This window comes from Nocardia sp. NPDC051981 (assembly GCF_040680715.1).
GTDB lineage: Bacteria > Actinomycetota > Actinomycetes > Mycobacteriales > Mycobacteriaceae > Nocardia.
The window spans coordinates 57840-113407 of the sequence record NZ_JBFAXK010000017.1 but is presented as its reverse complement, the minus strand read 5'-3'; the positions used below and the strand labels follow the sequence as shown (position 1 = coordinate 113407).

Here is a 55568-nt window from a genome sequence, read left to right as displayed (position 1 = left end):
GACTCCGACGCCGTCGAGGTAGGCGCCGGCCAGGGCCAGGCCCGGGAGGTCGGCCGTGGCGGAACGCAGGTCGGCGATGCGGGTGGTGTGGCCGGGGGCGTACTGCGGGAGGCCGCCGGGCCAGCGCTGGACCACGGCGCGCCGGGGGCGGATGTCGGCGGCGGTGACGGTGGCGAGGTCTTCGACGGCGGCGGTGACGAGGTCGTCGTCGGACCAGGACAGCGGGGCAGGGTCGCCGAAGCGGCCGAAGGAGGCGCGGACCAGGGCCACGTCACGGGCGGCCAGGTGCGGCCACTTGCGGCTGGAGAGGGTGAAGGCCTTGGCGCGCAACGGTTCACCGGTGGCGACGAGGATGCCGGAGTTGTCGGGCAGCGCGGTCTCGGGCGGCAGGGCGAGGGCCACCACCGCCGAGGAGGCCAGGTCGATTCCGGCGGCCAGCTCGGCGGCCTCCGGGGCCACCGCGCGCAGGAGTTCCGCGGTCACCGGGGCGGGGGTGGCGAGGATCACAGCGTCGACGTCGCCGACCGGGTCGAGCCGCCAGCCCTGTGCGGTGCGAGCGAGAGTGGTGGCCGCCGTGCCGGTTTCGGCCTTCACATCGGCGGCGGCGCGCAGCGCATCCAGCAGGGCGCGATAGCCGTCACGGATACCGCCGAACACCGGCGTGGTGCTGGGCGGGGGCAAGGCCTTGGACACGGCCCGGGTCAGGCTGGCCGCGCCGCGATCCAGGGCGGCGGCCAGCGTCGGCAGCGCGGCCCGCACGCCGATCGAATCCGCAAGTCCCGCATACACTCCCCCGAGCAGCGGGTCCACGCTGCGCCGGACCACCTGCTCCCCGAAGCGTTCCCGCACCAGCTCCCCCACCGACACGTCCCCGCCCCGCTCCCACCGCAGCGGCCGGGACGGCTCCGCCGCAACGGCGGCCAGGGTCTGCGCATCCACCAGCCCCGCAACCGATTCCGGTGCGGCGGGGATGCCCATCAGCGTCCGCTCGGGCAGCCGATGCCCCACCCCTTCCGACCACACCAGCGGCCGCTTGCCCGCCGGATGAACGAGCTGCTCCGCAATCCCCAACTCCCCCATCAGTTCCGGAATCTCGGGTCGCCGGCCCACGAACGCCTCGGCCCCCAGATCGACCGGATCTCCCTCGACCTCCACGGTCCGCAGGATCCCCCCGACCCGATCCCGCCGCTCCACGAGGATCAGTTCCGCCGACTCCCCGAGTGCCTTCCGCAGCCGATACGCGGCCACCAGCCCACTGATGCCGCCACCGACAACCGCGACCCGCATCGACAACTCCTCGCCACTCGCCGAACGCCGCGACCACACGAACCCGCGGCCCGCGACCCGCACCTCGACCTCGAGCCGCCCCGAGCCAACCTACTCCGGCCGCCCGCCACGCCCGCCTCCGGTGCCCGCCCATCGCGGCCCCGTTCCATACCGGCCCGGCCGCCTCGAACCACGCTCACCAGCGCTTTCGAACCGCCCGCCCAGAAATAGCACGTATCGGAACGTGATTGACACCGCGCCGCGAACAACCCACCGGCCGAAGTCCCGCCCCCTCACACGCGCCGCGCACCGCTGGCTTCGACGGCTTCGGCGACCTCGCCCACCTACCTCGGCCGGGCCCGGCGGTCAGCGTCTTCTATGGGGCGAAGCCGAAGCGCTCCGGTCACGTCACAGGAGCTTCGATCCCGACCGCGCGCACCGCTGGCGGGAAGCGCTGGTCAGAGCGGGAGCGGGAGGCTGTGGATCAGGGCGACGGTCTCGGTGATGACGCCGGGGTCGGTGTTCGGGAGGACGCCGTGGCCGAGGTTGAAGATGTGACCTTTGGCGCCCAAGGTGATTGCCTCGTCGGCTTCACGGGCGATGCGGCGCACCTCGGCGTCGATCGCCGCCGGGCCCGCGAAGAGCACGGCCGGATCGAGGTTGCCCTGCAACGCTTTTCCGGGGCCGACCCGGCGCGCGGCCTCGTTCAGCGGAATCCGCCAGTCGACGCCGACCACGTCCGCGCCCGCTTCGCCCATGGCGCCCAGCAGTTCTCCGGTGCCGACGCCGAAGTGGATGCGCGGCACACCCGCGGCCGCGATCTCGGTGAAGACCCGTTCCGAGTGCGGCAGAACGTATTCCCGGTACTGGGCCAGGCTCAGCGCGCCCGCCCAGGAGTCGAACAGCTGCACGGCGTCCACGCCCGCATCGATCTGGGCGCGCAGGAATTCGATGGTGATGTCGGTGAGCACGCCCAGCAGCTGGTGCCAGGTCTCGGGGTCGGCGAGCATCATCGCCTTGGTGCGCTCGTGGTTCTTGCTGGGGCCGCCCTCGACCAGGTACGACGCCAAAGTGAACGGGGCACCGGCGAATCCGATGAGCGGGGTGTCACCGAGCGCGTCCAGCAGCAGCTTCACACCGGCGGTGACCGCGCCCACCTCCTCGGCGCGCAGCCGCGGCAGCGCGCGTACATCGGCGACGGTGCGCACCGGATTCGCGACGACCGGGCCGACGCCGGCCACGATGTCGAGATCGATGCCGGCGGCCTTGAGCGGAACCACGATGTCGGAGAAGAGGATTGCCGCGTCCACCTGGTGGCGGCGAACCGGCTGCATGGTGATCTCGCACACCAGCTCCGGATCGAAACATGATTCCAGCATGCCGATTCCGGCACGCACCTCGCGATACTCCGGAAGGGACCGACCAGCCTGTCTCATGAACCACACCGGACGCCGATGCGGCACGCCACCGGTGGCGGCGGCGAGGAACGGGGCATCGGTCAGCAGGCGTCGGGTGTGAGTACTCATCACCGCCCATCGTAAAGGGGCCCCGGCGGCGCGCCTCGCACTACTCGGCACCGGAGGGGTCTACGGTGCCTTTCGTGACACCGCTCGACTTCCGCGACGGCGCTGCCCCCACCCCGGAGCCCGAAGAACCAGCCCGGTTCCGCGCCGCGGTCGAGGCCATGGGAACCGCATCTGTGCATCCTCGAATCGAGCTGGCACCGATCCGCCCGCCGCAGCGCCTCGCCCCGTACTCGTACGCCCTAGGCGCGGAAGTCACGCGACCCGATACGAATGTGGTGCCCGTCGACTCCGAGGGCGACGCGTTCGGCCGGCTGATCCTGCTGCACGACCCGGCCGGGCAGGAAGCCTGGCACGGGGTGTTCCGTCTGGTCGCCTACATCCAGGCCGACATCGACTCCGCCCTCGCCGCCGACCCGCTGCTGCCGGAGGTGGCGTGGAGCTGGCTGGTCGACGCGCTGGACTCGCGCACCTCCTTCACCGCCCTCGGCGGCACGGTCACCGCCACCAGCTCGGTGCGCTACGGCGACATCGCCGGGCCGCCGCGCGCGCACCAGCTCGAAGTGCGCGCCTCCTGGACCGTGTCCGACACCGTCATGCGGCCGCACGTGGAAGCCTTCTGCGAGGTGCTCGCCTACGCGGCCGGACTGCCGCCCGCGGGGGTAACCCGGCTGGACGTGCGCCGGGACGAGAGCACCGAGTAATTGGGCGCGAGATCGGGGCGGCCGATCCGCGAATTCCCGCGCCGGTCGCCCGAAAATCCCCTCTCGCCTGCGAGAACATCTGTACTGCAACGAAATCGACGACCGCCACGTACGATTCCCCATGGCCCGACGCAGTGTCACGGCCGGTCGTTTCACCGACGTGACGCGGCCCGCCAATGCCCAACCCGTAGAGTTCAAGACCATGTCCGTACCAGATGAACCCGAAGCCACTGCCGCGGTACCGTTGCTCGCGCCAGTGGACGGTGTACCGCCGGTACTGGACTCCGCCGCCGCGGTGGCCGCGGCCGCCCACCGCCTCGCCGCCGGAACAGGACCGCTCGCGGTCGATGCCGAGCGCGCCTCCGGCTTCCGCTACTCCAATCGCGCGTACCTGATCCAGCTGCGGCGCGAGGGTGCGGGCACCTTCCTCATCGACCCGATCCCGGTGGACGGGGAGCTCACGCCGCTGGCCGAGGCGATCAACGATCTGGAGTGGGTGCTGCACTCCGCGGATCAGGATCTGCCCGGGCTGGCCGAACTCGGGCTGCACCCGGCCCGGCTCTTCGACACCGAACTCGGCGGCCGCCTCGCGGGTTACGAGCGCGTGGGCCTGGCCGCCATGGTGGAGAAGCTGCTCGGCCGCGAGCTGCGCAAGGGCCACGGCGCGGCCGACTGGTCCACCCGGCCGCTGCCCGACGACTGGCTGAACTACGCGGCCCTCGATGTCGAGCTCCTCATCGAGCTGCGCGACGTGGTCGCCGCCGACCTGGCCGAGCAGGGCAAATCCGAGTGGGCCGCAGAGGAATTCGAGCACGTCCGCACCGCGGAGCCGGCCGGCCCCAAGGCCGACCGCTGGCGGCGCACCTCCGGCATCCACACCCTGCGCCGCACCCGCCAGCTCGCCATCGTCCGCGAACTTTGGACGACCCGCGACCGCTTGGCCCGCCTGCGCGACGTGGCCCCCGCCCGCATCCTCCCGGACTCGGCCATCGTGGCCGCCGCCACCAACGAGCCCAAGTCCATCGCCCAGCTGCGCACCCTGCCGATCTTCGGCGGCCCCCGCCAGCGCCGCTACTCGCGTGAATGGCTCGGCGCGGTGGAACGCGCCCGCACCCTCCCCGACAGCGAGCTCCCGCCGCTCACCCAGCACTTCGACGGCCCGCCTCCGGTCAACCGCTGGGAGCGCCGCGACCCGGCCGCCGCCGCCCGCCTGCAGTGCGCCCGCGCGGCCATGACCGACCTCTCCACCGAGGTGTCGGTCCCGGTCGAGAACCTGCTCACCCCGGACCTGCTGCGCCGCATGTGCTGGGACGGGCTGCCCAAATCGGTCGCCAACGGTGAAGCCCCGACCCTCATCGAGGGCTACCTCGCCGCGGGCGGCGCCCGCCCGTGGCAGCGTGCTCTGACCGTCCCGCGCCTGAGCGAAGCCCTCTACCCGAAAAGCTGACCCCGGAAATATCGCCCAGGAAAGTTGGGGCACAAGGGTTTCTGAACACGCCGGCCACGTGGCCGTCACGTGGGATCCGACCACCACGGGAACGCACAAGCCCTCCCTCACGCTCATCGGCGTCATCCCGTTCATGGCATCCCCGCCGACAGTGATCCAGGTGCCCTTGGTCGCCGCGCCACCGGGATCACCTACCCCACAGCAACCACCGCAGCGGGACACCCGCGTCGGATCCGGCAGCGGCAGTCTGCTCGCTTCGGTAGTGCGAACCTGCTCGGATCCGGCAATTGGAACGCGCCGGGGGCGCGGCGACCGTGCGCTCAGTCCTGGAATTCGGGTGGGCGGCGGTCGCGGCGGGCTCGGATGGCCTCGTCGAAGTTGTCGGTGGTGAGGCGGACGTAGAGCTGGGCCATGCCCTCGTTCTGCATGTGGGATTCGAAACTGCCCGCCTCCAGGCCACTCCACAGCAGGCGCTTGGTGAGCTCGCCGCCGACCCGGCTCCAGCGGATGATCTGGTCGGCGGTGTCGTAGGCGGCCTCGAGGAGTTTGTCGCCGGCGACGACGCGGGAGACGATGCCGATTCGCTCGGCTTCCGCGGCGTCCACATCGCGGCCGGTGAGCATGATCTCGAAGGCGCGGGTGGAGCCGATGGCCCGCGACAGCGTGTAGCTGATGCCGAGTTCGGCCGAGGTCAGGCCGTTGTTGATGCCCGCCGCACGGAAATACGCGTCCTCCGAGGCGATTCGGATGTCGGTCCCCATGGCCAGGCAGAACCCGCCGCCGATGGCCGCGCCGTTGATGGCGCTGATCACCGGCTGGTGCATCCGCTTGATGGTGAGCATCACATTGTTCAGCAGCTCCATCGAGCGCCGCGCAATGCTGGTGCGCGTCAACCCCTCTACCCCCGGTACCTTGCCCGCGTGCTGCAGATCCGCGCCCGAGCAGAACCCGTGCCCGGCGCCCGTGAGCACCACCACGCGCACCTCGTTGTCGGCCGCCACGCTCTCGAGGGTCTCCCGCAGCGGCACCATCACGTCGAACGCCATGGCGTTCATCCGGTCCGGCCGGTTCAACGTGACCAACGCGATCCCCGGCCGCGGCTTCTCGACAAGCACAAACGACATCCGAACTCCCGTCCCGAAACTGTAACCTGTTTCAGAATCTACGCGAGAACCCCAGCTCCGTATACAAAGAAGGGCCCGCGATCGGATGATCGCGGGCCCGTCACGACCGGAATGCCGCTCGGCGGTGCTACTCGGCCGCCGGGAGCAGCGCCTGCTCGATCTCGCTGCCGGAGGCGTCGGCGGCGCCGAGCCACACGTGCACCCGCTGGGCTACCTCGCCCGGAGTGAGGCCGAGATCCTGGTGGATCTTGGCGCGGGAGGAGTGGTCCAGGAAATGCTGGGGGACGCCGAGGTCGCGGGCCGGGACGTCGACGCCCGAACTGCGGAGCCGGGCGGAGACGGTGGAGCCGATGCCGCCGTGCACGCCACTGTCCTCGAGAGTGACCACCAGGCGGTGGTTCTCGGCCAGCTTCACCACGGTGTCGGAGACCGGGAGGACCCAGCGCGGGTCGACCACGGTCACCGAGACGCCCTCGGCCTCCAGCAGATCCGCGACCTTGAGCGCGAGGTCGGCGAAGGCGCCGACCGCGACCAGCAGGACATCGGCGCGCACCGAGTACGCGGCAGTGTCTTTCACGTCGGGCAGGCGCAGCACATCCACGCCCTCGAAGCGTTCCACCGCCGGAATCTCTTCGATCGCAGGACCCTTGGGGAAGCGGATGGCGGTGGGCCCGTCGCTGATATGCAGGGCCTCTCCCAATTCCTCACGCAGGCGGGCGGCGTCACGCGGGGCGGCGACCCGGATGCCGGGGATGATGCCCAGCACCGACAGGTCCCACATGCCGTTGTGCGAGGCGCCGTCGTCGCCGGTGATGCCGGCGCGATCGAGCACCAGGGTCACCGGGAGCTTGAGCAGCGCCACATCCATGAGCAGCTGGTCGAAGGCCCGGTTGAGGAAGGTGGAGTAGATGGCCACCACGGGGTGCAGACCGCCCAGGGCCATACCGGCCGCGGAGGTCATGGCGTGCTGTTCGGCGATGCCGACGTCGAACATGCGCTCCGGGAAGCGATTTCCGAACGGGGTCAGACCGGTCGGCCCCGGCATGGCGGCGGTGATCGCCACGATGTCGTCGCGCTGCTCGGCCTGAGCGATGAGCTCCTTGGAGAACACCGAGGTCCAGCTCGACGCGGACCGGCCGCCCAGCGGCTCACCGGTCTCCGGGTCGATCTGGCTGATGGAATGCATCTGATCGGCCTCGTGGTCCTCGGCCGGCTTGTAGCCACGGCCCTTCTGCGTCACCGCGTGCACGATGACCGGACCACCGAAGTCCTTGGCCCGCCGCAGCGCGGCCTCCAGCTGCACCGGATCGTGCCCGTCGACCGGGCCCACATACTTCAGCCCGAGATCGCTGAACAGCTCCTGCGGCGCGACCGCGTCCTTGATGCCGGTCTTGATGGCGTGCAGCATCGAGTACGCCGAATCCCCCACGCGCGGAATGCTCTGGACGATCCGCTTGGTGGCGTCGAGCGCGTGCTCGTAGGCGGGCTGGGTGCGCAGCCCCGCGAGCCGCTCGGCGAGCCCGCCGATGGTCGGCGCGTAGGAGCGGCCATTGTCGTTGACCACCACGATGACCGAGCGGTCCGGCCCGGCGGCGATATTGTTCAGCGCCTCCCAGCACATGCCACCGGTGAGCGCGCCGTCACCGACGACCGCGACCACATGCCGCTTCTGCCGGGTCAGCGCGAACGCCTTGGCGATGCCGTCCGCATAGGACAGCGAGGCCGACGCGTGCGAGGACTCCACCCAGTCGTGGGCGCTCTCGGCCCGGCTCGGGTATCCCGACAGCCCGCCCTCTTTGCGCAGCGTATCGAACCCGTCCTTGCGGCCGGTAAGGATCTTGTGCACGTAGGCCTGATGCCCGGTATCGAAGATGATCGGGTCGGCCGGCGAGTCGAAAACCCGGTGCAACGCGATGGTCAGCTCCACGACGCCGAGGTTCGGCCCCAGGTGCCCGCCGGTGACGGCGACCTTCCGCACCAGGAACTCACGAATCTCCTCGGCCAGCTCGTGCAGCTCCGGTACCGACAGCCGACGCAGGTCCTCGGGCGTGTCGACCCGGGAAAGCACTCCCACGGCTATTGCTCCCTCCGGATGTCTCCTGTGTTTGCAACAGTCTACGGAGCCCATTCCGGCCCCCGATGCCAGGAACGAAACGCCACCTGCAACATCCGTAGCAGATGTGAGGCTCAACACAGATTACGCCGGTTACGGTGGCCCAGAGGGCCCGTCCGGCGGCGTCGTCGCCCGCATCATCGAGGAAGTGTACGAGCTGTGCCGGGCCGACACGTCGGGAACGCCGGCCGACTACATTCCGGAACCGGCGGCAGTACAACCCGATTCATTCGGCATCTGCCTGGCTACCGCGGACAGGCCGGTCTACGGCAACGGAGATCTGGACGCCGCCTTCACTATTCAGTCGATCTCAGGCGCGCTGGCCCTGCCTGTACGCAGGCAGATGCCGCCGTGCGCGCGGTCAGCGCACGGCGGCATCTGATCCGCCTCGGGCCGAGCCTCGTCCGACACCCCTCGTCCGGTCGCACGACGCCGCCCGTGGTCGTTCCCGCGATCAGCGGTAGCCGTACTCCTGCCAGCGATCCAGGACGCGCTGCTGGATCTCCGCGGGCCAGCCGTTCTCGAAGCTGCCCTTGATCGGGCGGCGGCCCTGCGGGAAGTGATCGGCCAGCAGGCAGTTGTAGATCACCTTGCCCGCCATGAAGGAATGCGCTTCCTCCGGCGACAGGTAGACCGCGAGCTGATCGGAAACCGCTGCCGGGTAATGGAATTCACCGCGCTCGACATCCGGGTGGGAGCGGGTGGCGAAGGCCCAGACCACTTCGTCGATATTCGTGATGTCGACATCGTCCTCGACCACCAGGATCTTGGGCGCGTTGACCGACGGCTTGCCGGTGAAGATGATCTTGGCGATCTGGTCCACCAGCTCGTGCGAGCCCAGGCCGGTGGTCTCGTGCCAGTCCTGCCGCACCGCCAGGGTCAGCCAGTGCACCGCGGCCTCGAAGTTGTACCAGGCCGAGGAGATCGGCAGCCCGGCCTGCCGCAGCAGGTGGAGGATCTCGGCGGCGCTGGTGGTGCCGATGATGGTGTGGTCCTCCTCCACCGGCGGGCCCGCCGCCACGGTCGGCTGGATCGCGCCGTCGCGGTGGGTGATCGCCGAGACGTGGAAGACCGCCTTGGGGCTGGCCTCGGTGGCGTTGTAGCCGGGGAACTCGTTGAACGGGCCCTCCATGACCGTCTCGTCGAGGGCGATGTGACCCTCGATCACGATCTCGGCGGTGGCGGGCACCAGCAGGTCGACGGTCTCGGCCGGGACCAGTTCCAGGCCCTCGCCGAACAGCGCGCCCAGGTAGTGGGTTTCGTCCTCGCCCTCGGGAATCGGCATGCCGCCCACCCACGGCAGGCCCGGCTCGACGCCGATGGCCAGCGCGATCGGCATGGGCTCGCCGATCTCGGTCCACTTCGAGCGGATGATGCCCAGGTGCTGGGGTCCCGGGATGAGGCAGGCCAGGGTGTTCCGGTCGTGGATCATCATGCGGTTGATCGACCAGTTGGTCCACGAGCCGTCGGGGGTCTTGACGATGTTCATCCCGTAGGTCTGGATGTAGCGGCCGCCGTCGTTGCCGTGCAGCTTCGGAGTCGGGAAGACGAACAGGTCGATGTCGTCGCCGAGCATGACGTTCTCTTTGCAGGGCGCGGCCGCGCGGTCCACCACCACCGGCGGGATGCCCGGCTTGGCACGCGCGTCGGCGAGCACCTCCACGATCTGCTGACCGGTGGCGTCGGCGGGCAGGCCCAGCGCCAGCGCGATGCGTGCCAGCCGGTGCCGCGGACCCGACAGCGCGCCGGGGGCCCCGAGCACCCGGAAACCACTGTCCTGATATCCGGTGATGTTGCCGAACAACGGCGCGGGGGCCCGCAGATCGTAGGAGCGGCGAATGATCGCGCCGATCTCCAGATTCCAGTCGACCTCGGTGTCGATGTGCTGGACCTCACCGATGGCGTCGAGTGCCTCGATGAACTCGCGCAGGCTCTTCAAATGCGGCACAGGGGTTTTCCTTAGCGTCGGGTGTTCACCGGTGTCGGGTGCGCATGACGATGCCGCCCATCTCGGTGACCGCGGCAAGTCGGCGCGATCACTCGCCGGTTCAGCATCCGTCACGTGTCGGATAGCCATCAACGCCGAAATCCGCGAAGATCGATAAGAAATGCTGATCGAAGACTCGCCTCGAGAACCCCGCGTCGACCCGGCCGAACTGGAAGCGTTCGTGGTCCTCGCCGAAGAACTGCACTTCGGCCGGACCGCCGACCGCCTCGGACTGTCCCAGCCCCGGGTCAGCCAGCTGATCCGCAGCCTGGAGCGCCGCGTCGGCCGCCGCCTGGTCGAGCGCACCAGCCGCCGGGTCACCCTCAATCCCCTGGGCGAGCATCTGCTGGCCCAAGCCCGCCCGGCCTTCCAGGAACTGCAGCGGGCCTTCGCCGAAACCCGCACCGCGGCACGGGGTCTGCGCATCGGATTCCTCGGGCCCTACGCGTCCACCATGGACACCGCACTGACCGGCTTCCGGGCCCGCCATCCGGAATGCCAGATCACGCTGACCCAGCTGGCGTGGACCGACATCTTCGGGCCGCTGCGGCGCGGCGAGGTGGACATCCAGATCTGCCTGGCCCCGGTCGAGCAGCTCGGCCTGACCGTCGGGCCGGAGGTGGGCGTGTTCCCGCGGCTGCTGGCCATCGCCCGCAGCCATCCGTGGGCCACCCGAGACAGCATCGACGTCGAGGATCTGGCCGAATTGCGGGTGATCGGACCGCATCCGGATGTCGCGCCCGAATTCGCGCGCGCCTTCTGGCCGCCGGCCACCACCCCGCGCGGGCGGCCCATTCCGCGGGTCGCTCCCGCGCGCACCGAACCCGAGATGCTCACCGCGGTCGCCCACAACAACGCCGTCTTCGCCACCACCACCGCCATGCCCACCTACTTCGCCCATCCGGAGGTGGCATTCGTCCCGCTCACCGGCCTGCCCGACGCACGGGTCCGGCTGGTGTGGCGCACCGACACCGACCACCCCAAGGTCGGTGAATTCGCCGGGCTGGCCGCCGGACAGCCCGCGGCGGGCCTACGTCAGCAGGCGTAGCCGGGATTACGCAAACGCGTGCAGGCGCGCCGCCGCGAACGCGCCTACGCTGGCGGACAACGAGATTGCTTCCCTCCCCGAGGTGGATTGTCATGACCGATTTCGATCCCGCGGTCTACGGACCGTCCACCGTCCGCGTCGGCACCGCGGAACGCGAGCAGGCCGCCGCCGCACTGGGCGAGCATTTCGCCGCCGGTCGGCTCGACGTCGCGGAATACGACGAGCGGGTGGGCCGGGCATACGCGGCCAAGACCGCGGGCGAGCTGGCGGTGCTGTTCGGCGACCTACCCCGGCCGCAACCGCCCGCGCGGCAGATCCCGGCCCCGCCGCTCGCCCCGCGCCGCCCGCTGCCGCTGGCCCCGATCGGTGCGGCCGTGCTGCTGATGTTCATGATCGCGTTCGCGGTGACCACCCACTTCTTCCCGTTCTTCCTGTTCCCGGTGCTGTTCTTCGTCTTCGCACGCGGGCGGTACGGGTATCGCGGTCCGCGCTACCACCGCATGTGAGGGCTAGGGTGAATTCGTGGGCGTCATAGGCGAACTGTTCCCCGGCAAGAAACTGCAGGACGAGGGCAGCGAGGACGGCAGCGGCGAGGGCCACCGGCCCCGGGTCAGCCTCGATCTGGATGCCGGGGTGATCCGGGTGTCCCCGGCCCGGCCGGATCCCGGCCCGGACGCGCCCGCGTCGCAGGGCTAGGACACACCCGATAGGGTCGGGCTTCGACCAAGCCGAGGCGGCTCGGTGCGGCCGGAGGGTGAAAACACGTGACCGACAACAATGATCACTGGGCGAACCCCCACGGCGGGCCACAGGGCTGGGGCTATCCCGATGCGGGACAACAGGACTGGGGTCATCCAGGCGAGGCACCACAGCCGGCCGAGTATCTCGGCTTCGCCGCGCAACTGCCGCCGGGGTACCAGCCCGCGCCCCCGCAGTACATCACCGGCCAACAGCCCCAGTACGTCACCGGGCAGCATTCCGTCCCGAATTATGAGGGGCCGCAACCGATTCCGCGCTACGCACCGCCATCCGCACCCGGCGGCGGGCCCCGTCGCACCCTGCTGATCCTCGCCGCGCTGGCCGCGGTCATCGTGCTGGCCGGTGGCGGGATCGCGGCGTACGCGCTGACCCGGGACTCCGCCGGCAGCGGCACCACCGCCGCGCCCGGCACGACCGCCGCGCCCTCGGGCGGGCCGTCCGCCACCGGGCCGTCCCGGTCCGGCGCACCCAAGCCCGGCAGCACCACGGTGGTCGCCCCGGCACTGGGTATCAGCTACGACGTGCCCGCCGGGTGGACGATCGCCGAGCCCACCGACATCACCGTGCAGACCGGGACCGACGGCTCGGTCATCGGGCACGCCAAGTCCACCGAGGGCAACGACTACTGCGAGGGCTCGGCGTATCGGACCCTCGCCTTCGTCGCCCACGTCGACGGCAGCGATCCCGCCGCCGCGGCCGTCAAGGTGGCGAGAATCTCGGCGGAGAGCGGCTATTCGGACGCGACCGGCGGCAACCAGGGCGCGCCGGCCGCGGTCACCACCACCAGCGGCATCACCGGCCAGCAGGTCGAGACCTCCGGCAGCTGGCAGCCGGGCGCGCCGGGCTGCACCACGACCAGCTACTCGATCTACACCTTCGCGTTCTCCGGCCCGAACAAGGCGCTGCTGGTGCTGGTCATCCTGGCCGACCGCGGTACCCAGGGCGAACTGGCCGCCGACCGGGCCGCGCAGGTGATCGCCAGTCTCCGCATCTCCTGACCCGCGATTAGGCTCGGGTCGTGGCCACCATGGACGACGACGAGATCTCCGCCGCGTTCGTCGGCGAACTGACGCCCTACGCGGTGCCGGTGATCCTCGAGGAACCCAACCCCGACTGGCCGTCCTGGTACGCCGAGGACGCCCGGGCGATCCGAGAGGCCTTGGGGGCGAAGGTCTTACGACTCGAGCACACCGGGTCCACCTCGGTGCCCGGCCTCGCCGCCAAGCCGGTCATCGACATCCTGCTCGTGGTCGCGGACGCCGCCGACGAACCGGCCTATGTGTCCGCCCTGGAGGCCGCCGGATACACCCTGCGCGTACGCGAACCCGACTGGTACGAACACCGCTGCCTGGTCCGCCGCGTGGAAAACGGTGCGCCGCACGACGTCAACGTCCACGTGTTCTCCCCCGGCCTGGGCGACACCGAGATCGAGCGAGTCCTCGCCTTCCGCGATCGGCTCCGCACCCACGACGGCGACCGCGCCCACTACGAGCGGACCAAACGCGAACTGGCGCAACGACAGTGGAAGTACGTCCAGCACTACTCCAACGCCAAGAGCGCGGTCATCGAGGAGATCATCGCCCGCGCCCTTCCCGCCCGCTAGCGCGGACCGCCGCCGGGGCCCGGCGGTCCTCGCCTTGGCTAATACACTGGCCGGATGCCCCTCGTCGAGGTGACCTACAAGCCGGAACTTCCCGAGACCGTGCTGCGTGAGCTGGGCAAATGGCTGCCGCACCTGGTGTCCCTCGCCGTCGAATGCCCGGAGGAGCCCTACGACGGCGACCTGCAGCCGGGGGATGTCGAGATCCGCTTCCATCCGCTGGGCAAATTCGATCGCTCGGGGATGGATGTGGTCATCGACGTCCGGTCGAAGTACTTCGCGAGCCGGGCCGAGAACCGGCAGGAGCGCTGTGACCAACTGCTCGCCGATATCGAGAAGTTCGTCGACGCGCATATCGGCGTCTACCTGACCCTGCCGGTCGCGGCCTGGTCGCAGAGCGAGTGACCGACGCAATTTTCAATCAATGATTGAATTACTGATTGAACCGTGTTTCACTGCTAGCCATGGTCGAGAAGGTGTCCGCGGGAACGCGGGAACGGCTGCTCGCGGCGGCCGAGCAGCTGCTGCTGACCGAGCCCTATGACGAGGTATCGGTGCGCTCCGTGTGCGCGGCGGCGGGCGCCAATCCCGCGGCGGTGCACTACCACTTTGGATCCAAGGAGGCGCTGGTCGCCGCGCTCATCGAGGCCCGGCTCGGGCCGCTCTGGGAGGAGGGGCTGGCCCGGGCCACCGGCGGGCGGGATTCGGTGCCCGCGGTGGTGGACACCATCCTCGCGCCGTTCCAGGAGCTGGCCGCGGATCCGCTGGGGCGCTTGCATCTTCGGCTACTGGCCCGCTTCGTGCTGGGCCGGCATCAGACCTCGTGGCAGGGGCCGTGGTTCCGGATGGATTCCTGGACCCCGCTGCTGCCCGAACTGCGGGCCGGCGAGGCGGGGCGGCGCTGGATGCTGGCCTTCGACCTGATCATCATGCGGTTCGGCACTCCCGAGATCGAGGATCACGGGATGCCCGAACCGGCGTTGGCGGCCCTGCGGAACTTCGTGGTGGCCGGACTCACCGCACCGGGAGAACAACCATGAACGAGATCTTCGCACCGGCGAAACTCGGCCCGATCACCCTGCGCAACCGGGTGATCAAGGCCGCCACCTTCGAGGGACGCACCCCCGACGCGCTGGTCACCCCCGAGCTCATCGACTTCCACCGTGAGGTCGCCGCGGGCGGGGTGGGCATGACCACCGTCGCCTACTGCGCGGTCGCGCCGGGCGGCCGCACCGACCGGCACCAGATCTGGATGCGGCCCGAAGCCGTTCCCGGACTGCGTGAGCTGACCGACGCCGTGCACGCCGAGGGCGCGGCGGCCAGCGCCCAGATCGGGCACGCCGGACCGGTCGCCAACGCCGCGTCCAACCGCGCCCCCGCGCTCGCGCCGAGCCGTATGTTCAGCCCGCTGAGCATGCAGGCCATGCACGTGCCCGGCGACTCCGAGATCCGCGAACTCATTGCGGCACACGCGAATGCGGCGCTGCTGGCCGAGCAGGCCGGATTCGATGCGGTCGAAATCCATTTCGGCCACAACTATCTGGTCAGCTCGTTCCTGAGCCCGCTGCTCAACCGCCGCCACGACAAGTGGGGCGGCACGCTCGCCAACCGGGCCCGGCTCGCACGCGAAATCGCCTGCGCGGTCAGGGATGCCGTGGGCGACCGGCTCGCGGTGACCGCCAAACTGAACATGGAGGACGGCCGCCGCGGCGGGCTCACGGTCCCCGAGAGCATCCAGGTAGCCGCCTGGCTGGAGGCCGACGGCGCGCTCGACGCCCTCGAATTGACCGCGGGCAGTTCACTTCTCAACCCCATGCTGCTGTTCCACGGCGACGCACCGCGCAAGGAGTTCGCCGAGGTGCTGCCCGGACCGGCGCGCATGGGTTTCAAACTGGTCGGGCGTGCCTTCCTCAAGGAGTACCCCTACCACGAGGCGTACCTGCTGGAACGAGCCCGCCAATTCCGCCGCGAGCTGTCCATGCCGCTGATCCTGCTGGGCGGCATCACCAATCTCGACACCATGAACCTGGCCATGACCGAGGGATTCGAGTTCGTCGCCATGGGCCGGGCGCTGCTGCGCGAGCCGAATCTGTTGCAGCGCATCCAGGCCGACGCGGCCACCCGGTCGGCCTGCGTGCACTGCAACAAGTGCATGCCCACCATCTACACCACCACCCGCTGCGTGTTCCGGCCGGAGCGGACCATCATCGATCTCGACGGAAGGCACCGGGCATGAGTGGACGGCTCGACGGGCGGGTGGCGCTGATCAGCGGCGCGGCATCGGGAATGGGCGCCTCGCACGCGCGGGCATTCGTGGCCGAGGGCGCCTCGGTGCTCATCGGCGACATCTCCGACGAGGCGGGCGCGAAACTGGCCGCCGAACTCGGCGACGCCGCAGAGTACGTCCACCTCGATGTCACCAAGGCCGAGGACTGGCGCACGGCCGTGGACACCGCGGTCGAACGCTTCGGCAAGCTCGACGTGCTGGTCAACAATGCCGGCATCCTCGACTTCGGGCCGCTCGGCAGCTACACCGAAGAGCAGTGGCAGCGTGCCCTGTCCATCAACCTCACCGGCCCCTTCCTCGGCCTGACCGCGGCCCGCGACGCCCTGGTGGCGGCCAGGCCCGCGGCGGTGGTGAACATCTCCTCCGCTGCGGGGATCCAGGGCGTGCCGGGCGCGCACGCCTACACCGCCTCGAAATTCGGGGTGCGCGGGCTCACCAAGTCCGCGGCGCTCGAGCTCGCCCCGCACGGGGTGCGGGTGAATTCCGTTCACCCGGGCGGGATCATGACGCCAATGATCGGCGTGCCGGAGGGCACGACCACCGATCGCGACGCGAACACCCTGGCCCGCCTCGGTGTGCCCGAAGAGGTCACCTCGCTCGTGGTGTTCCTCGCGAGCCACGAAGCCAGCTATTGCAATGGCGCCGAGTTCGTCGTCGACGGCGGTATGACGGCGGGCCGCCCGGTCTGAGACCTACTGCTTGTAGGTCGCCAGGAAACGTCCGATGCGCTCGATGATGGCCTCGAGCTCATCGGCGTGCGGCAGCGTCACGATCCGGAAGTGGTCGGGGCGCGGCCAATTGAAGCCGGTGCCCTGCACGATGTGGATCTTCTCGCGCAGCAGCAGATCCAGCACGAACTGCTCGTCGTCGTGGATCCGGTACATGTCGAGGTCGATGCGCGGGAAGGCGTACAGCGCGCCCCGGGGCTTCACGCACGAGATGCCCGGGATGGCGTTGAGCGACTCCCACGCGCGGTCGCGCTGCTCGCGCAGGCGGCCGCCGGGCAGGGTGAGATCGTAGATGCTCTGGTGTCCGCCGAGCGCGGCCTGAATCGCCTGCTGCGCAGGGACATTCGCGCACAGCCGGAGACCCGCCAGCATGGTCAGGCCCTCGAGGTAGTTCTCGGCGTGCTCGATCGGACCCGATACCACCAGCCAGCCACCGCGGAAGCCGGCGGCGCGGTAGGACTTGGAGAGCCCGGAGAAGGTGAGGCACAACAGATCCGGGGCCAGCGCCGCGGTCGCGGTGTGGGTCAGGCCGTCGTAGAGGATCTTGTCGTAGATCTCGTCGGAGAAGACCACCAGGTTGTGGCGGCGCGCGATCTCCAGCATCTGGCGCACCACCTCGGGCGAATACACCGCGCCCGTGGGGTTGTTCGGGTTGATGATGACCAGCGCCCGGGTGCGGTCGGTGATCTTGGACTCGATATCGGCCAGATCCGGCATCCAGTCCGAGCCCTCGTCACAGATGTAGTGCACGGGCCGGCCGCCGTTGAGCGCGGTGGCGGCGGTCCAGAGCGGGAAATCCGGTGCGGGAACCAGGACTTCGTCACCGTTCTCGAGCAGCGCGGTCATGGCCATCATGATGAGCTCGGAGACGCCGTTGCCCAGGAAGACCTGTTCGACGTCGACCTCGGAGAGTCCGAGGGTCTGGTAGTACTGCACCACCGCGCGCCGCGCCGAGAGCAGGCCCTTGGAGGCGGAGTAGCCGCTGGACTGCGGCAGATTGCGGACCATGTCCTGAAGCAGTTCGGCGGGCGCCTCGAAGCCGAAGGTCAGCGGGTTGCCGGTGTTGAGCTTCACGACGTGATGCCCTTCCGCCTCCAGCCGTGCGGCGTGCTCGGCGACCGGCCCGCGGATCTCGTAGGACACGCCCGCCAGCTTGCTCGACTGCTTCACCTGCATCAAACGACCCCTTCTCGGTGTGGTTGCCGCACACTCTACTTGGAAATTCCAAGTTTGCACTTGGTATTTCCAAGCTGTTGGTTAGAGTGGGATCGTGACACGCCGAAGCTACGACCACTACTGCACCGTCAGCCGCGCCCTCGACATCGTTGGCGACCGGTGGAACCTGCTGGTGGTCCGCGAATTGTGTTCGGGCCCGCGCCGATACAGCGACCTGTTCGCCGACCTGCCCGGCATCAGCACCGATGTGCTGGCCGCCCGGCTCAAGGATCTCGAGCGTGACGGGATTCTCACCAAGCGCCGCGTCGGCCCCCGCGCCGGAACCGCGGTCTACGAGCTCACCGACGCCGGCGCGGCACTGCGACCGGTGCTGGACTCGCTGTCGGCCTGGGGCACAGCACAACTCGGCGAACAGCGCGCGACCGACGCCGTGCGGGCACACTGGTTCGCGCTCCCCATCGGACATGCCGTGGCCGAGCTGGTGCCCACCGGCACCGTCACGGTTCGCATCGGTGAGACCGCCTTCCACTACGTGATCACCGAATCCGGCCTCACCCATCACGACGGCCCGGCCGCCGCACCGGATCTGGAGATCCAGCTCGAGCTGGCCGCGGCGAGCGAGATCGCCACCGGCGCCCGCTCGCTCGCCGCGACCCTCGACCAGGCGACCGGAACCGGGCAACCGGTCTCCTGAACCGCGGCACCCCTCGTCGACGCGGTAGCGGCAGGTGGCCGGCGGTAGCATCGGCTGGGTTGTGCCCGTATCGATCGAGGAGGAATCCGTGACCAGCGAGAACGCCACCGGCACGATCACGATCGTCGGCTCGGGCAGTGCCAGTGCCACGCCGGACATCATGCGGGTGTCGATCTCGGTCGAGACGCGCGCCGACACCGTGGCCGCCGCCTACGCGCGGGCCGGGGAACGTGCCGACGCGGTGATCTCGTCGCTGCGCGCGGACGGCGTGGCGGGTCGCGACATCACGACCAGCGGGCTCACGGTGCGCGCGGAAACCGTATGGACCGAAGGGAATCGGGAGAAGCTGGTCGGCTATATCGCCGGCACCGCGCTGACGGTCACGCTGCGCGAGATCGCCGGACCCGGCGGGGAAGCGAAACCCGCCGCCGACGGCGGGCCCGCCGCGATCATCGCGCACGCGGTCGACGCGGGCGGCGACGATGTGCGCCTGGGCGGCCTGACGCTGACCGTCGCCGACGAGGAGAGCCTCATGGTCCGCGCCCGCGACGCCGCCTGGGACCACGCGCTGGGCAAAGCCGAACAGTACGTGTTCCGGGCGGGCCGCCGGCTGGGACCGGTGCTCGAGATCACCGAGGACGTCTCCGGTCCCGCGCCCACGCCGCGAATCGCGTTCGCCGCCAGCAAGATGGCCGCTCCGGGCGGCGCGGTGCCGGTGGAGCTCGGCGAGAGCGAACTGTCCACCAGCGTCCGGATCACCTGGCAGCTGGCCTGAGTCTCAGAGCTCGACCTGCGCCAGCAGGAAACCGGCACGCACGGCGGTGAGCTGAATGCGAAACCGGGTGGCGTCCGCCCGGGTTCGATACGGGAACGGGTCCTCGACGACCATTCCGCGCAGATCATGCAGCAGCCGCGTGCCCTGCGCGATGGTGAGGCGCCCGGTGTCCACCAGGTGCCGCACATTGCGGCCGCCGTCCGGATCACCGGTCCCCGCGGCATACGCCGTCACCTGCTGCAACGCCGACCGCAGCCGCTTCTCGCACGCCGGGAACCGGCCCCGCTCATAGTGTTTCACCGCGTGCCGCAGGTGATCCAGCGCCGTCTGCTGGCCGCGCACCTCGAGCTCGGTCTCCAGCAGCGCCACCCGCGCGGCCAGCCGCACCGGCAGCCACGCCGTGGGTTTCAGGCGACATCGCACGCTCACCTCCGGCCCCGCACCGATCACCCGGTCGATCTTCATCCGGTAGCCGTCCTCGTGCAGCGCCGTGCGCAGCGCCGGCATCCACCCCGGAAGGCTCTTGCGCGCCAGGGACTCTCCCTGCAGGAACCGCGCCACCGTCACCTCGACCAGATCCAGCAGCGCCCGATCAGCCTCCGCGTTCCCGCCCAGCGCCGCCAGCCGCGCCCCGTACACCGGCGTCACCAATCGACCCCAGTAGCTGTCGGCGTTCACCCACAACTCGACGCCGTACTCCGGCCGCTTGAGATCCACCCCCAGCAGCAATGCCTCGAGCGAGTGGAACCGCGACTGATCCCCATAGATCAGCTCCACCACCGACGCCACAGTCGGATCCGACAACGTAGTCATGGGCAACATCTTGGCGCACCCCCAAACCGCCCGCGCCCCAACCCATTCCCCGCGACCGGGACCCGCCACACCAGGATCGGGGAGCTGTCCGTGCGGAGCATCGGGCGATATTCCGCAGGGACAGCTCCCCGAGCCCGAAGGACCTGGTCAGCGTTCCAGGACCGCGATGCACTCCACGTGATGGGTGCCGGGGAAAGCGTCGAAGACGCGCAGGTCCACCGGCTGGTAGCCGACGGCGCGGTAGAGACCGACGTCCCGGGCGAAAGCGGCGGGATCGCAACCGATGTGGATGATGCGCCGCGGGGAACGCTCACTCAGCGCATTGATCACGTCCTTGCCCGCGCCCGCGCGCGGCGGGTCGAGCACGACGACATCCGGTGCGGTATCTCGCTGTTCGTGAATCCACCGCTCGACGCGCTCGGCGGTCAGGTCCACCCACGGCAGATCCCGTAGCGCGGCACGCCCTTCGGCGACGGCGGTAGGTGCGAACTCGACACCGTGCACCATCCCGGTCACACCGACCTGCTCCGCCAGCCGCGCGGCGAACACGCCCACGCCGCAGTACAGGTCCCAGACCAGCGCCCCGGGCGCGCAGTCCGCCCACTCGGCCACCACATCCGAATAGCACTGCGCCGCACCGTAATGCGGCTGCCAGAACCCGGTCGCCGACAGCTCCCACCGCCGCTCGCCCACGTACTGCACCGCCCGGCCGCTGCCGTCCACCACGCGCTCGGTCCGCGCGCTGTGCGCCGCCGCCCGCCGCGCGGCCGTGCTGCGCCGATCACCACCGCCACGGCGACCGGAATCTCCTGCCCCACCGCCTCTTTCACGACGCCCGCGCGGACCGCCCGCCGCCGCCCCGGCCGGAACCAGTTCGACGACATGCCGCATCCCGTCCCCGTCCACAACCACAACGAGATCCGCCCCGGGCGTCCACACCCGCTCGCCGATTCCCGCCATGGCCCCCGCCACCGGCTGGGGGCACCGCAGATCCGCGATCACCTCGGTGCTCCGATACCGGTGCACCCCGGCCCGCCCCTCCGCGTCCACCACCAGCCGCACCCGGCTCCGCCATCCGGCGGTATACGACCCCACCGCAGGCTCGCCGCCCTGCGTCGTTTCCCCGTCACCGGGGCCGGCGATGAGCGCACGCGTCGAGGGCGTCGACACCCCGCCGATCCGACCCGGCGGGACGCTCGCGCCCGGGGCCGGGCGCGGGGCCGTCGCGGCCGGCTCGGCGCGACCGCCGAGCAGAGTCGAGCCGAGGTCGGTCGTCACGCTGCCGAGCCGCCCGGGATGGCCGGGCCCCGGGATCGGTGCACCGAGCGAGGTTCCTGGTGCCACACCGATCGCCAATCCGGGCGGCACTGGGATCGGTTCGACGGCGAAGTCCGGTTCCCAGTCGGCAAGGCGGCGCAGCTGTTCGGCGACGACCTGGCGTTTGAGTTCGCGCTGGGCCGCGGGGGTGGCGTAGCTGAAGTCGCAGCAGCCCGCACCGCCCGGGCCGGAGACCGGGCAGGTGGCGGGAATCCGGTCGGGCGAGGCGTCGAGGATCTCGATGGCGTCGGCGCGGCAGAAGGAGCCGCCGCGGTCCTCGGTGACGAGAGCGCGGACCAGTTCACCGGGCAGGCCGTGGCGGACGAACAGCACGCGGCCCTCGTGACGGGCCACGCAGAAGCCGCCGTGGCCGGGCGGGCCCAGACGGACCTCGAAGACCTCTCCGTACCAATCGGATCCGGCGCTCATGCCTCGTCTCCGAATCCGCGACGCACCGAACCGGGGGCATTGACCACCCGGCCGGGACGGGCCCGGCCCGCCGAGGACGACAGCTGCCAGGGCACACTCGTCACCATGACGCCGGGTTCGAACAGCAGCCGGCCCTTCAGCCGCAGCGCACTCTGGTTGTGCAGCAACTGCTCCCACCAGCGGCCGACCACGTATTCGGGAATGAACACGGTCACCACGTCGCGCGGGGAGTCCTTGCGGACCCGCTTCACGTAATCCACCACCGGCTTGGTGATCTCACGGTACGGGGACTCGATCACCTTGAGCGGCACCACGATATCGCTGCTCTCCCACTCCCGCACCAGCGCCCGGGTGTCGGGCTCGTCGACGTTCACCGTGATGGCCTCGAGCGTGTCGGGCCGGGTGGCGCGGGCATAGGCCAGGGCGCGCTTGGTGGGCAGGTGCAGCTTGGACACCAGCACGATGGAGTGCGTGCGGCTGGGCAGCACGCCGTCCCATTCGGACTCGTCCAGCTCGCGCGACACCGTGTCGTAGTGGCGGCGAATGAGTTTCATCAGCCCGAAGATGGCCGCCATGGTGACGATGGCGATCCACGCGCCCGCCAGGAACTTGGTGACCAGCACGATCAGCAGCACGGTCGCGGTCATGGTGAGGCCGATCGCGTTGATCACCCGCGACCGCTTCATCCGCGACCGCACCGCCGGATCGGTCTCGGTGCGCAGCAGTCGCGTCCAGTGCCGCAGCATGCCGGTCTGACTCAGCACGAACGACACGAACACGCCCACGATGTAGAGCTGGATCAGGCGCGTCACCTCCGCGCCGAACAGCACCACGAAGGCGATGGCCGCGCCCGCCAGGAACAGGATGCCGTTGCTGAACGCCAGCCGATCACCGCGGGTGTGCAGCTGCCGCGGCAGGAAACGGTCCTGCGCCAGAATCGAACCCAGCACCGGGAAGCCGTTGAAGGCGGTATTGGCCGCCAGCACCAGGATCAGCGCGGTGACGATGGTGATGAAGTAGAAGCCGGGCTGGAATCCGGAGAACACCGCGCCCGCCAGCTGCGCCACCAGCGTCTTCTGCTCATATCCGGCGGGTGCGCCGATCAGGTCGTCGGTGTTGTGCGCGTACACGATGCCGACCTTCTGAGTGAGCACGATCATGCCCATGAAAAGCGTCACCGCGATGCAGCCGAGCAGCAGCAGGGTGGTCGCGGCATTGCGCGACTTGGGTTTGCGGAACGCGGGCACCCCATTGCTGATCGCCTCGACACCGGTCAGCGCCGCGCAACCGGAGGAGAACGCGCGTGCGATGAGGAACACGAACGCCAGCCCGAACAGATGCTCGTCCTCGGCCTTCAGACCGAAACCGTACGACTCGGCGTGCACGGTCTGCCCCAGGCCGATCCGGGTGAAGCCCCAGATGAGCATGACGAACATGCCGATCATGAAGGCGTACGTGGGAATCGCGAAGGCCGTACCGGATTCCCGCACACCGCGCAGATTGATTGCGGTGAGGATCACGATCGCCGAGACCGCGAACAACACCTTGTGGGTGGCGACGAACGGCACCGCCGACCCGATGTTGGAGGCCGCCGACGAGATCGACACCGCCACGGTGAGCACATAGTCCACCAGCAGCGCGCTGCCGACGGTCAATCCGGCGGTGGGACCGATGTTCTTGGTCGCGACCTCGTAATCGCCGCCGCCGGAGGGGTAGGCGTGCACGTTCTGGCGGTAGCTGGCAACCACCACGGCCATCACCAGTGCGACCGCCAGACCGACCCACGGCGCGTAGGCGTAGGCCGACAGTCCGGACACCGACAGCACCAGGAAGATCTCCTCGGGCGCGTACGCCACCGAGGACAACGCGTCCGAGGCGAACACCGGGAGCGCGATCCGCTTGGGCAGCAGCGTATGCCCGAGAGAATCGCTGCGGAATGGGCGGCCGACCAGCATGCGCTTGGCGGCCGTCGTCAACTTGGACACTCCACGCAGCATAAGGCAGGGCGCGAGTGACCGTGTTCGGGGCGCGACCTCGCAGTCGTAGGGTGGCGGGTGCGGGTTGTGAGGTTTTCCCGATTCCGGTTTGAACGCCTTCCGGAGGGGGAAAGTGCCCGCAGTGAAATTCGAACGGTACGGTTGCGACCCGAGCAAGCAACCAGACCGCACACCACGGTTTTCGGGAATGGGGTTCGTACGGTGTACGTCGTGATCATGGGGTGTGGGCGGGTCGGCTCCTCGCTCGCCCGCGCTCTCGTCCGCATCGGCCACGAGGTCGCGGTGATCGATCAGAACTCGAGTGCCTTCCTGCGGCTGGGCCGCGACTTCCCGGGGCTGTGCATCACCGGCGTCGGCTTCGATCGAGATGTCTTGACCCGTGCCGGAATCGAGCGCGCCGGGGCCTTCGCCGCGGTGTCCTCCGGTGACAACTCCAACATCATCTCCGCCCGCGTGGCCCGCGAGACGTTCGGCGTGGAGCGCGTGGTGGCCCGCATCTACGACGCCAAGCGCGCCGCGGTGTACGAGCGCCTGGGCATACCCACCATCGCCACCGTGCCCTGGACCACCGACCGCTTCCTGCGCAACCTGGTCGCCGACCAGTCCACCACTACCTGGCGCGACCCCACCGGCACCGTCGCCGTCACCGAACTCGTGCTCCACGAGAACTGGTACGGGCGTTCGGTCCACGCGCTCGAGGACGCCATCGGCGCGCGCGTGGCCTTCATCATCCGCTTCGGACAGGGCGTACTGCCCAATGGCAAGTCCATGCTGCAGGCCGACGACCTGGTCTATGTCGCCGCCACCTCCGGCAGCGTCGGCGAGGCCGTCGCACTGGCCGCCAATCCCCCCGCGAGCGAGGACTGATCGTGAAAGAAGCTCGAGCATGAAGGTAGCCATCGCCGGCGCCGGAGCCGTCGGCCGCTCCATCGCCCAGGAGCTCCTACGCGGCGGCCACCAGGTCATGCTGCTGGAACGCCGCCTCGACCACATCGACCCGACCATCGCGCCCACCGCGATCTGGACCCACGCCGACGCCTGCGAACTCGAAACCCTCGAGGAGGCCGGGCTGGAAACCTACGACGTGGTCATCGCCGCCACCGGTGACGACAAGGTGAACCTGGTGTTCAGCCTGCTGGCCAAGACCGAGTTCGGCGCGGGGCGGGTGGTGGCCCGCGTCAACGACCCCCGCAACGAATGGTTGTTCGACTCGTCCTGGGGGGTGGACGTCGCCGTCTCCACCCCTCGCCTGCTCGCCTCGCTGGTCGAGGAGGCCGTCTCGGTGGGCGACCTGGTCCGGCTGATGACACTGCGCCAGGGTCAGGCCAACCTCGTCGAGATCACCCTGCCCACCGACACCCCCTTGGCGGGCAAGGCCGTTCGCACCCTCGCCCTGCCCCGCGACGCCGCGCTGGTCACCATCCTGCGCGGCGGCCGCGTCATCGTCCCGCAGGCCGACGACCCCCTCGAAGGCGAGGACGAGCTGCTGTTCGTCGCCTCCGTCGAAGCCGAGGACGAGCTGCGCAAAGCGCTCGGCGTCAACAGTTTCAACGGCACGGGCGACGCCCCGGCCTGACCGCGCGCCGACCACGGATCCGGACACAACAGTGGGCCGGGCGCACCCCCTGCGCCCGGCCCACTCGCCGTTGTCCGCACCGAACCGTCAGGACGCCACCCGCAGTTCGGCGCGCAGCCGGTTCAACGCGCGATGCTGCATGACCCGCACCACGCCCGGGCTGGTGCCGATGGCCTCGGCGGTCTCCGCCGCCGTCCACCCCAGCACGATTCGCATGACCAGCACCTCACGGTGGGTCGAGGACAGCACCTGCATGAGATCGCGTGCCGCCCGGCGGGTTTCCATCGCGAGCGCCCGCTCCTCGGGCCCCGCCTCGTTCATCGGCGCGTCCGGGAACTCCGCGACCGGGTAGGCCGGGTGCTGCTGTGCCCGCCGGAACGAGTCGGCCACCTTGTTCGCCGAGATGCCGTAGACGAACGCCAGGAACGACTTGCCCTGATCCCGGTAGCGCGGGATGGCCTGCACCGTCGCCAGGCAGACCTCCTGCGCCACATCGTCCGCGGTCACCTGCAGGTGACCCGCGCCGCCCATCCGTGCCGCGCAGTAGCGGCGCACCAGCGGATACACGATCTTGAGAATCTCCGAGACCGCTTCCCGGTCACCGGCGGCGGCCGGGCCGATCAGCTTCTCCAACTCCGCTGCGGCGCGCCGGGACTCCGACGACGCCACACTTCCTGCTTTGCCTCCCCGCCCCGCCGGGTGCCGGCGCGAGGCTGCCGTCTGCACCGCGGTCCCGAGCCCCTCGCCCCGGTCCTGCGCTGCCACTGCCTTGTCGTCGGTAACCAACTCCGCGATCCTTTCTCCGATGAGCTGCTGAGAGCTTCTGAGAAAGATCGTGCTCGCCGGGAGCCCGCCGAAATAGGTACCCCAGGGGTGGGTTGGTCACCCCCTTCCGTCCCCCAATGGCCCCGAAGGTGTTGCGCCCTGGACATTTAGCGCGATAAGGGCCCGATCGGGCGGTTGTCTAGCCCGCGGATTCCGGGGCCTTGGCGGACGAGGAGGGCAGATGGCCCGCCTTGCGCACCGCCCAGAAGGTCACCAGCGCCGCCACGGCGGTCAGCGGCCAGCCCATGGCGATGCGCGCCACGGCCAGCAGACCGGTGCTGTTGGCGTCGTAGAGGTGGTTCTGCACCAGGTAGCGGGCCACGAACACCACCGCCCACACCGCGGTCGCGATGTCGTAGAGCCGCATGACGCGCTTGTCCGAACGCCACTCGGTGCCGTGCCCGTTGAGCGCACCCCAGATCACGCCCGCCAACGGCCACCGCACCACCAGCGACATCAGGAACACGCCGCCGTAGACCAGGCTGGCGTAGATGCCGAACAGGAAGAAGCCCTTGGCCTCACCCATCCGGTAGGCGATGAACGCGCACACGCCCACCCCGAGGAAGCCCGAGATGGCCGGCTGGATCGGACCGCGACGCGCCAGGCGCCACACCAGGATCGCCGCGGCCACGCCCAGCGACGCCCAGATGGCGGCGGTCAGCCCGCGCAGCGAGTTCACCGGCACGAACACCAGCACCGGCAGCGAGGAGTAGATCAGGCCACTGAGGCCGCCCATCTGCTCGAGCAGCGTCTGCTCGGGTTCCTGCTCGCCCTCGTCGTCGGCGGCGTCCCGGGCCGCGCGCTCGGCGTCGACCAGCGCCTGCATGTCCTCGTCCAGCAGCGCGTGGTCCATGCGCAGTGGCGGTTCGTCGCCCGAGACGGCATTGAGCTGGACCGTGGGCGGATCGAACGGGGCCGGCGCGCCGAAGGACTCGGTGCGATCACGGCCCTGGTCGCCGTTGCTGGTGGGGTTAGGCATGAGTGTCAGGAGTTCCCGCGGAGTTCGTAGTAGGGGTTGTAGATGACCTTGCCGCCGTCGCGTTCGCCGACCCGGCCGCGGACCAGGATACGACGACCCGGTTCGATTCCTGGGATGCGACGCCGCCCGATGAACACCAGCGCCACACTGTCGGTGCCGTCGAAGAACTCGGCCTCCACCTCGGCGCCCGCCGATTTGGGACAGGCCTCGACACTGCGGAGCCGGCCCAGCATGGTGACTTCCTCACCGCGCCGGCACTCCGATGCCCGGCACGCGCCCGACGCCTCCGACGTCTCGGCGAGCTCCTCGGCATCCAAACGATCCAGGTCCTCTGTCAGGCGCCGGCCGAGCCGCCGGAAATAGCCCGACGGGGTGTCCTTCCCACCCGCGGATGGCATCTCGCACGCTCTCCTGTAGAGCTCGACGGCGTGGGTCTCACGTCGTTCGTTCCTTCCACGGCGCCCGGCGGTTTGCCATCCGGCCGCCCGTGGCCGTACCTCCGCCACTGTAGATGGGACGGCCTGCACCCGCCACGCACGCCTGTCACCAGTACTCTCGATCGGTGCCCGATCTACCACGTCCGGCGGTCGCCGTCGCTCTGCCCGGAACCGGCTCCGACGCCCATTTCGCCCGCCGCGCCTTCGGATCCGCTTGCGCCGCACTGGATCTGCCGTTCCTGGCGGTCGACCCGGACCCGCGCGAGGTGATCGACAGCTACCGCAGCGCCCTGGACGCCGCCGCGCGCTCGGGCCCGGTGCTGATCGCGGGCATCTCGCTGGGTGCAGCCGTCGCCGTCGACTGGGCCGCGCATCACCCGGACTCGGTGTACGGCGTGGTCGCCGCTCTGCCCGCCTGGACCGGCGCCGACACCACCGGCTGCCCGGCCGCCCTGAGCGCCGCCGCCACCGCCGCCCAGCTGCGCGCGGACGGCCTCGACGCCGTGGTGGCCCGCATGCGCGAATCCAGCCCCGCCTGGCTGGCCGAGGCCCTCACCCGCTCCTGGACCTCCCAGTGGCCCGAACTGCCCGCCGCTCTGGACGAGGCTGCGGCCTACCGCTGGCCCGAACCCGAGGTCTTGGCCGCCGTCACCGCCCCCGTCGAGCTCATCGGCGCGATCGACGACCCTGTCCACCCGTTCGTCGTGGCCGAACGCTGGACCACGCTGCTCCCGCACGCCACGCTGCACTCGATCACCCTGGACGAGCTGGGCGCGGACCCGTCGGTCCTCGGCGCGCGGGGTATCAACGCCCTGCTGCCCCGCCGCATCTCGACATCCTGACCGGAATCCGTCCCCGCCATGACGTCCGTCCGTGACTGCGACGGGTCGTGCGCACGACGGGCCGGTGGCCGCGCTGCACACCTCATCGCGCCGATAGCGAAACGGGGCTCCGCCACTGTGGCGGAGCCCCGTTTCGCTTGTCGTGCAGCCGAATCCGGCCAGGCCGGTCCGGTCAGTTCAGGCCGAGCTGCTGCATGGCCGAGCCCTCCGCGCCGCGACGCGGTTCGGTGGGCGCCTGCTCGGGCTGGAAGGCCGGGCCGCCCTGCATGGCGGCCATCTGTGCCTGCATGGCCTGCTGCTGGGCGGCCAGCTGCTGCTGGTGGGCGGCGGCGAGCTGGTCGGCCAGCTCCTGGGGCAGGACCACCGGCAGCGGTTCACGCACGGGCAGCGGCTCGTCCCCGCGGCGCACCACGGTCTCGCTCATGACCGCGCGGGCCGCGGCCACCAGCGGGGTGTTCTCGTCGGCCGCACCGGTCGGACCGGCCGCGACCAGGCGCACCATCCAGCGGTAGCCGTCCACGCCGATGAAGCGCAGATCCGCGCCCTGGGTCACGGCGTGCAGCTCACGACCCCACGGACCCTGCACCACCGACACCTGCGCACCGTCCTTGCGCAGCGTCTCGGCCAGATCGGCTGCCACCGAACGCCATTGGCCCGAGGTCTTGGGAGCGGCGTAGGCCGCCACCGTGATCCGGCCGTGCTGGGTGGCCAGGTGCACCGCCTGCGGCGCGCCTTCGGGGGTCATCTCGACCTGCAGCTGCCCGCCCGGCGGCACCGGCACGATGACCGAGCCCAGATCCAGGCGCTGCTCGGCGATCGACTCGAGCCGGTCGGCGACGTCCTCGTAGTCGTAGGGACCGGTCTCCGGGCCGCGGGCGGCGGGCTCGTCGAACTCCTCGAATTCGTCTGCCGCGTAGCCGGTCTCGTCGTACCCGTCCGCGTCCTCGTACTCGTCGTACTCGGTGTACTCGTCGTCGTACTGCGACGCGTCGTCTCTGTCGCCGCCCTTGTTCTTCTTGCGTCCGAACACCATCGTCATGCCTCCTTGCCGGTCGCCTGACCCGCCCCACCGGACTGCGCGGACAGGCTGGCGTGCCCACCGCTGGATCCGTATCCTCCTGCGCCGCGCGCGGTGTCGTCGAGCGCCTCGACCTCGACGAAGTCCACCAATTCGACCTTCTGTACCAGCAACTGCGCGATGCGGTCACCCCGCCGGAGCTCGATGGCCGTGCGCGGATCGTGATTGATCAGGCACACCTTGATCTCACCGCGGTAGCCCGCATCGACCGTGCCGGGGGTATTGACAACCGACAGTCCCGCCTTCGCCGCCAGGCCCGAGCGCGGGTGGATCAGCCCGACCGTGCCGATCGGGAGCGCCACCGCGATGCCGGTGCCGACGAGCACCCGCTCCCCCGGTTCGATGATGACGTCCTCGGTGGTGCACAGGTCCACGCCGGCGTCGCCCTCGTGGACACGCGTCGGTACGGGGATGCCGGGATCGAGCCGCAGCAGGGGAATAGGTGGAATACCGGTCACGTAGGCCGAGCCTACGCGTTCCCCCTCTGGGTCATTGACCTAGTCTGAGGTCGTGTCCGACCAGCCCCCTCAGGTGACCATGGATCCCAAACAGCAGACCGAGCCCCTCTACACCGAGCGCCTCTGGGTGCCGCTGTGGTGGTGGCCCGTCGCGCTCGTCGTGACGGGGCTGCTGGCAGCCGAAATCCACATGGGCGCACCGGGAGTGCGGGCGTGGCTGCCGTACGTGCTGCTGTTCCCGGTGCCCATGTGGGTGCTGCTGTGGTTCTCCCGCCATCGCGTGGAAGTGGCCCCCGACGACGCCGGTGTCCCGGAACTGCGCACCGATCGCGCGCACCTGCCCGCGACATTCGTCAAGCGCGCCGCACCGGTGCCGACCAGTGCGAAAAGCGCGGCGCTGGGCCGACAGCTCGACCCCGCCGCGTTCGTCCAGCATCGGGCCTGGATCGGGCCCATGGTGTTGCTCGTGCTCGATGATCCGGACGATCCGACGCCGTACTGGCTGGTCAGTACGCGTCATCCGGAACGCATCATCACCGCGCTCGGCCTGAAGAACGCGGCCGAGCAGTCCTGATTCATCAAGATTCCGCGCCCCGCTGCGAAGTGGTCCTTCCGCCCTGCTTCGCAAAGGGGATTTTCCGCGCAGCCCGTCCGGTCCGCGCTCGGCGGACCGAGCGCGGGCTGACGGATTGCGCTCCGGGACCGTGCCTTACGCGGCGCAGTCCATGCAGATCAGCTGACCGCCGGACTCGGTGGCCAGTCGGCTGCGGTGGTGCACCAGGAAGCAGCTCGAACATGTGAATTCGTCCGCCTGCTTCGGGATGACCCGGACCGAGAGCACTTCCTCGGAAAGGTCCGCGCCGGGAAGCTCGAACGATTCCGCGGTATCGGATTCGTCGATATCCACGACGGCGGACGCGGCTTCGTTGCGGCGAGCCTTCAGCTCCTCCAGCGAGTCCTCCGACACGTCGTCGGATTCATTGCGCCGCGGTGCGTCATAGTCGGTTGCCATGTCGTCTTCCCCTCGTCCTTACTCCGTATATCCCGGACCGGCACCCTCCTGACCGGCTCCTGGCAGGAGCCGGATGGGGTGGGATGCCGCCCCGCCCGTGGTGTACGTCACGCGTACACCGGTCACAGATCCGAGCCGGATACTCCTCATCCGCACCGGATCGCGCTCGGTCAACGCAGGACATGCCCTTGTTGTTCCCGAAATCGAACCCCAGTTTCACCCGGGTTGTACGATCTGGGCCGCCAGACAATAGCGGACCCCGGGACAAAAGTCGCAATCAAAACCCCTGCGAGTTGAAACTGAGGGGTAATCGTCACCGGCAAGGGAACTCTTCGAGATCTTCCTGGCATCGTCCGAGACCTCCCCGCCACACCCAGCGACCGACTTGCCGTGGCCGTTCGCACGACAATCGCGACGTTTTCGTAGAGTGTGGGCGTGGTTTCACTGATCACCCAAGGTAACTCGACCGATCCGGACGGACGGTCCTTCATCCGGCGGCGCTGGGAGCCCTGGGCAGCCATGGTGGGCGTCATCGCTCTCATCTGCGCCGGCGTGTGGTTCAAGGCGCTGACCACGAGCGAGGGTGACCAGGGTGCAATGGCCTGCAACTCCCCCAGCCCCGCCTCGAGCACGACCGCGGCCCAGCCCGCCCCTCTCGGCGAGCGGGTAGGGGCGTCGCGATTGCGGGATGTGGAGCCCGCCGCTCTCGCCCAGTCGAAGGTGCGCGTGTTCAATGCCAATGGCCAGCGCGGTCAGGCCGCGCACGTCGCCTCCGAGCTGGGTGACCTCGGTTTCGCCAGCGCACCGGACGTGCAGATAGGTAACGATCCGGTGTACGTGAACGGCGACCTCGAATGCACCGGGCAGATCCGTTTCGGCGTGAAGGGCCGGCCCGCGGCGGCGTCGGTGCAGCTGGTGGCGCCGTGCGCCGAGCTCATCGAGGATCAGCGCCAGGACGACACCGTGGACATGGTGCTGGGCTCGCTGTTCCGGGATATCCGGCCCGACACCGATGCCGAGGAGGTGCTGAAGTCGCTGAAGAACCCGACGCCCGGCACCGCGCCGGCCATCGACCCGAAGCTGCTGGAGGCCGCGCGGCACGCGAAGTGCTGAGAATCTCTTTCGCAGGGTATGTGCTCTAACCGCCAGACCCGGCGCGAAACTCCAACCGGCCCAACCAAATATATGAACCGGATAACACGAATCGCCGCGATCCTTCGATCGCGGCGATTCGTTTTGCCTGTCCGGACCGACGCTCAGCCGTGCCCGGTGGTCGTCCAGCCCTCTGTCACGGCACCGGGATAGGGGTGGTGACATCCAGACGCTTGAACAGACCGAAGAGTTCGTCAGCGATGCCGGGAGCGGCGGCGGACACCAAATCGCCTGCGGTGCCCGGCGAGTCGGGTGCGGGCGGCAGGATCAGGCGTGCGCCCGCCTCGGTGGCGATGAGCGCGCCCGCGGCCCAGTCCCACAGGTTCAGGCCGTGCTCGTAGTAGGCGTCGGTGCGGCCCTCGGCCACGGCGCACAGGTCCAGCGCCGCCGAGCCGAAGCGGCGAATGTCGCGAATGTGCGGCAGCACCTGCGCCACCAGCTCACCCTGACGGATCCGGCGCTCGGTGGCGTAGGCGAAGCCGGTGGCCACCAGCGCCATGGACACCGCGTCGACCCGGTTGGCGCGCAGGGCAATCGGCGCGCCTCCCGGGGCGGTGCCGTCCACGCTGGAATCAGCACGGTGCGCACCGAGGCCGAGCCCGGCGCTGTAGGTGACCGCGTGCGCGACGTCGGCGACCGCGCCCGCGACGGAACGGCCGCCGCGCACCGCGCCCACCGACACCGAGTAGGACGGGATGCCGTAGACGAAGTTGACGGTGCCGTCGATGGGATCGACGACCCAGTGCACCAGATCCGGGTCGTCGGCCAGGGTGCCGCCGTCCTCCTCGCCGACCACGCGGTCGCCGGGGCGCAGTTCGGCGACCAGTTTGCGGACCAGCTGCTCGGTCTCGGTGTCGACGATGGTGACGGGGTCGGTGGGGGTGCTCTTGGACTGCACGGCGTCCTGCTCGTGCGCGCCCGGTCCGAAGACCTGCGGCCGGCGCGCGCGGACGTGGGCGGCGGCGGTCTCGGCCAGATACACCGCGACGCGGCGCAGTTCGGCGACATCGGGCGTGTCGGTGGTCGTGGCGGCGGCGGGGACGGTGGAAGTGAAATTCGATTCCGGCACGAGCACCATCGCAGCACAGATCCGGCATCCGGCGCATTAGGCTTGTCGTGCACGACACAAGGCGGAGGTCGATCGAGCGGTCATCGGCCGGTGGCTTCGACTCGCCGGCATCCCAGGAAACGAGGAGTGGTCCATGTCCGATCCCGGACGCGCGTTCGGCATCGATATCGGCGGCAGCGGTGTGAAGGGCGCCGAGGTCGATCTCGCGACCGGCGAGCTGGTCTATGAGCGCATCAAGATCGCGACGCCGCATCCGGCCACTCCGAACGCCGTCGCCGAGGCGGTCGCCAAGCTCGTCGCCCAGTCCGGCTGGGAGGGCCCGGTCGGCATCACCATGCCGAGCGTGGTGCTGAACGGGCAGATCCGCACGGCCGCCAATATCGACCCGACCTGGATCGGCATCGACGCCCGGCGCCTGTTCTCGCTGGCACTGGGCGGCCGCGACGTGACCGTCCTCAACGACGCCGATGCGGCGGGCATGGCCGAGGACCGGTACGGCGCGGCAAAGGATCTCGACGGGTTGGTAATGCTGCTCACCTTCGGCACCGGTATCGGATCGGCCGTGATGTACAACGGCGTGCTGGTGCCCAACAGCGAGCTCGGGCACATGGAGGTCGACGGCCGCGAGGCCGAGCACCGGGCCGCCGCCTCGGTCAAGGATCGGGTCGGCATGTCCTACCCGGAGTGGGCGCGGGAGGTCAGCAAGGTGCTGGTCACCTTGGAAAACCTGTTCTGGCCGAACGTGTTCGTCGCGGGCGGCGGCATCAGCCGCGACTACCAGGAGTGGATTCCGTTGCTCACCAACAGAACCCCCGTGGTACCTGCCGCGCTGCGCAACACCGCGGGCATCGTCGGAGCAGCCATGGCGGTGTCAGCCGGGATCGCACCGTAAGTAAGCTGGTTCGATCGTTACAATGGAACACATGCCCGGCGGTAGGCCGGAAACCGACACCGGCACGAGAGCCGGTTTACCCCCCGACAGAACCGCTCCGCCGGATCACCACTCTGGCGTGACGCCGCACGAGACCGTCACGAAAGGGCGTACGTGGTAGCCACGAATACCCGAGAGACCGCCGAATCGGCCGAGGCCGCCGACTCAGCAGACACCACCGCAGCACGGCCGGTCAAGAAGGCTGCCGCGAAGAAGGCCCCGGCCAAGAAGACGGCGGCGAAGAAGACCGCGGCCAAGAAGACCGCGGCGAAGAAGGCGACCAAGGCCACCGCCAAGAAGACGGCGGCGAAGAAGGCCTCGCCGAAGAAGGCCGCGGAGCCCGGCGCCGAAGGCGCTGAGGGCGACGAGGTCATCGACGACGATTCGCTGGAGCTCGACGACCTGGGTGACATCGAGATCGACGAGGACGACCTCGACGAGGACGACCTGGTCGACGAGGTCGAAGAGGACGAGGAAGAGGAGGCCGGCCCGGCCGCTCCCGCCGCCGAGGGTGAGGAGGCCGAAGAGGCCGACGAGCCGTCGGAGAAGGACAAGGCCTCCGGTGACTTCGTCTGGGACGAAGAGGAATCCGAGGCGCTGCGCCAGGCCCGCAAGGATGCCGAGCTCACCGCCTCCGCCGACTCGGTCCGCGCCTACCTCAAGCAGATCGGTAAGGTCGCGCTGCTCAACGCCGAGGAGGAGGTCGAACTCGCCAAGCGCATCGAGGCCGGCCTCTACGCCACGGAGAAGATGCGCGAGTTCGCCGAGAAGGGCGAGAAGCTGCCGGTGCAGTCGCGCCGCGACTTCCAGTGGATCATGCGCGACGGCAACCGCGCCAAGAACCACCTGCTGGAAGCCAACCTGCGACTGGTCGTGTCGCTCGCCAAGCGCTACACCGGCCGCGGCATGGCGTTCCTGGACCTGATCCAGGAGGGCAACCTCGGTCTGATCCGCGCGGTCGAGAAGTTCGACTACACCAAGGGTTACAAGTTCTCGACCTACGCGACGTGGTGGATCCGCCAGGCCATCACCCGCGCCATGGCCGACCAGGCCCGCACCATCCGCATCCCCGTGCACATGGTCGAGGTCATCAACAAGCTCGGCCGGATCCAGCGCGAACTCCTCCAGGACCTGGGCCGCGAGCCCACCCCCGAAGAGCTCGCCAAGGAAATGGACATCACGCCCGAGAAGGTGCTGGAAATCCAGCAGTACGCGCGCGAGCCCATCTCCCTGGACCAGACCATCGGCGACGAGGGCGACTCCCAACTCGGCGACTTCATCGAAGACTCCGAAGCCGTGGTCGCCGTCGACGCGGTCTCCTTCACCCTCCTCCAGGACCAACTCCAGTCGGTCCTCGAGACCCTGTCCGAACGCGAGGCCGGTGTAGTCCGCCTCCGCTTCGGCCTAACGGATGGCCAGCCCCGCACCCTGGACGAAATCGGCCAGGTCTATGGCGTCACCCGCGAACGCATCCGCCAGATCGAGTCCAAGACCATGAGCAAGCTCCGCCACCCGAGCCGCTCCCAGGTCCTGCGCGACTATCTGGACTGAGGATCACCCGAGATCGGGCCGCTGAGCTGCAGCTCAGCGGCCCGATCTCGTATCCGTACACGAGCACACCGCTCTCGATCCCGGTTAGCGGCAACAGCATTGAGCTGCACCGATCGGAGGTCCGTTTCCCTGCTGACCATTCCGGGCGAGGCGAACGTGGGGCAGCGCTGTCAGCTCGACGATGCTGGTTTCTCGCCCGGGAAAAGGATCGGGCTGATCAAGTACGGTCTGCGGCCCGGGCCGGGCTGGTTCGCCGCGAGCGGTGCGACGAGGTCGCGGAAGCCGGTGAGCATGCGGTCGAGTTCCTCGGGGCTGAGCCACAGCGTGGCTTGGCGGTAGCCAACCGAGTCGGCGACGGGGTCGGCATCGGGCTGATCGAGGTAGGCGTTGAACTCCGCGATCAGGACGGCCATGGCGGCCGCGAACCCTTGGCGGTGATCGTCCGCGGTCATCGCGCTGCTCGCCTCGGGGGAGATGGTCGGGCGATCGGATCGCAGCCGGTAGGAGCGTTCCACCGCGCCGCGCACGCGTCGCTCATCGCCGATCTCGAGCATTCCCCCCTCGGTGAGCAGGCCGATCTGCCGGTAGACGCTGGTCCGGGGCACATCGGGCATGCGGTCGCACAACTCTCCGGCGCTGCGCAATCGGCCGCCGGACAGTGCGTGGATGATGCGCAATCGCACCGGGTGGAGCAGCAATTCGGTCGGGTCCATTCCTCAACTATCCCATATCTGGTACCGTTCCCAAAGTTGGTATCGATAGGGAGGGTGACCGTGATGCGGGATGTTCCTGGGCATCGAATGACATTGAACGGCAACGAGATCTACGTCGAAGAGTCCGGCACCGGGAGTACCTGGGTGGTGTTCGAATCCGGTTCGGGCGCGGGGCGAACGCTCTGGGATCCGGTGGTGCCGCTCCTGGGCGACACCGCGCGCACCGTCGCCTACGACCGAGCCGGTCGGGGCCGTAGTAGCCGTCCCGCGGAACCGCAGACCATCGACGACATGGCGGCGACCCTGGTGGCGTTGGTCCGGGCGCTCGCGCCGGAGCGGGTGATCCTGGTGGGTCACAGCATGGGTGGGCTGATCGTGCGCCGCGCCGCGGAAACGCTGTTGCCGGCCGGGCTCGTCCTCATCGACCCGACACCGGAAAATGCTCCGAACTACGACAATTGGGCGCCGACTGTCCGAAAGACCGACCGTATCCTCGCTGTGCAGCAGGCATTGAGCCACTTCCCGCCGCTCATGCGGCTTTTGACCAGTTCCTACGGCCGCAAGTTCCCCGCCGACAGCTATGCGACCATGCTGGCCGAGGACTTCACGTCCGCCGGACTCACCACGACCCGCCATGAGATAACAGCCGTCGCGGCGGCGATCGACGAATTCCGCCGCCGCCCACCAGAACCGCCGAAATCCGGCGTCATCGTGATCTCCGCGATCCACGCCGCCCGCTACCAGGCTCGCAATCTCGACCTTATGCGCGAATACCAGCGCCGATATGCCGAACAGGTCGGCGCGCAATACGAGGACGCCGTCTCCGAGCACATCATCCCCGCCGAGCGACCCGAGCAAGTCGCTGCCGCGGTTCGCCGACTGATAGACCTCGACGTATCGCAGGAACAGTGACGGCAAAACGACACTCCCCCGCCGAGCTACATGGCCGGTCCCTACGCGCCGGTTGCCGACGAGATCAATTCGATCGCACTGGGAGTGAGCGGCACTTTGCCCACCTGGCTGGATGGACGGTACTTCCGCAACCCGAGGTGGGTCGGTGGGCTTATCGGGCCGTGACGAACCCCTGGGAAACCAGCCAGTCGCGGGCGACGGTGGCGGGTTCGGCGCCTTCGAGGTCGACCTTGCGGTTGAGTTCGGTGATCGTCTCGTTGGTCAGTAGCCGCGAGATCGGCTCCATTACCGTGGCCACCTGGGGGTGTGCGTCGGCGAAGGATTTCCGCATCACCAGTGCCGCATTGTATTTGGGGAAGAAGCCGAGATCGTCGTCGAGGACGCGGAGGTCGAGGGCTTTGATGCGGCCGTCGGTGGTGGCTACCGAACCGAACTGGCAGCCGCCGTTGGCGGTGGAGGTGTAGACCAGCGCGTCCTGCATGATCTGCTTGTGCACCTTGCCGGTGTCGACGCCATACTTGCGGGCCATGCCCGGGAATCCGTCCTGGCGGACACTGAATTCGGTGCCCAGGCAGGTGGGTCCGGTGCCGGGTTCGGTGTTCACGGCCCGCGCGTAGTCCGAGAGCGTCTTCGTCCCGGTCCGCTGTGCGCTTGCCGCGTTGGTGACCAGCGCGTAGGTGTTGTTCATCGGGGCGACGTCCGCCCACAGCATGCCGTGCGCGGCCAGATCGGCGTCGCGTACTGCCTCGAATTGCTGCTGCGAGTCCGGAATCGGCGTCTCGTTGCCCAGATAGTTGATCCAGCCGGTGCCGGTGTAGTCGTAGGCGATATCGACCTGTCCGTGCAGCTGGGCATCACGCAGACTGTTGGACCCGGTGATATTGGTGAGATCGCGCACTCGCGCGCCTGCCGCGGTGAGCGCGAATTCGATGACATAGCCGAGAATGTTCTGCTCGGTGAAATCCTTGGACCCCACCGTGATCGCCACGCCCTGCAACTCCGGATCCGGCCGGATGCTGCCCGCTCCGACCTGCAACGGCACCGCCCCGCCGGATTCGAGCCCGCATCCCGCCACCAGTAGCAGCCCGAGCGCGGCCAGCACCGCCGTCCATCGCCTCCTCATCGCAGACCCCGTGGGCCGAGGAACTGTTCGGCGAGCGCTCCCAGCCAATCCACCAGTAGCGCGAGCGCCACCGCCAGCATCGCCCCCACCCACAGCGTCACGTTGTCCCGCAACTTGTACCCGGTATCGATGAGAATTCCCAGCCCACCCGCGCTGACCAGAAACGACAGCGTCGCCGTCCCCACCGCCAGCACCAGCGAGGTCCGCAGACCCGCGAGGATGTACGGCACGGCAAGCGGAAACTCGATGCGCCGCAACACCATAGCCGCGGACATCCCCTGTCCCCGCCCGGCGTCCACCAGCGTCGAATCGACCTGCTGATACCCGAGAATGGTGTTCCGCAATACCGGCAACATCCCGTAGAACGCGATCGGCGCCACCCCGACCCAGAACCCCGTGCGCTGGGTGACCAGGTAGTACAGGACGATGAGCCCGATGGCCGGCGCGGCCGCACCGGCATTGGCGATCCCCACGAAAAGCGGTGCCAGCCTGCGAAATCCGGGCCGGGTGAGCAAGGTCCCCAAGGGAACCGCGAGGGCGACGACGATGACCGCCACCGTCGCCGTGATCACGACGTGCTGCCGGGTGACAGTCACGATATTCGTCGCATTCATACTCGCCTGCTGGGTGGCCGGCAGATTCCGATCGAATGCCCACACCAGCACCGCCACCCCCAGCCCAACCGCCAACACCGGCTGCGCCACCAGCCGAATGAGCTCCGACCGCCGCTCGGTACTCCGCTCCCTCATGGCCGATCGCCCGTTTCCACCGCGCCGGAATCCTCGACCGCCTCGGCAGATTTCGTCGTGGCACGGCTGGCCTCGGCGCGGGTGGTGGCGAGGTGGCTGACGAGGGTGTCGATCGCGATCAACCCGGCGTATTCGCCATGATCGCCGGTGACCACGGCGTGGGCGTTGCTCTCGGTGAGCAGCATTTCCAGCGCCTCCTGCAGGGACGAGCGCAGGGCGACCGTGCCGGTGACCGGGTCTCCGGCCTCGCGCAGTGAGGAGGCGTGGGCCAGCTCCTGGGCCGAAACCCAGCGCAGGGGGCGGTGTTCCGCGTCCAGCACCAGGCCCCATTGCCATTCCCGCTCGGCGAGGGCAGTGCGCAGGGTTTGCGGCTCATCGCTTTCGGCGGCGGTCGGGCACTGTCCGAGTTCGACGTCCTCGACGCGGGTGAGCGTGAGCTGTTTGAGCCCGGCGTCCGCTCCGACGAATCCGGCGACGGTGTCGTCGGCGGGTGCGGCCAGGATCGCGGCCGGGGTGTCGTATTGCAGCAACCGGGAACCATTGCCCAGCACGGCGATTCGATCGCCGAGTTTGACGGCCTCATTGAAATCGTGGGTGACGAAGACGATCGTCTTGTGCAGTTCGGCCTGCAGGCGCAGCAGTTCGTCCTGGAGGAGCCCGCGGGTGATCGGGTCGACCGCGCCGAACGGCTCGTCCATCAGCAGGACGGGCGGGTCCGCGGCGAGTGCGCGTGCGACGCCGACGCGCTGCTGCTGACCGCCCGACAACTGGCGCGGGTAGCGGCGGCGGAAGGTGCCGGGATCCAGGCCGACCAGGTCGAGCATCTCGTCGACGCGGGCGGTGATCTTCGCGCGATTCCAGCCGAGCAGCGCGGGCACCGTAGCCACGTTGCGCGCCACTGTCTGATGCGGGAACAGCCCGGCCTGCTGGATCGAGTACCCGATCTGCCTGCGCAGCTGGTCCGGATCTTGTCGACCGATATCGCGCCCGTCGATGGTGATGGTGCCCGAGCTCGGCTCGATGAGCCGGTTGATCATGCGCATGATGGTGGTCTTGCCGCACCCCGACGGGCCGACGAACACCACGATCTCCCCGGCCGGAATGGTGATCGAGAATTCGTCGACCGCCGGATCCCGTTGCCCCGGATAGCGTTTGGTGACCGCATCGAGCACGATCCGCGCGCCACGTGGCGCGTGCGCGGAATCTTGTGCCGCAGTGACGGTTTCAGTCACGAATCCCCCTCGGGGTAGTGAACCGGCCGACGCCGGCCAGCAGAGCGTCGAGCAGCAACGCCAGCACGATGATCAGCACTGTGCCGGTGAGGGCCTGTGGCACCGCGGTCGGGCTGCCCAGCCGGGCCAGCCCGGAGAAGATCAGGTTCCCCAGTCCGGGCCCCTTCGCGTAGGCGGCCATGGCCAGAATCCCCATGATCATCTGGGTGCTGACCCGCATCCCGGTGAGGATCGACGGCCACGCCAGCGGCAGTTCGATGCCGACCAGTACTCGTAGCCGGTTCATCCCGACCCCGCGCGCCGCGTCCGACACCGCCGGATCCACCCCGCCCAGCCCGATGATCGTATTGCGCAGGATCGGCAGCAGCGCGTACAGCACCAGCGCGACCACAGTCGGCCGCACGCCCAGTCCCAGCACCGGAATCAGCAAGCCCAGCAACGCGAACGACGGCACGGTGAGAATGATGCTGGCCAGCGCGGTCGCCAGCGCCGACCCCCACGGACTGCGGTGCACCGCGATCCCGATCAGCACCGCCAACGCGGTCGCGATCAGCATCGACTGCACCACCGCGGATACATGCAGGTACGAGTCGGTGAGCAGCTGCCTGCGATGATCGACGACGAAATTCCAGAGCGTGCCCAGAAGCCCCCTCCTGCCTAGGAGTTCACCCCACAGTGTATTGATGCGAACCCCGCCTCGAGCCTTTTCGACTGTCGCCGAGACGATCAGTGGCAGTACGAAGGCCGCTGCGGTTGAACGGACTTCAGTCGGCGCGGTAGCGCAGCATCACCACGGCGTTGAAGTGCCTCGTCTCGGCCAATCGAAGCTGGATGCGCTTGTCCAGTGCCGGGAAGAGCGGTGTGCCGCCGCCGAGCACCAGGGGTGAGACGAACAGCTGGTACTCGTCGATGAGCCCGTGTGGCATCAGCGCGGCCGCGAGGCTCGCACCACCGACCTCCATGACGCCGTCTCCCGCGGCCTTGAGCCTGCGCACCTCCTCGACCGCATCCGCACTGACCAGGGTGCTGTTCCAATGGACCTCGGTGAGCGTCCGGGAGAAGACGACCTTGGGCTTCTCCCGCCACAGCCCGCCGAACTCGCGCTCGATGCGTGGCGCGTCCGCTGGCACGTGCGGCCAGTACGCGGCCATCAGCTCGTACAGCCGACGACCGTGCAGCGAGACCTCGATCTCGCGGTACCTGTCGTTGTGGAACTGGTGCAGCTCCTCGTCCGGGTCGGTCCAGTCGATGCTGCCGTCGCGGTCGTTGACGTAGCCGTCCAGGGACACGCCGAACCCATAGATCAGTTTCCTCATGACCGGGTAGACCTCCTACGCGCTCGAAACTCATCGATAGTGGAAGCAGCCCGGCATCCGGACCCGAGAGCAGGAAGTCAGGGGCGCAGCAGGGGACGTTCTTCGACCGCGGCTTTCCAGAGCTTTTCCGAGGCATTTGCGGTGTCGCCGTCCAGGAACTCGGGCAACAGGATGTCAGCCGCATCATCCGCGTCGGAGTGTTCGAGGTAATCGCCCCCGGACAAGCGCAGCCGGCAGGTCTTCAGATCATCGACGAAGATGACTTCGCCCCTGTCCCATGCTTCGAGCCACGCGCCCGCAGACGCGGCACCGTTCACGACGATCACTCCCATGTCGGAGAGTTCCGTCATCAGCAGGCCCCCGACGGTGAGCGAGCCGCCGATGAACAGATTGCTGTCCATGAGGCACATCAGGTGCTGCGCGGTGACCGAGCCGGTGATGAACAGCGGCGTGTAGACATCTGCGTTCACAAAGCGCATCGGCCCGTCGACCGTCAGGTCGCCATCGATGACGTAAACGGTGTCCGGCGCCAGACCAGGGTCGTTCCCTATGGACAAGGGCCCGTCGATGGTGAGGTCACCCTGGTGAACGAAGAAGCACTCTGGTTCGTCCTCGAAGAGTTCTTCCAGGTCGTCCACGTGGTTGTTGCTGGCTTTGCTGATGTCGTAACGCTCTGCTGCCTCGGACAGCGGTACTGATTTCCAACGTGTGCACCACTGATCGAAGGACACCTGACTCCTCGCGTTCTGTCCGATCCGGTTTGCTGTGCGGCACAACAAAACCCGTCCAACGAGTCTTGCACACGCCGTCACTCGACCGCATAGCTTCGGCACTTCAGCGGGCTGGCACCGCCGACACCCGGATTGGGTTCTGAGAGCTTCGACTCAGGAGCCAATCCTGTTTCTGTCCCCAGCGCACAACACTGTCGGTCCGAGACAGCAGCTCACAACACCCTTCCGCTACGGTCGGCCCGCCGCTTTCGCGTTCAGGGATATGCGGTTGTGGCATGGGTGCCGAGCGTAGGCCATCGACGCCAATCCCTGTATCGCGCACCAAGTTTCATACCCACTGCGCGTCTGGGTCGTTCGTTGCCTCGGGGGCGGTAGGGTTCGGGCGGTGGAAGGGATGGCATCGATGAGACGGCTGGCGGTTGTGGTGGGGGCGGCAATGGCGGTGGCCGCGGGGCAGGTCGGCGTAGGGGCGGCGCAGGAGGATTCCGGGACCTTGGATCGGCTGGTGGAGTTGATGAGCGAGCGGCTCGGTACTGCGGATACTGTCGCGGCGGTCAAGTGGGCGGGGGCGGTGCGGGATGGGGGCGAGCCGGTGATCGACGATCCGGTTCGTGAACAGTCGATCTATGATGCGATGGCTCAGCTGGGGGTGGAGCGGAATCTGCCTGCGGGGCTGGTCCGGCAGGTGTTCGAAGGTCAGATCGAGGCCAGCAAGATCATCCAGCGTGGGCTGGTGACCGAGTGGCGGTATGGGCTGGCGATGGCACCGGTGCCCGCGACGGATCTGGCCGGGGTGCGGCCGGTGATCGATGGCCTCAATGTCGCGGTCATCGACGAATTGGATAGGGAACGCACCGAATTGACGCGCTCCGATTGCCCGGCGCGAGTCGCCGCCGGGGTGCTCGCTGTCGCCGGGCACGACAATCTCGACACTCTCCACGCGGCGGCGCTCGTGCGCGCGTCGACTCCATTGTGTGAGAGCTGACATATGTCCTCCAGCACAGAGACGTCACCCCGAAGGGACTGCCTCACCAGCACCCGAATTCGGCTGCCGAGCAACAGCGTTCGCGGCAACTCAGTCGAGACAGAATTCGTTGCCCTCGATGTCCTGCATCACGAGGCACGACTCGTTGAAGCCATCGGCACGCAGTAGTCGCACGCGTACCGCGCCGAGCCCAACCAGCCGTGCACACTCGGCCTCGAGTGCGGCCAAGCGCTCTTCGCCCACGAGCCCAGTGCCGACTCGCACGTCGAGATGCACCCGATTCTTGGTGATTTTCCCTTCGGGCACACGCTGAAAGAACAGTCGCGGGCCCACACCTGACGGATCGACGCATGCGAACGCTGAACCCTGATGCTCAGGCGGCAGAGAGGAATTGAAGTCGGCCCAACTGGCAAACCCCTCCGGTGGCGGCGGAATGACATACCCGAGCACATCGCACCAGAAACGAGCGACACGCTCAGGCTCCGCGCAGTCGAAGGTGACCTGGATCTGTTTGACTGACGTCATCGGTTCACCATAGCGGCAGGGTCCTTCGCCACCGCGGCAGCAGCCCCGCCCGACGACGCGGGCCGACCTTCGCCATGCCACTTACCCAACCTCACTGGCGTTCAACGGATTCCGCGCCGAGACCGCCACTTACCGCCTCCTCGCCCGCGGCGCACTCCTTGCAGCTGTACCCCGTGCCTGAATCACCAGCTGTGCGAAACCTTTTGAACTGCACCGTGATATGTGGGGAGCAGTCAGCCACGAGAGCGCCCGATAGCGCAGTTGGAGGGTCATAGCCCGGTCACCGAGCCGGCGTCGACGCCAGCGGCGTATTGATCCGCCCGGACGGTCGACGGGTCGCCTCAAACCAGGTCGCCGATAGCGTCGGCCAAAGCGACCAGCACGTTTGGCACTCGATCCCAGGTGCTGTCAGCGGGCCAGCGGCGCTGCGGCTTCCACACACGCTCGCGCCGGAAACCGTAGGCCGACAGGAGGCTAGCCGAGGCGGCGTTGGAGCTCGGGGCGGTAGTCGTCGAAGGCGGCGGCGACCTCGTCGAGGTAGACCAGTTGAGGGAAGTCGATGATCGGCTGGTGGTCGATCAGAAAGGCGGCGGTCAGTTCCACGACGCGGTGCTCGTCGGCTGCGGCGACGCCGAGGTCGGCGAGAACGTCCGGGGCGACTATGAATTGCGATTCGGCGGAGTCGGTGCCGTCGTCGACCAGGACTCGGTATTCGTGGTCGACGACGGGTTCGACGGTGATTCGGGGGTTGGTCATCGGGACAGGGGGCTGTAGAAGACCAAGCCATTGCCTTTGTTGTCGTAGACGACGGCGCGGCGTTCGTGGGCATCGTCGTAGGGGCCCTTGACGATGCCGCCGCCGCTGGCCTCGATGGCCTTGGCGGCGGCGTCCACGTCCGCGGTTTTGATGCCTACGACAACCTGGCCGTGGATGGGGTGGTCGACCGCGGTGGCCAGGGCGAGGGTGATGGGGCCGCCGTCGAGGGCGGCGAAGTGGGCGCCATCGCGAAACTTCATGCGCATGCCGAGGGTTTGGGTGTAGAAGTCGATGGATTCATCGAGGTTGTCGGTGGACAGGATGATCATCTTGACTTCCTGATCGCTCATGGCTGCCTCCTGCGGGCGAAGTGGTGGCATGCCCGGAATGCCCGGGTTCGGTCGCTCACCATGATGGCCGCTCCGCGCCGCCGGGGATCGCCAACGACACGCCGCCGCCCACTGAGTGGGCATTGTGAGCCAGCGCGGGCTTTCGAAGCAGCGCGGCTGGTGCGCCGCTCCGCGGGTTCGACGGCGGCGAGGACGGCCCACCGCCCCACCGCATGCGCCGCTGAGTGTCTGTTTTCCGCCACATTCTTTTGTTTCACGGAATCAACTTTTATAGTTGATTCATGGAAGCAAACAAAGACCAGGTTTCGCGGCTGGCCCGCTGCACCGCACGATTCGCGGAAGCCATGCGGCAGGGCACTTCTCGCGCCTACGACCCGGTCCGGGTCGGCGTATTGCAGTGCGCGGTCGAGTCCGGGCCACTGCGGGCCGGGGAGATCGCCGAATGCCTGGACGCGTTGCCGTCTTCCATCACCCGGCATGTCCAGGCGCTGATCGACTCCGGGCTGGTCAGCACCTCCCCCGATCCGGCGGATCGGCGGGCGGTGCTGGTCGAGGCCACCGAGGCGGGCCGGGCCGAGCTCGCGCAGTTCCTGGAGATCGGAGACCAGGTCTTCGGCGAGGTGATCGCCGACTGGTCCGCCGAGGATGTCGACACGCTCACCCGGCTGCTCGATCGCATGATCGAGGCCTGGGCCGTGGCGGGAGCACGCCAGCAGCAGCGGGCGAGCCGCAAACGCCCGGGCCGATTCGGCTGGAGCCGGATCTGACCTCAGGAGAGGACCAATTGTCATGGCCACCAACACACCCCTGCACGTGATCATCGCCGGTGGCGGCATCGGCGGGCTGGCGCTCGCCAACGGCCTGCGCCGCGCCGGCGTGAGCGTCAGCGTGCACGAACGCGAAACCCAGCGCACCGACCGGCTGCAGGGTTTCCGCATCCACATCAACCCGCACGGCAGCCATGCCCTGGCGGAACTGCTGTCGCCGGAGCTGTATTCGACCTTCGTCGCGTGTGCGGGCAAGGGCGGCAACGGGTTCGGTTTCGTCACGGAACAATTGCGGGAACTGCTCCAGATCGATCCGGAGGAGGGTGAGCACACCGCCGGCGGACATTACGGCATCAGCCGGATCACCCTGCGGCAGCTACTGCTCGCCGATCTGGGCGATGTCGTCCACTACGGCAGCATGTTCGACCGCTATGAGCGCCTGCCCGACGGCCGGATCCGGGCCCATTTCGGCAACGGCGACTCCGAGATCGGTGATGTCCTGGTCGGCGCGGACGGCGGCACCTCCCGGGTACGGGCGCAATACCTCCCGCACGCCGAGCGCGTGGACACCGGAATCGTCACCATCGCAGGCAAATACGGCCTGACGCCGGAATCGCGGGCCCGCCTGGACGCCCGGCTGCTGCGCAATCCGCTCAGCGTCATCCCGCCGATTGGCTGCGGAATGTTCCTCGCCCCACATGAATTCGACACCCCCGCCGGTGCGGAACGCATCGCTGGGAACCAGCCCGGCCTCGAACCCGGGCTGCTCCTCGACAACACCCAGCCGTACGTCTTCTGGGCCTTCGCGGCCAAACGCGAACGCTACGGCGCCGACCTGGAGGCGCTCCCGTCCGTCGGCCTGCACGAGCTGGCCGTGCGCATGACCACCGGATGGGCGCCCGAATTGCGGGCGCTGGTCGCCGATTCCGATCCGGAGACCGCCACCCTGCTGCCGATCAAGACCTCGGTCCCGATCCCGGCCTGGCAGACCACGAATGTCACGCTGCTCGGCGATGCGGTGCACAGCATGACCCCGTTCGCCGGTATCGGCGCGAACACCGCACTGCGCGACGCCCGGGGGCTGTGCCGCGCACTGGTGGCCGCCGAACGCCGTGAGCTCGGACTGCTCGAGGGCATTCACCGATACGAAACGGACATGATCGACTACGGCTTCGCGGCGGTGCGGACCTCGCTGACCGCGGCCACCCAGTCGGTATCCGACAGCCGGTTCGCGCGTGGCGCCGGCAAACTCGTCTTCCGCACCGCCAACGCCGTGCCCGCCATGAAGCGAAAGATGTTCGCCGACTTGGGTGCCGAGTGATAGCTGCCGTGCATGTGCCGCCCGTCCGGCGAGCGGGTGGCACATGCGGATCACCACCCTCGGATGTCCAAAGTCCAACGCGCACATGACATTAAGAAGGCCCGCAGATTGCTGATCCGGCGGAGACGTCCCAGCCGGAAGTAATTTGAATGAAACATTCCCTTTCAATTTCCCAATCCGAACCATGCCCGGTAGTGTGCCGTCGTCGCCCCCGCGATCGCGAAACCCCTGTTCTGGCAATGGAGTTCGAGTGCTGGAAATTCACCACTTCAGCTACGGTTGGATCACTCCCGTACTGGCGTACGTCATGTCCGTCACCGGATCCTTGCTCGGTCTGCGGTGTACGGCACGGGCCCGGTCCGGGGACGGACGCAGCGGCTGGCTCATCTCGGCGGCCGTGGCCATCGGCGGCACCGGCATCTGGGTGATGCACTTCGTCGCCATGCTGGGCTTCACCATCCGCGGTGCGGTGGTCAAGTACAACGTGCCGCTCACCCTGCTCAGCGCCGTCATCTCGGTCACCGTGGTGTGGATGGGCCTGTTCATCGTGGCCCGCGAGCCATTCGGCCGTTTGTCACTGTTCGCGGGCGGCGCGGTCACCGGGCTGGGCGTCGGCGCCATGCACTACTCGGGCATGTACGCCATGCGGTCCGACGCCATGATCGACTACAACGCCGGCATCGTCACGCTGTCCATGGTGATCGCGGTGGTCGCGGCCACCGTGGCGCTGTGGTTCACGCTGGTCATCACTGGTATCTGGGCCACCATCGGCGCGGCCCTGATCATGGGTGTCGCGGTCTGCGGCATGCACTACACCGGCATGGCGTCGATGAGCGCGCACCACATGGATAATCCGGCCACCCCGCGGGGCGCGGGCGCGATGGAACTGCTGGCCCCGCTGATGATCAGCGTCAGCATGGTGACGCTCGTCCTGCTCATTCACGTCGGACTCACCGAGGTGGACGAACGCTCCATGATGCCCGAACCGGATCAGCCCGAAACGGCGGCGCGCGCGGGCTGGTCGCTGCGGGCGGTCTCGGCGGCGGCCGACACGCGAGGTTCCGGCCAGGACGAGCCCGGTCCGCGCGACTACCGGACCGCGGGCCTATACGCACCGGCCGCCGACTATCAGGCGCCCGGCCGCCATGAGATGTCCCCACCCGGCGACTGGCGTTCGGACCAGTTCTACCCGGCGGCCGGCGGCCCGGCGGCGCGCCCCGACCGGAATCCGGTTCCGCCGCAGCGCAGTACCCGCTACCCATAGCCGAACCCGCCCGACTATGGGCAATATCCGTTCTCAACCGGACAGGCTGAGAATTGCCGACCCGATTCGCTGAGAATCCGGTTCCGGTGTTCGACTTTGGGGCACATCGGCAGCAAACTGACTGCCGTGGAGCACCACCAGCTGGAGTTGATCTTCGCGGTCCTGTTCGCGACCATCCTGGCCCAGCCGCTCGGACGGCGGCTGGGCCAGGCCCCGGCGGTCCTCATGACCGCCTTCGGCGTGGTGCTGGCCCTGATTCCGCAGGTGCCCAATATCGAGATCGATCCCGAACTCATCCTGCCGCTGGTGCTGCCGCCCCTGCTGTACGCGGCCGCACGGCGCACCTCCTGGCGGCAGTTCGCCGAGAACTGGGTGGCCATCAGCCTGCGCGCGGTGGTGCTGGTCATCGTGACCACCGCAGCCGTGGCCTGGGCCTTTCACCTCTGGTATCCGGCCGTGCCGATCGGTGCCGCGGTGGCGCTCGGCGCCCTGGTCGCGCCGCCGGATCCGGTGGCGGTCTCGGCGCTGGCCGGCAAGCTGGGCCTGCCCCGGCGTCTGGTCGCGGTGCTCGAGGGCGAGGGCCTGTTCAATGACGTGACCGCGATCGTCCTCTACACGGCGGCGATTCAGGCCGTGGTGACCGGTTCCTTCTCGGCCTGGGGCGCATTCCGCGATTTCCTGGTGTCGGCGCTGGTCGGGGCGGTGGTCGGGCTGCTGTTCGGCTGGGCCGGAAGCAAACTCATGCAGCGGCTGGACGAGGCCCCGTGGCGGGTGGCGCTGGGACTGCTGCTGCCGTTCGCCGCCTACGGGCTCTCGGAGTCGCGGGGCGGGTCGGCGGTGCTGGCGGTGCTGGTCTGCTCGATGTATCTCACACATGCCGCAGCCGATTTCAGCGACAGCGACTACCGGCTGGTCGGCGACTCCTTCTGGGAGATCACCGAAATGCTGGTCACCGGTTTCGCTTTCGGCCTGATCGGACTCGAGCTGAGCACGGTACTGCGCGACGCCGGACCCGACTGGCCGCGCTTCATCGGCGGGGCGGTGGTGATCATCGCGGTGGTGGTGGGGTTGCGGCTGATCTGGCTGCTGACCACGACCGTGATCTTCCGATCGTGGTGGCGCACCCGCGACAAGGACGAGCCCCATACCTGGCGCGAGACCGTGGTCACCTGGTGGGCGGGCATGCGCGGGGTCGCCACGGTGGCGCTGGCACTCGCCGTGCCGTTCACCACCGACAGCGGACAACCGTTCCCGGGCCGCACCGAAATCCTGTTCACCGCCATCGCGGTGGTGCTGTTCACACTGCTGCTACAGGGCCCGACCCTGCCCGCCGTGGTGCGGGCGACCGGCGTGCACGCCGACACCGGCACCGAGCGCGCCTTCGAGCGCCAGCTCTGGACCCGGGTGCTGGAGGCCGAACTGGCCCGGCTCAAGGAGATCTCGGAGACCGAGCACCTGCCCGAGGAGGTCTACGACCGGCTGCGCACGGGATTCGAACGCCGTCTGGCCCAGGCGGATCCGGAGGCCGCCGAGGACAATCCCCGGACGCACACCGATCGCACGCTGGCCTTCACCACGAAGATGCGCTCCATCACCAATGAGGTGCTGGAAGCGGGCCGGGCCGAGGCGCTGGCCGCACGCCGCGAACCGGGGGTCCCGCCCGATGTGGTGGACCGCGTCATGCGCCGGCTGGACCTGCGCCGGTGACCGACCGCTACCCGGTCCGCCCCAGCTTCACCAGGACGGCGACGAATTCCCGCAGGAAGGATTTCCGGGTCAGCAGCCGCGAGGTACGCGCGCCGGTGACCTGAGCGCGCAGCCCCAGCCGCCGGACCAGCCCGGCCGTCCGCAACACGTGAAAGTCACTGGTGACCACGGTTATTCGCACCTGCTCCGGATCCGTGCCGCGCCTGCGTAACTCCAGGACGGTGAACCGCAGATTCTCCTCGGTATTGCGGGACCGGTTCTCGCGCAGGATGTGGTCGTCCGGAATGCCCTGCGCCACAAGATAATCAGCCATCGCCTCGGCCTCGGTCACGGTTTCGCGCCCGCTCTGCCCGCCCGACACCACCAGCAGCGGCGTACGGCCGCGGCGGCGTTCCTCTCCCACCACCTCGAGCGTCCGGTTCAGCCGTCTGGCAAGCATCGGTGCAACCCGATCGTGGCGCAGCCGGCAACCGAGCACGACCACCACGTCCGCGCCGGGCCGCGGGGAAACTCGCGCGCGACCGACCGTATAGCCGGTGAACCCGAGGAACGGCACCAGCACCGCGGTTCCCGCCAGCGCCAGCACCACTCGCCATCGTCGCATCCCGCCTGTACCTCCTGCTCCGCGCCGAGTCGGCACTGTTCGAGCGGCCTGCCACAAGCCCGGGTGAACAGTACTTCCCGCGCCGGCGGCGAGGCCGGGCGGCCGCGGATTCGGCCAGAACGCGACGATGTAGGTGAGTCGCGCACCGCTCAGTGTTTCGCCTGGTCACGCACCGTCCCCGCGACGGGCCGCGGGGCGTCCACCGAGATCGCGCCCGCATCGGTGAGCACGCGGTCGGCCGATGTGTCCTTCAGATCGACCCCCGACCGGCCGAGCTGACGAGCACCATCGACCAACCCCGCGACGACGTGAGCCGCACGCGCGTACGAGAGCCCTTCGGGCGGATGAATATTCGAGATGCAGTTCCGCTCGGAATCAAATCGTCCGGGTCGCGGGCAATGGGTGAGATAGATCCCGAGACTGTCGGCGACCGACAGCCCGGGCCGCTCCCCGATCAACACCAGCACCGTCCGCACGCCCAGCGCCGCACCGATGTGATCCCCCAGCGCCACCCGGGCCTGCGTGGCGATCACCGGCGGAGCGAGCGTGTATCGCCCCTCGAACGCCGCGAGCAACGCCGCGAGCATCGGAACCCCGTGATCGGCGAGTGCCCTCGACGAAAGCCCTTCCGCCAGAACGAAACCCACGTCCGCCCCGCTGTGCGGCACCGCCGGGTCATCGGTTTCGGGCAGCCGCCCGAGATCCGGACGCCGCAAATACTCCGAGCGATCGCTCGCTCTGCTGCGCACGTGCACCGGCTCGCCCAGCCCGAGACCCCGCACCTCGGCGGCCAGGGCCGTGATATCGAGCGGACTGTGCACGGCATCCCGGGCCGCGGCATGAGCCGCCCGGAACTCGAGCACCTCCGCGGTGGACAGCGCGTCCCCGGTGCGCCCGAGCCCGATCCGCGCCTGCGTACTGCGCCGCAGTCCGTCCCAGAACGCTTGCGCGGCAATATCCTCGGTGCGGCGGATCGGGCGCACGGGTTCGATCGGGCTCACTGGTCTCCCTCCGGGTAAGGGCCGGCGTTGTCGGCGACTCCGGTCGACGCCACCGGCCGAGCCTGCGCGATGCACGGTCCAATCCTGGTCGCGCAGAATCGCTTTCGCGCAGCGGTCGAGGTGGCGCCGATGCTCACGCCGCCCCCTTGGCAGCCAGCGCACGCAGCGGGGAGGACAGGGGCTCGACGGGAAGGATGCGGCCGGTCGAGTCCATCATGCCGAGACCGTCGAGCCAGGCGGCGAATTCGGGGGCGGGGCGGAGATCGAGGATCTGCCGGGCATAGAGGGCGTCGTGGTAGGCGAGGCTCTGGTAGCCGAGCATGACGTCGTCGGCGCCGGGGACCGCGATGACGAAGGGGCAGCCCGCCGCGGCCAGCACGGTGAGCAGGGTGTCCATGTCGTCCTGGTCGGCTTCGGCGTGATTGGTGTAGCAGACGTCGACACCCATGGGAAGTCCGAGGAGCTTGCCGCAGAAGTGGTCCTCGAGGCCGGCGCGGATGATCTGCTTGCCGTCGTAGAGGTATTCGGGGCCGATGAAACCGACCACCGTATTGATCAGGAACGGGTCCAGGTCGCGGGCGATGGCGTAGGCGCGGGCCTCGAGGGTCTGCTGGTCGACCGGCTTGCCGCCGGCGCCCAGGTGCGCGCCCGCCGACAGCGCCGAGCCCTGACCGGTTTCCAGGTACATGACGTTGCCGCCCACGGTCCCGCGACGCAGCGACCGGCCCGCCTCGTTGGCCTCGCGCAGCAGCGAGATGGTCACGCCGAAGCCGGAATTCGCGCCCTGGGTGCCCGCGATGGACTGAAACACCAGATCCACCGGCGCCCCCGCCTCGATGAGCCCGAGCGTGGTGGTGACATGCGAGAGCACACACGACTGCGTCGGAATCTCGAAGCGCTGCCGCACCTCGTCGAGCAGGTACAGCAGATCCGCCGTGGCCTGCGGCGAATCGGTGGCCGGATTGATGCCGATCACCGCGTCCCCGCACCCCAGCAGCAGCCCGTCCAGCACCGCCGCGGCGATTCCGCGCGGATCATCGGTCGGATGGTTGGGCTGCAATCGGGTGGCGAGCGTGCCCGGCACCCCGATGCTGGTCCGGAACCCGGAGCGCACCTCGGCCGCCCGCGCGACCGCGATGAGGTCCTGATTGCGCATGAGTTTGCTGACGGCCGCGGCCATCTCGGGCGTGAGCCCGGGTGCGACCGCCCGCAGGGTGGCCGCGGCATCGGGCCGGGCGGCCACCGCGAGCAGCCAGTCCCGCAGCCCGCCCACCGTCAGATGCGAAATCGCCTGGAACGCACCGCGATCGTGCCCGTCGATGATCAACCGCGTGACCTCGTCGGTCTCGTACGGCACCACCGGATCCTCCAGGAAGACGCCCAGCGACACCTCGGCCAGCGCCCACTGCGCCGCCGCCCGCTCGGCATCGGAGTGCGCCGCGCACCCCGCCAGTTCGTCCCCGCTGCGCCGCGGTGTGGCTTTGGCCAGCAGTTCGACCAGCCCGTCGAAGGTGTAGGTGCTGCCGCCCAGGCGCTGATGGAAGATCACCCTCCCGATGGTCCGGGCCCATATTGCCGGTCGGTAACCACCGCTTTCCCCCGGCATTACTACGCGTTACGCGTGCCGGACTGCGCGGGACCGGCCTTCTCCCCCGCGACGCGGAGGTCGGCCGGTGGCCCCGGGATACCATGGCGCCATGGCAGGCACCTATCAGTCGCCCTGGCTGCGCACCGTCGATCTCGGCGAGCGGTTCCGCACCCTCGGTGCCTGGTGGCGGCAGCCGCACCGGTTGCGGCGCGCGGTCCGGGCCTATCGGAATCTGCTGGCGGTCACCCCGGCGTGCATCGCCTACGCCTTCACCCTGTTCATCACCTGGTGGACGCTGCGCGGGGCCAGTGACATCGTGGGCCGGCGGCTGATCTTCTCCGCCTCCACGAATCTGCGCAATATGCAGAAGGATCCGATCCAGGTGCTGGTGGCCTCGGCTTTCTGGACCGACGGCGGCTTCCCCTGGGGCGACATTCTCATCCTCATCACCCTGATGGCGCTGGCCGAGCGCTGGCTGGGGTCGCTGCGCTGGATCCTGGTGGTGGCCACCGGTCATGTCGGCGCCACCTTGATCACGGTGCTCGGTATCGCCCACAAGCTCGACAAGCAGCTGATCCCGACCAGGGTGGCGTTCGCCTCGGATGTCGGCCCCAGCTACGGCATCTCGGCCATGATGGCCGCGCTGACCTTCCGGCTGCGCGGCCCGGCCCGCTGGCTGTGGGCGCTGGCCATGGTGGTCTGGTACGCCTACGGCGTCTGGCACGGCCGCACCTTCACCGACTACGGCCATTTTTTCGCGCTGCTCATCGGTTTCACGGTGGGCGCGATCGCGGTGGCGCTCTCCCACCGCCTGGCCGCGGTGCAAGCGCGCAGGGCCGCGGCGAAGCCGGCCCGGGCGGCCGCGAATCCGTCCCCGGCCGGGGATTCAGCCGGGCACGGGATCGACGCGGCCGCGCCCACGCTGGGCGAACCGGACGACCGGCTCGACGAGACGCGCCGCGATCGGGCCGAGCACGGCCATCATTAGCACGTAGGCCGAGGCCAGCGCGGCCAGCCGCCTGCTCACGCCGCCCAGCGAAACCGCGAGGCCGGCGATGACGATGGAGAATTCGCCATGCGCCACCAGCGCCGCGCCCGCGCGCGCCCGGCCCATCCGGCGGATGCCCTGCCGCGACGCCGCCCACCAGCCGGTGCCGAGCTTGGTCAGCGTGGTCACGAAGGCCAGCAGGATCGCCCAGCCCAGTACCGGCGGGATCGCCCCGGGGTCGGTGCTGAGCCCGAAGGCCACGAAGAAGAGGGCCGCGAACAGATCCCGCAGCGGTTCGAGGAGTTTCACCGCCTCCTGCGCGGTGGACCCGGAGATGGCGATGCCGAGCAGGAACGCGCCCACCGCCGCCGACACGTTCAGCGCTGAGGCCGCGCCCGACACCAGCAGCGCCGCACCGAGCAGCTTGAGCAGGAACACTTCCCGATCGTTGCTGTCCACGATGGCCGACACGTAGCGGCCGTAGCGCAGCGCCACGATGAGCACCACCGTGATCGCCACCAGCGCGATGGCCAGCGAGCGCAGCCCGCTGGCGAAGCTCAGCCCGGCCAGCATCATGGTGAGGATCGGCAGGTACACCGCCATGGCCAGATCCTCGAACACCAGGATGGACAGCACCACCGGCGTCTCGCGGTTACCGAGGCGGCCCAGGTCGTTGAGCACCTTGGCGACGATCCCGGAGGACGAGATGTAGGTGACGCCGCCCATGGTGACCGCGCCGACCGCGCCCCAGTCCAGGATCAGCGCCACCACCACACCCGGCGTGGCATTGACGACGATGTCGACCAGACCGGCCAGCCAGGAGCGACGCAGTCCGGTCACCAATTCGGCTGCGGTGTACTCCAATCCGAGCAGCAGGAGCAGCAGCACCACGCCGATCTCGCCGGCCGTGTGCCCGAATTCGGTGGCGGCGCGCATCTTCACGATGCCGCCCTCGCCGAAGGCCAGGCCGCCGAGCAGGTAGAGGGGAATCGGCGACATGCCGAAGCGGGCGGCCAGTCGCCCCAGCATGCCGAGCGCGAACAAGATCGCGCCGAGTTCGAACAGGGCTAGACCGGTCGAATCCACAGGGTCAGCCGTCGGCCAGAATGCGAGCGGCCGCGTCCAGCCCGTGCGGCGTCCCGACGACGACGAGCACGTCCCCGGAGTCGAGCACCTGATCAGGTCCCGGTGACGGGTGCAGTTGCCCCGCCCGCATGATGGCCACGATGGAGGCCTTGG

The 55568-nt window shown here is 68.9% G+C and carries 58 protein-coding genes and 1 pseudogene (2 of these 59 cut by a window edge); 28 read left to right on the top strand and 31 right to left on the bottom strand.

Annotation, left to right across the window (positions count from 1 at the left end):
• Both AB0L60_RS26935 and hemE read right to left on the bottom strand, forming a co-directional pair.
• Nucleotides 1-1287: the 5' portion of a protoporphyrinogen oxidase gene (locus tag AB0L60_RS26935; protein ID WP_364618965.1), read on the bottom strand. It extends 60 nt beyond the left edge of the window; only the first 1287 of its 1347 coding nucleotides appear in the window; it begins with the start codon at nucleotides 1285-1287; its stop codon lies beyond the left edge, outside the window.
• 437 nt (nucleotides 1288-1724) lie between these two features.
• A complete protein-coding gene (gene hemE, locus AB0L60_RS26930; protein WP_364618962.1) occupies nucleotides 1725-2792 on the bottom strand; it encodes a uroporphyrinogen decarboxylase in 1068 nt (355 codons plus the stop codon).
• 74 nt (nucleotides 2793-2866) lie between these two features.
• On the opposite strand from hemE, the gene AB0L60_RS26925 reads away from it, so the two are divergent.
• Both AB0L60_RS26925 and AB0L60_RS26920 read left to right on the top strand, forming a co-directional pair.
• A complete protein-coding gene (locus tag AB0L60_RS26925) occupies nucleotides 2867-3493 on the top strand; it encodes a DUF3000 domain-containing protein (RefSeq protein WP_364618959.1) in 627 nt (208 codons plus the stop codon).
• Between the two features lie 202 nt (nucleotides 3494-3695).
• Nucleotides 3696-4940 (top strand): ribonuclease D, encoded by a 1245-nt coding sequence (locus AB0L60_RS26920; protein WP_364618956.1) that lies wholly within the window; start codon nucleotides 3696-3698, stop codon nucleotides 4938-4940.
• Between the two features lie 320 nt (nucleotides 4941-5260).
• Here the strand turns inward: AB0L60_RS26920 and AB0L60_RS26915 are convergent, their stop codons facing one another.
• The gene (locus AB0L60_RS26915) at nucleotides 5261-6064 is read right to left on the bottom strand and encodes an enoyl-CoA hydratase (RefSeq protein ID WP_364618954.1); all 804 of its coding nucleotides are present in this window, start codon (nucleotides 6062-6064) and stop codon (nucleotides 5261-5263) included.
• Between the two features lie 127 nt (nucleotides 6065-6191).
• Nucleotides 6192-8138, bottom strand: a complete 1947-nt coding sequence (dxs, locus tag AB0L60_RS26910) for a 1-deoxy-D-xylulose-5-phosphate synthase (protein ID WP_364618951.1) — start codon at nucleotides 8136-8138, stop codon at nucleotides 6192-6194.
• A gap of 187 nt (nucleotides 8139-8325) precedes the next feature.
• On the opposite strand from dxs, the gene AB0L60_RS26905 reads away from it, so the two are divergent.
• Nucleotides 8326-8559, top strand: coding sequence for a glutaminase (locus tag AB0L60_RS26905; protein ID WP_364618948.1), 234 nt, complete (start codon nucleotides 8326-8328; stop codon nucleotides 8557-8559).
• A 72-nt stretch (nucleotides 8560-8631) separates the two neighbouring features.
• Here AB0L60_RS26905 and AB0L60_RS26900 read toward each other — a convergent pair whose 3' ends face one another.
• Nucleotides 8632-10125, bottom strand: a complete 1494-nt coding sequence (locus AB0L60_RS26900; RefSeq protein WP_364618945.1) for a UbiD family decarboxylase — start codon at nucleotides 10123-10125, stop codon at nucleotides 8632-8634.
• A 160-nt stretch (nucleotides 10126-10285) separates the two neighbouring features.
• On the opposite strand from AB0L60_RS26900, the gene AB0L60_RS26895 reads away from it, so the two are divergent.
• From AB0L60_RS26895 to AB0L60_RS26855, 9 genes are all read left to right on the top strand, one after another.
• A complete protein-coding gene (locus AB0L60_RS26895; protein ID WP_364618943.1) occupies nucleotides 10286-11212 on the top strand; it encodes a LysR family transcriptional regulator in 927 nt (308 codons plus the stop codon).
• 92 nt (nucleotides 11213-11304) lie between these two features.
• Nucleotides 11305-11718: a DUF1707 domain-containing protein gene (locus AB0L60_RS26890; RefSeq protein WP_364618940.1), complete on the top strand. Its 414-nt coding sequence runs from the start codon at nucleotides 11305-11307 to the stop codon at nucleotides 11716-11718.
• A 16-nt stretch (nucleotides 11719-11734) separates the two neighbouring features.
• Nucleotides 11735-11908 (top strand): hypothetical protein, encoded by a 174-nt coding sequence (locus AB0L60_RS26885; RefSeq protein ID WP_364618937.1) that lies wholly within the window; start codon nucleotides 11735-11737, stop codon nucleotides 11906-11908.
• Nucleotides 11909-11976: 68 nt separating this feature from the next.
• Complete coding sequence (locus tag AB0L60_RS26880; RefSeq protein WP_364618934.1) at nucleotides 11977-12969, top strand: hypothetical protein; 993 nt, start codon at nucleotides 11977-11979, stop codon at nucleotides 12967-12969.
• A 29-nt stretch (nucleotides 12970-12998) separates the two neighbouring features.
• Nucleotides 12999-13574, top strand: coding sequence for a GrpB family protein (locus AB0L60_RS26875; RefSeq protein ID WP_364619193.1), 576 nt, complete (start codon nucleotides 12999-13001; stop codon nucleotides 13572-13574).
• Nucleotides 13575-13628: 54 nt separating this feature from the next.
• On the top strand, nucleotides 13629-13976 hold the full coding sequence (locus AB0L60_RS26870; RefSeq protein ID WP_364618932.1) for a hypothetical protein: 348 nt from the start codon (nucleotides 13629-13631) through the stop codon (nucleotides 13974-13976).
• A gap of 59 nt (nucleotides 13977-14035) precedes the next feature.
• The gene (locus AB0L60_RS26865) at nucleotides 14036-14611 is read left to right on the top strand and encodes a TetR family transcriptional regulator (protein WP_364618928.1); all 576 of its coding nucleotides are present in this window, start codon (nucleotides 14036-14038) and stop codon (nucleotides 14609-14611) included.
• Nucleotides 14608-15807 (top strand): NADH:flavin oxidoreductase, encoded by a 1200-nt coding sequence (locus AB0L60_RS26860; protein ID WP_364618925.1) that lies wholly within the window; start codon nucleotides 14608-14610, stop codon nucleotides 15805-15807. The genes AB0L60_RS26865 and AB0L60_RS26860 overlap by 4 nt, the downstream gene beginning before the upstream one ends.
• Entirely contained in the window at nucleotides 15804-16547 is a 744-nt protein-coding gene (locus tag AB0L60_RS26855) for a glucose 1-dehydrogenase (RefSeq protein ID WP_364618922.1), read from the top strand. Before AB0L60_RS26860 ends, AB0L60_RS26855 begins: the two co-directional genes overlap by 4 nt.
• A gap of 3 nt (nucleotides 16548-16550) precedes the next feature.
• Here the strand turns inward: AB0L60_RS26855 and AB0L60_RS26850 are convergent, their stop codons facing one another.
• Nucleotides 16551-17762 (bottom strand): pyridoxal phosphate-dependent aminotransferase, encoded by a 1212-nt coding sequence (locus AB0L60_RS26850; protein ID WP_364618919.1) that lies wholly within the window; start codon nucleotides 17760-17762, stop codon nucleotides 16551-16553.
• A 94-nt stretch (nucleotides 17763-17856) separates the two neighbouring features.
• Between AB0L60_RS26850 and AB0L60_RS26845 the strand changes: the two genes are divergently transcribed.
• Both AB0L60_RS26845 and AB0L60_RS26840 read left to right on the top strand, forming a co-directional pair.
• Nucleotides 17857-18456 (top strand): helix-turn-helix domain-containing protein, encoded by a 600-nt coding sequence (locus tag AB0L60_RS26845; protein WP_364618916.1) that lies wholly within the window; start codon nucleotides 17857-17859, stop codon nucleotides 18454-18456.
• A gap of 88 nt (nucleotides 18457-18544) precedes the next feature.
• Nucleotides 18545-19231: an SIMPL domain-containing protein gene (locus AB0L60_RS26840; RefSeq protein WP_364618913.1), complete on the top strand. Its 687-nt coding sequence runs from the start codon at nucleotides 18545-18547 to the stop codon at nucleotides 19229-19231.
• Nucleotides 19232-19234: 3 nt separating this feature from the next.
• Here the strand turns inward: AB0L60_RS26840 and AB0L60_RS26835 are convergent, their stop codons facing one another.
• The 3 genes from AB0L60_RS26835 to AB0L60_RS26825 all read right to left on the bottom strand — a co-directional run bounded on the left by AB0L60_RS26835 (nucleotide 19235) and on the right by AB0L60_RS26825 (nucleotide 23775).
• Nucleotides 19235-20044: a hypothetical protein gene (locus tag AB0L60_RS26835; RefSeq protein ID WP_364618910.1), complete on the bottom strand. Its 810-nt coding sequence runs from the start codon at nucleotides 20042-20044 to the stop codon at nucleotides 19235-19237.
• A 147-nt stretch (nucleotides 20045-20191) separates the two neighbouring features.
• Nucleotides 20192-21790 carry a TRAM domain-containing protein gene (locus AB0L60_RS26830; RefSeq protein ID WP_364618907.1) on the bottom strand — a complete coding sequence of 533 codons (1599 nt, stop codon included), beginning with the start codon at nucleotides 21788-21790 and terminating at the stop codon, nucleotides 20192-20194.
• Nucleotides 21787-23775, bottom strand: coding sequence for an APC family permease (locus AB0L60_RS26825; RefSeq protein WP_364618904.1), 1989 nt, complete (start codon nucleotides 23773-23775; stop codon nucleotides 21787-21789). Before AB0L60_RS26825 ends, AB0L60_RS26830 begins: the two co-directional genes overlap by 4 nt.
• 213 nt (nucleotides 23776-23988) lie before the next feature.
• Between AB0L60_RS26825 and AB0L60_RS26820 the strand changes: the two genes are divergently transcribed.
• A complete protein-coding gene (locus AB0L60_RS26820; RefSeq protein ID WP_364618901.1) occupies nucleotides 23989-24654 on the top strand; it encodes a TrkA family potassium uptake protein in 666 nt (221 codons plus the stop codon).
• Nucleotides 24545-25363, top strand: coding sequence for a TrkA family potassium uptake protein (locus tag AB0L60_RS26815; protein ID WP_364618898.1), 819 nt, complete (start codon nucleotides 24545-24547; stop codon nucleotides 25361-25363). The genes AB0L60_RS26820 and AB0L60_RS26815 overlap by 110 nt, the downstream gene beginning before the upstream one ends.
• Nucleotides 25364-25450: 87 nt before the next feature.
• Here AB0L60_RS26815 and AB0L60_RS26810 read toward each other — a convergent pair whose 3' ends face one another.
• The 3 genes from AB0L60_RS26810 to AB0L60_RS26800 all read right to left on the bottom strand — a co-directional run bounded on the left by AB0L60_RS26810 (nucleotide 25451) and on the right by AB0L60_RS26800 (nucleotide 27565).
• Nucleotides 25451-26032, bottom strand: coding sequence for a sigma-70 family RNA polymerase sigma factor (locus tag AB0L60_RS26810; protein WP_354836888.1), 582 nt, complete (start codon nucleotides 26030-26032; stop codon nucleotides 25451-25453).
• 295 nt (nucleotides 26033-26327) lie between these two features.
• On the bottom strand, nucleotides 26328-26924 hold the full coding sequence (locus tag AB0L60_RS26805) for a DUF3159 domain-containing protein (RefSeq protein WP_364619190.1): 597 nt from the start codon (nucleotides 26922-26924) through the stop codon (nucleotides 26328-26330).
• Between the two features lie 248 nt (nucleotides 26925-27172).
• Nucleotides 27173-27565: an OB-fold nucleic acid binding domain-containing protein gene (locus tag AB0L60_RS26800; RefSeq protein WP_354836890.1), complete on the bottom strand. Its 393-nt coding sequence runs from the start codon at nucleotides 27563-27565 to the stop codon at nucleotides 27173-27175.
• Between the two features lie 164 nt (nucleotides 27566-27729).
• On the opposite strand from AB0L60_RS26800, the gene AB0L60_RS26795 reads away from it, so the two are divergent.
• Entirely contained in the window at nucleotides 27730-28446 is a 717-nt protein-coding gene (locus AB0L60_RS26795) for an alpha/beta hydrolase (protein WP_364618893.1), read from the top strand.
• 172 nt (nucleotides 28447-28618) lie between these two features.
• Here AB0L60_RS26795 and AB0L60_RS26790 read toward each other — a convergent pair whose 3' ends face one another.
• Nucleotides 28619-29476, bottom strand: a complete 858-nt coding sequence (locus AB0L60_RS26790; protein WP_364619188.1) for a DUF3710 domain-containing protein — start codon at nucleotides 29474-29476, stop codon at nucleotides 28619-28621.
• A gap of 5 nt (nucleotides 29477-29481) precedes the next feature.
• Nucleotides 29482-29982 (bottom strand): dUTP diphosphatase, encoded by a 501-nt coding sequence (gene dut / locus AB0L60_RS26785; RefSeq protein ID WP_364618890.1) that lies wholly within the window; start codon nucleotides 29980-29982, stop codon nucleotides 29482-29484.
• Nucleotides 29983-30061: 79 nt separating this feature from the next.
• Between dut and AB0L60_RS26780 the strand changes: the two genes are divergently transcribed.
• On the top strand, nucleotides 30062-30556 hold the full coding sequence (locus AB0L60_RS26780) for a DUF3093 domain-containing protein (protein ID WP_364619185.1): 495 nt from the start codon (nucleotides 30062-30064) through the stop codon (nucleotides 30554-30556).
• 135 nt (nucleotides 30557-30691) lie between these two features.
• On the opposite strand, the gene AB0L60_RS26775 is transcribed toward AB0L60_RS26780, so the two are convergent.
• A complete protein-coding gene (locus AB0L60_RS26775) occupies nucleotides 30692-30994 on the bottom strand; it encodes a DUF4193 domain-containing protein (RefSeq protein WP_364618887.1) in 303 nt (100 codons plus the stop codon).
• 435 nt (nucleotides 30995-31429) lie between these two features.
• On the opposite strand from AB0L60_RS26775, the gene cei reads away from it, so the two are divergent.
• Nucleotides 31430-32107 (top strand): envelope integrity protein Cei, encoded by a 678-nt coding sequence (gene cei / locus AB0L60_RS26770; protein WP_364618884.1) that lies wholly within the window; start codon nucleotides 31430-31432, stop codon nucleotides 32105-32107.
• Nucleotides 32108-32282: 175 nt separating this feature from the next.
• On the opposite strand, the gene AB0L60_RS26765 is transcribed toward cei, so the two are convergent.
• Nucleotides 32283-33215, bottom strand: a complete 933-nt coding sequence (locus AB0L60_RS26765) for an inositol monophosphatase family protein (protein WP_364618881.1) — start codon at nucleotides 33213-33215, stop codon at nucleotides 32283-32285.
• Between the two features lie 133 nt (nucleotides 33216-33348).
• Between AB0L60_RS26765 and ppgK the strand changes: the two genes are divergently transcribed.
• Both ppgK and AB0L60_RS26755 read left to right on the top strand, forming a co-directional pair.
• Nucleotides 33349-34107: a polyphosphate--glucose phosphotransferase gene (gene ppgK / locus AB0L60_RS26760; RefSeq protein WP_364618878.1), complete on the top strand. Its 759-nt coding sequence runs from the start codon at nucleotides 33349-33351 to the stop codon at nucleotides 34105-34107.
• A 111-nt stretch (nucleotides 34108-34218) separates the two neighbouring features.
• Nucleotides 34219-35697 (top strand): annotated as a pseudogene (locus AB0L60_RS26755) (RNA polymerase sigma factor); the annotation flags it as partial.
• 170 nt (nucleotides 35698-35867) lie between these two features.
• On the opposite strand, the gene AB0L60_RS26750 reads toward AB0L60_RS26755, so the two are convergent.
• Entirely contained in the window at nucleotides 35868-36410 is a 543-nt protein-coding gene (locus tag AB0L60_RS26750; RefSeq protein WP_364618875.1) for a helix-turn-helix domain-containing protein, read from the bottom strand.
• A gap of 63 nt (nucleotides 36411-36473) precedes the next feature.
• Here AB0L60_RS26750 and AB0L60_RS26745 point away from each other — a divergent pair, with 63 nt between their 5' ends.
• Nucleotides 36474-37322: an alpha/beta hydrolase gene (locus tag AB0L60_RS26745; RefSeq protein WP_364618873.1), complete on the top strand. Its 849-nt coding sequence runs from the start codon at nucleotides 36474-36476 to the stop codon at nucleotides 37320-37322.
• Between the two features lie 151 nt (nucleotides 37323-37473).
• On the opposite strand, the gene AB0L60_RS26740 is transcribed toward AB0L60_RS26745, so the two are convergent.
• The 6 genes from AB0L60_RS26740 to AB0L60_RS26715 form a co-directional block, all read right to left on the bottom strand.
• Nucleotides 37474-38445, bottom strand: a complete 972-nt coding sequence (locus AB0L60_RS26740) for a glycine betaine ABC transporter substrate-binding protein (RefSeq protein WP_364618870.1) — start codon at nucleotides 38443-38445, stop codon at nucleotides 37474-37476.
• Nucleotides 38442-39194, bottom strand: coding sequence for an ABC transporter permease subunit (locus AB0L60_RS26735; protein WP_364618867.1), 753 nt, complete (start codon nucleotides 39192-39194; stop codon nucleotides 38442-38444). Before AB0L60_RS26735 ends, AB0L60_RS26740 begins: the two co-directional genes overlap by 4 nt.
• Nucleotides 39191-40426: an ATP-binding cassette domain-containing protein gene (locus AB0L60_RS26730; protein ID WP_364618864.1), complete on the bottom strand. Its 1236-nt coding sequence runs from the start codon at nucleotides 40424-40426 to the stop codon at nucleotides 39191-39193. The genes AB0L60_RS26735 and AB0L60_RS26730 overlap by 4 nt, the downstream gene beginning before the upstream one ends.
• Nucleotides 40419-41069 carry an ABC transporter permease gene (locus AB0L60_RS26725; RefSeq protein WP_354837086.1) on the bottom strand — a complete coding sequence of 217 codons (651 nt, stop codon included), beginning with the start codon at nucleotides 41067-41069 and terminating at the stop codon, nucleotides 40419-40421. Before AB0L60_RS26725 ends, AB0L60_RS26730 begins: the two co-directional genes overlap by 8 nt.
• A 121-nt stretch (nucleotides 41070-41190) precedes the next feature.
• A complete protein-coding gene (locus AB0L60_RS26720) occupies nucleotides 41191-41742 on the bottom strand; it encodes a dihydrofolate reductase family protein (RefSeq protein WP_364618861.1) in 552 nt (183 codons plus the stop codon).
• A 77-nt stretch (nucleotides 41743-41819) separates the two neighbouring features.
• The gene (locus tag AB0L60_RS26715) at nucleotides 41820-42473 is read right to left on the bottom strand and encodes a hypothetical protein (RefSeq protein ID WP_364618859.1); all 654 of its coding nucleotides are present in this window, start codon (nucleotides 42471-42473) and stop codon (nucleotides 41820-41822) included.
• A 403-nt stretch (nucleotides 42474-42876) separates the two neighbouring features.
• Here AB0L60_RS26715 and AB0L60_RS26710 point away from each other — a divergent pair, with 403 nt between their 5' ends.
• Complete coding sequence (locus AB0L60_RS26710) at nucleotides 42877-43458, top strand: chorismate mutase (RefSeq protein ID WP_364618856.1); 582 nt, start codon at nucleotides 42877-42879, stop codon at nucleotides 43456-43458.
• Between the two features lie 90 nt (nucleotides 43459-43548).
• On the opposite strand, the gene AB0L60_RS26705 is transcribed toward AB0L60_RS26710, so the two are convergent.
• The 3 genes from AB0L60_RS26705 to AB0L60_RS26695 all read right to left on the bottom strand — a co-directional run bounded on the left by AB0L60_RS26705 (nucleotide 43549) and on the right by AB0L60_RS26695 (nucleotide 45089).
• Nucleotides 43549-43983 carry a VOC family protein gene (locus AB0L60_RS26705; protein ID WP_364618853.1) on the bottom strand — a complete coding sequence of 145 codons (435 nt, stop codon included), beginning with the start codon at nucleotides 43981-43983 and terminating at the stop codon, nucleotides 43549-43551.
• A 474-nt stretch (nucleotides 43984-44457) separates the two neighbouring features.
• A complete protein-coding gene (locus tag AB0L60_RS26700) occupies nucleotides 44458-44739 on the bottom strand; it encodes a hypothetical protein (protein ID WP_364618850.1) in 282 nt (93 codons plus the stop codon).
• Nucleotides 44736-45089, bottom strand: a complete 354-nt coding sequence (locus tag AB0L60_RS26695) for a VOC family protein (RefSeq protein ID WP_364618848.1) — start codon at nucleotides 45087-45089, stop codon at nucleotides 44736-44738. Before AB0L60_RS26695 ends, AB0L60_RS26700 begins: the two co-directional genes overlap by 4 nt.
• A 281-nt stretch (nucleotides 45090-45370) precedes the next feature.
• Here AB0L60_RS26695 and AB0L60_RS26690 point away from each other — a divergent pair, with 281 nt between their 5' ends.
• The 4 genes from AB0L60_RS26690 (at nucleotide 45371) to AB0L60_RS26675 (ending at nucleotide 50148) form a co-directional block, all read left to right on the top strand.
• Nucleotides 45371-45856, top strand: a complete 486-nt coding sequence (locus tag AB0L60_RS26690) for a MarR family transcriptional regulator (protein ID WP_364618845.1) — start codon at nucleotides 45371-45373, stop codon at nucleotides 45854-45856.
• 22 nt (nucleotides 45857-45878) lie between these two features.
• Nucleotides 45879-47177 (top strand): FAD-dependent monooxygenase, encoded by a 1299-nt coding sequence (locus AB0L60_RS26685; RefSeq protein ID WP_364618843.1) that lies wholly within the window; start codon nucleotides 45879-45881, stop codon nucleotides 47175-47177.
• A gap of 250 nt (nucleotides 47178-47427) precedes the next feature.
• Entirely contained in the window at nucleotides 47428-48441 is a 1014-nt protein-coding gene (locus AB0L60_RS26680; protein WP_364618840.1) for an MHYT domain-containing protein, read from the top strand.
• Nucleotides 48442-48567: 126 nt separating this feature from the next.
• Nucleotides 48568-50148 (top strand): Na+/H+ antiporter, encoded by a 1581-nt coding sequence (locus AB0L60_RS26675; protein WP_364618837.1) that lies wholly within the window; start codon nucleotides 48568-48570, stop codon nucleotides 50146-50148.
• A gap of 7 nt (nucleotides 50149-50155) precedes the next feature.
• Here AB0L60_RS26675 and AB0L60_RS26670 read toward each other — a convergent pair whose 3' ends face one another.
• From AB0L60_RS26670 to AB0L60_RS26660, 3 genes are all read right to left on the bottom strand, one after another.
• Nucleotides 50156-50752: a YdcF family protein gene (locus AB0L60_RS26670; RefSeq protein ID WP_364618834.1), complete on the bottom strand. Its 597-nt coding sequence runs from the start codon at nucleotides 50750-50752 to the stop codon at nucleotides 50156-50158.
• Nucleotides 50753-50901: 149 nt separating this feature from the next.
• Nucleotides 50902-51726, bottom strand: coding sequence for an ethanolamine ammonia-lyase subunit EutC (eutC, locus tag AB0L60_RS26665; RefSeq protein WP_364619182.1), 825 nt, complete (start codon nucleotides 51724-51726; stop codon nucleotides 50902-50904).
• Between the two features lie 160 nt (nucleotides 51727-51886).
• Nucleotides 51887-53302: an ethanolamine ammonia-lyase subunit EutB gene (locus tag AB0L60_RS26660; RefSeq protein WP_364618831.1), complete on the bottom strand. Its 1416-nt coding sequence runs from the start codon at nucleotides 53300-53302 to the stop codon at nucleotides 51887-51889.
• A 148-nt stretch (nucleotides 53303-53450) separates the two neighbouring features.
• Here AB0L60_RS26660 and AB0L60_RS26655 point away from each other — a divergent pair, with 148 nt between their 5' ends.
• Nucleotides 53451-54329: a rhomboid-like protein gene (locus AB0L60_RS26655; protein WP_364618828.1), complete on the top strand. Its 879-nt coding sequence runs from the start codon at nucleotides 53451-53453 to the stop codon at nucleotides 54327-54329.
• Here AB0L60_RS26655 and AB0L60_RS26650 read toward each other — a convergent pair.
• The gene (locus AB0L60_RS26650; protein ID WP_364618825.1) at nucleotides 54228-55415 is read right to left on the bottom strand and encodes a cation:proton antiporter; all 1188 of its coding nucleotides are present in this window, start codon (nucleotides 55413-55415) and stop codon (nucleotides 54228-54230) included. The genes AB0L60_RS26655 and AB0L60_RS26650 overlap by 102 nt on opposite strands.
• 4 nt (nucleotides 55416-55419) lie before the next feature.
• Nucleotides 55420-55568 carry the end of a cation:proton antiporter regulatory subunit gene (locus tag AB0L60_RS26645; protein ID WP_354836952.1) on the bottom strand. The gene runs 334 nt beyond the window's last position, so the window shows 149 of its 483 coding nt (coding positions 335-483); the start codon falls outside the window, past its right edge; it ends in the stop codon at nucleotides 55420-55422.

What these genes read in the sequence shown, in the direction of transcription:
- hemE (WP_364618962.1), bottom strand. Translation starts at nt 2,792, where the DNA reads ATGAGTACTCACACCCGACGCCTGCTGACCGATGCCCCGTTCCTCGCC.
- AB0L60_RS26920 (WP_364618956.1), top strand. Translation starts at nt 3,696, where the DNA reads ATGTCCGTACCAGATGAACCCGAAGCCACTGCCGCGGTACCGTTGCTC.
- AB0L60_RS26915 (WP_364618954.1), bottom strand. Translation starts at nt 6,064, where the DNA reads ATGTCGTTTGTGCTTGTCGAGAAGCCGCGGCCGGGGATCGCGTTGGTC.
- AB0L60_RS26895 (WP_364618943.1), top strand. Translation starts at nt 10,286, where the DNA reads ATGCTGATCGAAGACTCGCCTCGAGAACCCCGCGTCGACCCGGCCGAA.
- AB0L60_RS26890 (WP_364618940.1), top strand. Translation starts at nt 11,305, where the DNA reads ATGACCGATTTCGATCCCGCGGTCTACGGACCGTCCACCGTCCGCGTC.
- AB0L60_RS26875 (WP_364619193.1), top strand. Translation starts at nt 12,999, where the DNA reads ATGGACGACGACGAGATCTCCGCCGCGTTCGTCGGCGAACTGACGCCC.
- AB0L60_RS26870 (WP_364618932.1), top strand. Translation starts at nt 13,629, where the DNA reads ATGCCCCTCGTCGAGGTGACCTACAAGCCGGAACTTCCCGAGACCGTG.
- AB0L60_RS26865 (WP_364618928.1), top strand. Translation starts at nt 14,036, where the DNA reads ATGGTCGAGAAGGTGTCCGCGGGAACGCGGGAACGGCTGCTCGCGGCG.
- AB0L60_RS26860 (WP_364618925.1), top strand. Translation starts at nt 14,608, where the DNA reads ATGAACGAGATCTTCGCACCGGCGAAACTCGGCCCGATCACCCTGCGC.
- AB0L60_RS26855 (WP_364618922.1), top strand. Translation starts at nt 15,804, where the DNA reads ATGAGTGGACGGCTCGACGGGCGGGTGGCGCTGATCAGCGGCGCGGCA.
- AB0L60_RS26850 (WP_364618919.1), bottom strand. Translation starts at nt 17,762, where the DNA reads ATGCAGGTGAAGCAGTCGAGCAAGCTGGCGGGCGTGTCCTACGAGATC.
- AB0L60_RS26835 (WP_364618910.1), bottom strand. Translation starts at nt 20,044, where the DNA reads ATGACTACGTTGTCGGATCCGACTGTGGCGTCGGTGGTGGAGCTGATC.
- AB0L60_RS26830 (WP_364618907.1), bottom strand. Translation starts at nt 21,790, where the DNA reads ATGAGCGCCGGATCCGATTGGTACGGAGAGGTCTTCGAGGTCCGTCTG.
- AB0L60_RS26815 (WP_364618898.1), top strand. Translation starts at nt 24,545, where the DNA reads ATGGCAAGTCCATGCTGCAGGCCGACGACCTGGTCTATGTCGCCGCCA.
- AB0L60_RS26805 (WP_364619190.1), bottom strand. Translation starts at nt 26,924, where the DNA reads ATGGGCGGCCTCAGTGGCCTGATCTACTCCTCGCTGCCGGTGCTGGTG.
- AB0L60_RS26800 (WP_354836890.1), bottom strand. Translation starts at nt 27,565, where the DNA reads ATGCCATCCGCGGGTGGGAAGGACACCCCGTCGGGCTATTTCCGGCGG.
- AB0L60_RS26780 (WP_364619185.1), top strand. Translation starts at nt 30,062, where the DNA reads ATGGATCCCAAACAGCAGACCGAGCCCCTCTACACCGAGCGCCTCTGG.
- AB0L60_RS26775 (WP_364618887.1), bottom strand. Translation starts at nt 30,994, where the DNA reads ATGGCAACCGACTATGACGCACCGCGGCGCAATGAATCCGACGACGTG.
- ppgK (WP_364618878.1), top strand. Translation starts at nt 33,349, where the DNA reads ATGTCCGATCCCGGACGCGCGTTCGGCATCGATATCGGCGGCAGCGGT.
- AB0L60_RS26750 (WP_364618875.1), bottom strand. Translation starts at nt 36,410, where the DNA reads ATGGACCCGACCGAATTGCTGCTCCACCCGGTGCGATTGCGCATCATC.
- AB0L60_RS26745 (WP_364618873.1), top strand. Translation starts at nt 36,474, where the DNA reads ATGCGGGATGTTCCTGGGCATCGAATGACATTGAACGGCAACGAGATC.
- AB0L60_RS26740 (WP_364618870.1), bottom strand. Translation starts at nt 38,445, where the DNA reads ATGAGGAGGCGATGGACGGCGGTGCTGGCCGCGCTCGGGCTGCTACTG.
- AB0L60_RS26735 (WP_364618867.1), bottom strand. Translation starts at nt 39,194, where the DNA reads ATGAGGGAGCGGAGTACCGAGCGGCGGTCGGAGCTCATTCGGCTGGTG.
- AB0L60_RS26720 (WP_364618861.1), bottom strand. Translation starts at nt 41,742, where the DNA reads ATGAGGAAACTGATCTATGGGTTCGGCGTGTCCCTGGACGGCTACGTC.
- AB0L60_RS26710 (WP_364618856.1), top strand. Translation starts at nt 42,877, where the DNA reads ATGAGACGGCTGGCGGTTGTGGTGGGGGCGGCAATGGCGGTGGCCGCG.
- AB0L60_RS26705 (WP_364618853.1), bottom strand. Translation starts at nt 43,983, where the DNA reads ATGACGTCAGTCAAACAGATCCAGGTCACCTTCGACTGCGCGGAGCCT.
- AB0L60_RS26700 (WP_364618850.1), bottom strand. Translation starts at nt 44,739, where the DNA reads ATGACCAACCCCCGAATCACCGTCGAACCCGTCGTCGACCACGAATAC.
- AB0L60_RS26695 (WP_364618848.1), bottom strand. Translation starts at nt 45,089, where the DNA reads ATGAGCGATCAGGAAGTCAAGATGATCATCCTGTCCACCGACAACCTC.
- AB0L60_RS26690 (WP_364618845.1), top strand. Translation starts at nt 45,371, where the DNA reads ATGGAAGCAAACAAAGACCAGGTTTCGCGGCTGGCCCGCTGCACCGCA.
- AB0L60_RS26685 (WP_364618843.1), top strand. Translation starts at nt 45,879, where the DNA reads ATGGCCACCAACACACCCCTGCACGTGATCATCGCCGGTGGCGGCATC.
- AB0L60_RS26670 (WP_364618834.1), bottom strand. Translation starts at nt 50,752, where the DNA reads ATGCGACGATGGCGAGTGGTGCTGGCGCTGGCGGGAACCGCGGTGCTG.
- AB0L60_RS26655 (WP_364618828.1), top strand. Translation starts at nt 53,451, where the DNA reads ATGGCAGGCACCTATCAGTCGCCCTGGCTGCGCACCGTCGATCTCGGC.